At 52.9% G+C, this 47,417-nt stretch carries 41 protein-coding genes and 1 tRNA gene; 16 read left to right on the plus strand and 26 right to left on the minus strand.

All coding sequences use genetic code 11. The features are described 5' to 3' along the window. Window positions 1–187: 187 nt before the first annotated feature. Window positions 188–1,234 (minus strand): HD-GYP domain-containing protein, encoded by a 1,047-nt coding sequence (locus tag B4C79_RS09710; RefSeq protein WP_291742121.1) that lies wholly within the window; start codon window positions 1,232–1,234, stop codon window positions 188–190. Between the two features lie 182 nt (window positions 1,235–1,416). Between B4C79_RS09710 and B4C79_RS09715 the strand changes: the two genes are divergently transcribed. The 4 genes from B4C79_RS09715 (at window position 1,417) to B4C79_RS09730 (ending at window position 6,774) form a co-directional block, all read left to right on the plus strand. Beyond that, window positions 1,417–3,612, plus strand: coding sequence for a membrane dipeptidase (locus B4C79_RS09715; RefSeq protein WP_171100420.1), 2,196 nt, complete (start codon window positions 1,417–1,419; stop codon window positions 3,610–3,612). Continuing rightward, entirely contained in the window at window positions 3,609–3,995 is a 387-nt protein-coding gene (locus B4C79_RS09720; RefSeq protein ID WP_105027177.1) for a hypothetical protein, read from the plus strand. Before B4C79_RS09715 ends, B4C79_RS09720 begins: the two co-directional genes overlap by 4 nt. Further along, window positions 3,992–4,723, plus strand: a complete 732-nt coding sequence (locus B4C79_RS09725; protein WP_291751444.1) for a sulfite exporter TauE/SafE family protein — start codon at window positions 3,992–3,994, stop codon at window positions 4,721–4,723. The genes B4C79_RS09720 and B4C79_RS09725 overlap by 4 nt, the downstream gene beginning before the upstream one ends. A gap of 95 nt (window positions 4,724–4,818) precedes the next feature. Next, a complete protein-coding gene (locus B4C79_RS09730; protein WP_291740005.1) occupies window positions 4,819–6,774 on the plus strand; it encodes a methyl-accepting chemotaxis protein in 1,956 nt (651 codons plus the stop codon). A 15-nt stretch (window positions 6,775–6,789) separates the two neighbouring features. Here B4C79_RS09730 and B4C79_RS09735 read toward each other — a convergent pair whose 3' ends face one another. Continuing rightward, window positions 6,790–7,152: a phage holin family protein gene (locus tag B4C79_RS09735; RefSeq protein ID WP_040513453.1), complete on the minus strand. Its 363-nt coding sequence runs from the start codon at window positions 7,150–7,152 to the stop codon at window positions 6,790–6,792. A gap of 132 nt (window positions 7,153–7,284) precedes the next feature. Here B4C79_RS09735 and B4C79_RS09740 point away from each other — a divergent pair, with 132 nt between their 5' ends. Then, entirely contained in the window at window positions 7,285–8,103 is an 819-nt protein-coding gene (locus B4C79_RS09740; protein ID WP_171100429.1) for a class I SAM-dependent methyltransferase, read from the plus strand. A gap of 19 nt (window positions 8,104–8,122) precedes the next feature. On the opposite strand, the gene B4C79_RS09745 is transcribed toward B4C79_RS09740, so the two are convergent. The 6 genes from B4C79_RS09745 to flgM all read right to left on the minus strand — a co-directional run bounded on the left by B4C79_RS09745 (window position 8,123) and on the right by flgM (window position 14,920). Next, complete coding sequence (locus B4C79_RS09745) at window positions 8,123–10,396, minus strand: ATP-binding protein (RefSeq protein ID WP_291751446.1); 2,274 nt, start codon at window positions 10,394–10,396, stop codon at window positions 8,123–8,125. 12 nt (window positions 10,397–10,408) lie between these two features. Then, window positions 10,409–11,368, minus strand: a complete 960-nt coding sequence (locus tag B4C79_RS09750) for an ABC transporter substrate-binding protein (RefSeq protein WP_291742808.1) — start codon at window positions 11,366–11,368, stop codon at window positions 10,409–10,411. A gap of 183 nt (window positions 11,369–11,551) precedes the next feature. Then, a complete protein-coding gene (locus tag B4C79_RS09755) occupies window positions 11,552–12,067 on the minus strand; it encodes a porin family protein (RefSeq protein WP_008251971.1) in 516 nt (171 codons plus the stop codon). A gap of 121 nt (window positions 12,068–12,188) precedes the next feature. Further along, window positions 12,189–13,280 carry a fatty acid desaturase family protein gene (locus B4C79_RS09760; RefSeq protein WP_008251969.1) on the minus strand — a complete coding sequence of 364 codons (1,092 nt, stop codon included), beginning with the start codon at window positions 13,278–13,280 and terminating at the stop codon, window positions 12,189–12,191. Window positions 13,281–13,310: 30 nt separating this feature from the next. Beyond that, complete coding sequence (locus B4C79_RS09765) at window positions 13,311–14,423, minus strand: ferredoxin reductase (RefSeq protein WP_291742811.1); 1,113 nt, start codon at window positions 14,421–14,423, stop codon at window positions 13,311–13,313. 200 nt (window positions 14,424–14,623) lie between these two features. Beyond that, the gene (flgM, locus tag B4C79_RS09770; protein WP_138518823.1) at window positions 14,624–14,920 is read right to left on the minus strand and encodes a flagellar biosynthesis anti-sigma factor FlgM; all 297 of its coding nucleotides are present in this window, start codon (window positions 14,918–14,920) and stop codon (window positions 14,624–14,626) included. 267 nt (window positions 14,921–15,187) lie between these two features. On the opposite strand from flgM, the gene B4C79_RS09775 reads away from it, so the two are divergent. Then, a complete protein-coding gene (locus B4C79_RS09775; RefSeq protein ID WP_291742817.1) occupies window positions 15,188–15,592 on the plus strand; it encodes a BLUF domain-containing protein in 405 nt (134 codons plus the stop codon). 55 nt (window positions 15,593–15,647) lie between these two features. Next, a complete protein-coding gene (locus tag B4C79_RS09780; RefSeq protein ID WP_171100445.1) occupies window positions 15,648–16,130 on the plus strand; it encodes a YqaA family protein in 483 nt (160 codons plus the stop codon). On the opposite strand, the gene B4C79_RS09785 is transcribed toward B4C79_RS09780, so the two are convergent. The 12 genes from B4C79_RS09785 to nirB all read right to left on the minus strand — a co-directional run bounded on the left by B4C79_RS09785 (window position 16,131) and on the right by nirB (window position 31,270). Beyond that, a complete protein-coding gene (locus tag B4C79_RS09785; protein ID WP_171100447.1) occupies window positions 16,131–16,607 on the minus strand; it encodes a 2'-5' RNA ligase family protein in 477 nt (158 codons plus the stop codon). 1 nt (window position 16,608) lies between these two features. Next, window positions 16,609–17,667 carry a hypothetical protein gene (locus tag B4C79_RS09790; RefSeq protein ID WP_105027190.1) on the minus strand — a complete coding sequence of 353 codons (1,059 nt, stop codon included), beginning with the start codon at window positions 17,665–17,667 and terminating at the stop codon, window positions 16,609–16,611. A gap of 13 nt (window positions 17,668–17,680) precedes the next feature. After that, window positions 17,681–17,756 (minus strand) — tRNA-Ile (locus B4C79_RS09795). Window positions 17,757–17,775: 19 nt separating this feature from the next. Beyond that, complete coding sequence (rpoD, locus tag B4C79_RS09800; protein ID WP_171100451.1) at window positions 17,776–20,232, minus strand: RNA polymerase sigma factor RpoD; 2,457 nt, start codon at window positions 20,230–20,232, stop codon at window positions 17,776–17,778. Between the two features lie 274 nt (window positions 20,233–20,506). After that, window positions 20,507–22,387, minus strand: a complete 1,881-nt coding sequence (gene dnaG / locus B4C79_RS09805; protein WP_291740157.1) for a DNA primase — start codon at window positions 22,385–22,387, stop codon at window positions 20,507–20,509. 107 nt (window positions 22,388–22,494) lie between these two features. Beyond that, window positions 22,495–22,941, minus strand: coding sequence for a GatB/YqeY domain-containing protein (locus B4C79_RS09810; RefSeq protein WP_105027192.1), 447 nt, complete (start codon window positions 22,939–22,941; stop codon window positions 22,495–22,497). Window positions 22,942–22,951: 10 nt separating this feature from the next. Continuing rightward, on the minus strand, window positions 22,952–23,164 hold the full coding sequence (gene rpsU, locus B4C79_RS09815) for a 30S ribosomal protein S21 (RefSeq protein WP_105027193.1): 213 nt from the start codon (window positions 23,162–23,164) through the stop codon (window positions 22,952–22,954). 177 nt (window positions 23,165–23,341) lie between these two features. Beyond that, complete coding sequence (locus tag B4C79_RS09820; protein WP_291740154.1) at window positions 23,342–24,571, minus strand: NAD(P)/FAD-dependent oxidoreductase; 1,230 nt, start codon at window positions 24,569–24,571, stop codon at window positions 23,342–23,344. After that, the gene (gene ybiB / locus B4C79_RS09825) at window positions 24,558–25,556 is read right to left on the minus strand and encodes a DNA-binding protein YbiB (RefSeq protein ID WP_171100457.1); all 999 of its coding nucleotides are present in this window, start codon (window positions 25,554–25,556) and stop codon (window positions 24,558–24,560) included. The genes B4C79_RS09820 and ybiB overlap by 14 nt, the downstream gene beginning before the upstream one ends. A 17-nt stretch (window positions 25,557–25,573) precedes the next feature. Further along, window positions 25,574–28,423, minus strand: a complete 2,850-nt coding sequence (locus tag B4C79_RS09830; protein ID WP_171100458.1) for a nitrate reductase — start codon at window positions 28,421–28,423, stop codon at window positions 25,574–25,576. A 19-nt stretch (window positions 28,424–28,442) separates the two neighbouring features. Beyond that, the gene (gene nirD / locus B4C79_RS09835) at window positions 28,443–28,814 is read right to left on the minus strand and encodes a nitrite reductase small subunit NirD (protein WP_105027196.1); all 372 of its coding nucleotides are present in this window, start codon (window positions 28,812–28,814) and stop codon (window positions 28,443–28,445) included. Then, complete coding sequence (gene nirB, locus B4C79_RS09840; RefSeq protein ID WP_105027197.1) at window positions 28,814–31,270, minus strand: nitrite reductase large subunit NirB; 2,457 nt, start codon at window positions 31,268–31,270, stop codon at window positions 28,814–28,816. The genes nirD and nirB overlap by 1 nt, the downstream gene beginning before the upstream one ends. A 76-nt stretch (window positions 31,271–31,346) precedes the next feature. Between nirB and B4C79_RS09845 the strand changes: the two genes are divergently transcribed. After that, the gene (locus B4C79_RS09845) at window positions 31,347–31,526 is read left to right on the plus strand and encodes a hypothetical protein (RefSeq protein ID WP_171100462.1); all 180 of its coding nucleotides are present in this window, start codon (window positions 31,347–31,349) and stop codon (window positions 31,524–31,526) included. Between the two features lie 39 nt (window positions 31,527–31,565). Here the strand turns inward: B4C79_RS09845 and B4C79_RS09850 are convergent, their stop codons facing one another. Continuing rightward, entirely contained in the window at window positions 31,566–33,458 is a 1,893-nt protein-coding gene (locus B4C79_RS09850) for an alpha/beta hydrolase (protein WP_291742973.1), read from the minus strand. Between the two features lie 116 nt (window positions 33,459–33,574). Here B4C79_RS09850 and tsaD point away from each other — a divergent pair, with 116 nt between their 5' ends. From tsaD to B4C79_RS09880, 6 genes are all read left to right on the plus strand, one after another. Continuing rightward, the gene (gene tsaD, locus B4C79_RS09855) at window positions 33,575–34,654 is read left to right on the plus strand and encodes a tRNA (adenosine(37)-N6)-threonylcarbamoyltransferase complex transferase subunit TsaD (protein WP_291742970.1); all 1,080 of its coding nucleotides are present in this window, start codon (window positions 33,575–33,577) and stop codon (window positions 34,652–34,654) included. A 75-nt stretch (window positions 34,655–34,729) separates the two neighbouring features. Next, window positions 34,730–35,092, plus strand: a complete 363-nt coding sequence (locus B4C79_RS09860) for an RING-HC finger protein (protein ID WP_291751455.1) — start codon at window positions 34,730–34,732, stop codon at window positions 35,090–35,092. 75 nt (window positions 35,093–35,167) lie between these two features. Continuing rightward, window positions 35,168–36,658, plus strand: a complete 1,491-nt coding sequence (locus tag B4C79_RS09865) for an FAD-linked oxidase C-terminal domain-containing protein (protein ID WP_291751457.1) — start codon at window positions 35,168–35,170, stop codon at window positions 36,656–36,658. A gap of 12 nt (window positions 36,659–36,670) precedes the next feature. Beyond that, on the plus strand, window positions 36,671–37,753 hold the full coding sequence (gene glcE, locus B4C79_RS09870) for a glycolate oxidase subunit GlcE (protein WP_291740403.1): 1,083 nt from the start codon (window positions 36,671–36,673) through the stop codon (window positions 37,751–37,753). A gap of 9 nt (window positions 37,754–37,762) precedes the next feature. Then, the gene (gene glcF, locus B4C79_RS09875; protein WP_291740405.1) at window positions 37,763–39,013 is read left to right on the plus strand and encodes a glycolate oxidase subunit GlcF; all 1,251 of its coding nucleotides are present in this window, start codon (window positions 37,763–37,765) and stop codon (window positions 39,011–39,013) included. A 68-nt stretch (window positions 39,014–39,081) separates the two neighbouring features. After that, complete coding sequence (locus tag B4C79_RS09880; protein ID WP_105027202.1) at window positions 39,082–39,534, plus strand: hypothetical protein; 453 nt, start codon at window positions 39,082–39,084, stop codon at window positions 39,532–39,534. On the opposite strand, the gene B4C79_RS09885 is transcribed toward B4C79_RS09880, so the two are convergent. The 4 genes from B4C79_RS09885 to pdxH all read right to left on the minus strand — a co-directional run bounded on the left by B4C79_RS09885 (window position 39,535) and on the right by pdxH (window position 42,460). Continuing rightward, window positions 39,535–40,128, minus strand: a complete 594-nt coding sequence (locus B4C79_RS09885) for a M48 family metalloprotease (RefSeq protein WP_291740407.1) — start codon at window positions 40,126–40,128, stop codon at window positions 39,535–39,537. A gap of 67 nt (window positions 40,129–40,195) precedes the next feature. Then, a complete protein-coding gene (locus B4C79_RS09890; protein ID WP_291751459.1) occupies window positions 40,196–41,182 on the minus strand; it encodes a CmpA/NrtA family ABC transporter substrate-binding protein in 987 nt (328 codons plus the stop codon). Then, window positions 41,182–41,805, minus strand: a complete 624-nt coding sequence (locus tag B4C79_RS09895; protein WP_105027205.1) for an ANTAR domain-containing response regulator — start codon at window positions 41,803–41,805, stop codon at window positions 41,182–41,184. The genes B4C79_RS09890 and B4C79_RS09895 overlap by 1 nt, the downstream gene beginning before the upstream one ends. Before the next feature lie 19 nt (window positions 41,806–41,824). Next, window positions 41,825–42,460 carry a pyridoxamine 5'-phosphate oxidase gene (pdxH, locus tag B4C79_RS09900; RefSeq protein WP_105029697.1) on the minus strand — a complete coding sequence of 212 codons (636 nt, stop codon included), beginning with the start codon at window positions 42,458–42,460 and terminating at the stop codon, window positions 41,825–41,827. Between the two features lie 67 nt (window positions 42,461–42,527). Between pdxH and xerD the strand changes: the two genes are divergently transcribed. Further along, window positions 42,528–43,427 (plus strand): site-specific tyrosine recombinase XerD, encoded by a 900-nt coding sequence (gene xerD, locus B4C79_RS09905; protein ID WP_171100481.1) that lies wholly within the window; start codon window positions 42,528–42,530, stop codon window positions 43,425–43,427. A 35-nt stretch (window positions 43,428–43,462) separates the two neighbouring features. Continuing rightward, window positions 43,463–44,071, plus strand: coding sequence for a glycerol-3-phosphate 1-O-acyltransferase PlsY (gene plsY, locus B4C79_RS09910; protein ID WP_105027207.1), 609 nt, complete (start codon window positions 43,463–43,465; stop codon window positions 44,069–44,071). A 30-nt stretch (window positions 44,072–44,101) separates the two neighbouring features. On the opposite strand, the gene B4C79_RS09915 is transcribed toward plsY, so the two are convergent. Next, window positions 44,102–47,257: a hypothetical protein gene (locus tag B4C79_RS09915; protein ID WP_291740726.1), complete on the minus strand. Its 3,156-nt coding sequence runs from the start codon at window positions 47,255–47,257 to the stop codon at window positions 44,102–44,104. Between the last annotated feature and the right edge of the window lie 160 nt (window positions 47,258–47,417).

The raw sequence follows: 47,417 nt of genomic DNA on the forward strand, positions 1-47,417 counted from the left end.
CACGATGACCAGTCAGAAAACTTGCCGGCTTGGCGCGCCGAGACTAACGATCGCGCCCTGGCGCGAAAGCCAAGACCCGACCGTTACTTTTGGAGGGCTTGGCTTAGTGCAGGCTCAAGCCAACAAGCCGAAATGCCAAGTTTTCGGGCAGCGGTGACCATTCAAGTTCAGCTCCCAAGTCACTCGCCTAAAGCGCCACATGCCCAGTCTGCTGCGCAGGCTGCAGCGATGCGTCCTTACTCGAAGATGCATTGCGTGAATTGGCGGTTTTGACCGTGTAGATCTTCAGCTGAACACCATGCTGCTGCTCAGCCTCCCGCACCCGACCAATGAAATGGCGCGACACCACCTGTCCCTTGGACAACCACATGAACCCGTCTGGACCCTCAAAATCACGGGCCAACACCAAACCCTCGTACAGGTCCTCGCCATGCAAAATTTTCTCGTTGGCTTTTTCTGCGGCCTTCAGTTTTACCAGGGCCGTGGGTAACACCGCAATCACTTTGGGGTCATAACGCTTGCCCGCAGCACCCACCAAAAATGTCTGGGCTTGCAACTCATCAAAAGCCTTGGACGCCAGCCAGCCTTGTTGCAACTCATCGTAATCTTCGGCAACCGCCAGAATTCGCGCTCCCAGCGGAATGCCCTCACCCTCCAGCCCATCGGGAAATCCCTGCCCATCGTAACGCTCATGGTGGTGTCGAATAATCTCGGACACATGCACCATTTCCGATACCCCATGGAAAGCCGCCTGCGCCTTCATTGGGTGCTTCATCAAGGCCACTCGAGCGTCGCCCTTCAATTCCACCACGGGTTTAAACAGCGTGTCGTCACTCAAACCCAGCTTGCCAATGTCATGCAAAAGCGCGGCCACATAGATATCCTGCAAAGCCGACTCGCTGGCATGAAGTTCCTTGGCGATCAAACGCGCCAATTCTGCAACCCGCAAACCGTGAGCAGCCAGTTGCGGCGAACGCAATTCCATCAAATTGGAAAACGACTTCACTGCCGCCAGGTACTGCATACGCATCTCGCGCTGAATTTGCTCCAGCATCAGTTGCATCTGGTGGGTTTCAGCACGCTGAGACTCAAGCTGATGACTCAAGCTTGAGTTTGCACCCTGCAAACTTTCAACTTCCTTGCTTAACTTGTCAGCATTGCCTTGGAACTCCGCCAACTGGCGCTCTAGTTCCTTGATCAACTGCTTGTCATCGGTGGCTTGTTCAACAGACATGGTGCGGGTTCCCTTGCGAATGCGGTGCATTCTCCTCGAATGGAATAACGGCAGGCCTTTCAGGAATCTGAAACCCTTTCCCCCTCTAAATGGGGGGTGCAGTTTACTGAATCTGAAATGACCAATTGTCAGTATTAATTTGTAGAACCAATCGAGTCACAAAGACCCTGGGAAGACGAGACATGAGACACGCCCTACTTGGCACCTTGGTGCTGTGTGCAGCCCTGGCCGCTTGCAATTCCGATTCGAACACCACCGCCGGAAATACCGATGGGCGCACCACACCCAACGAAGTCGAGGCGGTGCCCACGGCATTCAATATTGCAAATCAATGTGTCGCAATACAGTCTCTCGCCAACAACAAATTTGTGGCGTTGCGCAGCGATGGTAGCTACGGCGTCACCGAGGCCACTGCGGTGAACGCAGCGCCCTTTTTCCTCAAGCCCACGGCTTTGGGAAAGTACATGATTTACAACCGCGACGATGCCATGATGCAGGCCGTGGGCAATTCGGCAGGCACCCCGGTGGGCAGCAGCACCGCCTTTTCCGACTCAATTGAATGGGCAGTTCAGGAAGATGAAAAAGGTCGCGGTGGTTTTTCCCTGACCAACACGGGCAATACCATGAAGCTGGCCCTTCTGGGTTTCAGCAATGGCCTGGGTACTGTGGAAAGCGCAGGCAACAGTGAAGAAACCCTTTTTCAGTTTGTAAAAGCCACGGGCTGTGCCGAGTTTCCTGAAATTTCCACCAACACCGAAGGCCGCACCTTTGCTGGCGCCGGTTTGAACCGCGCTGTGAAAGGTTTTGCTGATGTGCACAACCACATCACTGCCACCACCTTTTTGGGTGGCGCACACCATGGTACGCCCCACCACCGGTTTGGTGTAACACAGGCGCTGGGTAGTTGCGAGGCAAACCATGGCCCAATGGGCCGGCTTGATTTGGTCGACAACCTGTTCAAGTTTTCACCACAAGCCAGCCACGATACCGAGGGCTGGCCCACCTTCCGCAGCTGGCCTGCGGCCGACGCGCTTACCCATGAAGGCTTGTATTACAAATGGCTGGAACGAGCCTGGCAAGCCGGCTTGCGTATTTTCGTGACCAACCTGGTGGAAAACGAAACCTTGTGTAATTTGGTGAAAGTGAGCAAAGGCAGGCCCCTTGCAAACTGCAATGAAATGGAAAGCGCAGTTACCCAAATCGAGTATGTGAAGCAGCTTGAAAGCTACATTGACGCCCAGGAAGGTGGCCCCGGCAAAGGCTGGTTCCGCATCGTGACCAGCCCTGCTGAAGCCCGCAAAGTAATTAACGAGGGCAAGCTGGCGGTGGTGTTGGGTATTGAAATTTCACACCTGTTCAACTGCGGCATCAAACTGGGACAAAACCTGTGTGATGAAGCAGAAATTGACAAGCAACTGGATCGCCTTCACGCACTGGGTGTGCGGCAAATGTTCCCCATTCACGAATTTGACAACGCATTTGGCGGCAACGGCATTTTCGATGGTGCAGTGCTGAACGTGGGCAACTTTCTGGACACCGGTGCTTTCTGGCAAACCTACGATTGCCCCGGCGGCGACAACAATTACGCCGATTACATTTTGCGTCAGCCCGGCGCGGTCATGACTTCAGCGCCCGGTTTGGGCAACGACCCTTTGACGCAGGCACTGATTGCCAACAACCCCGGCGTGGCCCCAATCTACCCCACGGGTGAAAACCAGCGCCAGTGTAATCGCCGCGGCCTGACCGAACTGGGCAAATACGCCTTTAAACGATTGATGGAAAAAGGCATCATCATTGAAGTGGACCACATGGAATTGAGCATCAAGGGCGATCTGATCGAGATGGCCGATCGCCAGCAACCCAAGTACCCACTCGTTTCTACCCACGGTGCACACGGCGGCATTACCAGGGAACAGGGTCGCAAAATTCTGGCGGCGGGCGGCATTATTTACCCCTACCAAGGCAATGCGCAAAGCTGGACTGAGGACCTGAAAGTAATCGCCCCGCTGAAAAGCCAACAGTTTGATTTCGCCATGGGTTTTGGTGCCGACACCAACGGTCTTGGTGCCCAGGCAGGCCCACGGGGCGCTGACCGCCCACAAATTACTTACCCGTTCACACTGTTCCAGGGACCCGATTGGGCCGGTGTATTCAATACCAATGTAAGCCCTGTGAAATTTGACAAGCAAACCAGTGGCGAGCGCGTGTTTGATGCCAATACTGAAGGACAGGCCCACTACGGGCTAAAAGCGGACTGGGTCGAAGAATTGCGCCTCGAGGGTGGCAACGAGGCCTTGAAGGCACTCTACAATTCAGCCGAGGTGTATATTCAAATGTGGGAAAGAACCACAGCGAAACGACCTCAAATCAATCCATGAACAAACGCGCACTTGTTTACCTCGGCCTGGCCAGCGCCACGCTGGCCGGGGCTTACCTTTACGTTCAATCATTGCCCACTGAAAACGCACATGCCCCTGCTGCGCAAGGCGATGCCGCACAGGCACTGGAGTCTTTGTCCATCGTCGACGGCAGCCTGACAACGGGTTCCTACAGTGCAACCGTTCGCCAAGGGCAGCGTATTCAGTTTTTGGTCCACAGCAATCAAACCGATTCCCTGATTGTTGAAGGGCTGGATGCACGCGTGCCACTTCCAGGCAATCAAACCACATTGGTCAGTATTGCGGCCAATGCGCCGGGCACACACGCCATCGAGCTTGATGTTTCTGGCACCACCATCGGCAGCATCGAAGTCACGCCATGACTTTGGTGTTGCTGCTCAGCCTTGCAGCATTCATCACCTCCAGCATCACGGCTGCCACGGGAATTGGTGGTGGCGTGGTGTTGCTGGCCCTGATGGCGCAACTGGTACCGCCCGCCATACTGATTCCCCTGCACGGCGCAGCCCAACTCATGTCCAACACCAACCGTGTGTTGGTGCAACGCAAATTCATCAATTGGGCCTACATCAAGCCCTTCCTGCTGGGTTCTATTGTTGGCGGGGCATTGATCACACCGCTGGCCCTGTATATGCCAGTGCCCGTGGGGCAGGTGTTGTTGGGCCTGTTCATTGTGCTGGCCACCTGGAAAAGTGCATGGTTGCGCCTTGCACACTGGCCGCCGGCAGCTTCGGGTGGAATTACCACTGGGCTTAGCCTGGTGCTGGGTGCCACCGGCCCACTGGTGATGTCGGTGCTGCCTAAATCTGCCTGGGAAAGGCAAGTGGTGGTGGGCACACATGGCATGGCCATGGTGATTCAACATGGTATCAAGGTAATTGCATTTTCCAGCCTGAACGTGAGCCTGGTGGAGTACTGGCCCCTGTTGTTGGGCATTGGCCTGGCCACACTGGCTGGCAACCTGATGGGTGCCAGGTTGCTTACACGCGTGCCCGAGGAAAAATTCACGCTCATCCTGAATTGGCTGCTGACCGCATTGGCCCTTCGTTTGGTCTACCAAGGCATCAGCGCGCTTCTAACAGCCAGCAACTAACCATTTCGGGTTCCCATTCAACAGGGATACCAAGCGATCAATTGTGTTCCACACTCAAGGCTGAACACAATTCACACGCCACTGAAGGTTGCCCCATGGTATTCAAACGCACGCTAAACTCGCTGACCTTGCCCCAGAAATGCGCCATCATCGCGCTGCCACTTTTGCTGGCTTTTGGCTTTCTGTTTCAGCAAATGTACACGCAAATCAACACGCTAATCAGCTCGTCCGAAAACGAGTTGCGCGGTGCCGTTTTTCTGGAAAAAATTAACCCTGTGATGCAAAAGGTCCTGGCTGATCGAGCACAAAAACAGGCCGGGGCTGTTGGCGATCTCAGCGCAGCCCTGAAAGCAGCCAAAACGGATTTGCCGGAGAGCTGGCCCATCACAGCCCGCAACCTGGAGCAAGTAACAGCCCTGTTGCCGCAAGCGCTGAACAAGGACACCACCGATGCCCAGTCCGAAGAACTGGGTAATCAAATGGTCACCCTGGTGCGCCAGCTGGCCGATGAAAGTGAACTGACACTGGACCCCTTCCTGCCCAGCTACTACATGATGAGCCCCATGGCCTTTCAGCTGCCACGCGTCATCGAGTATTTGTCTGAACTGGAAGGTCGCCTTCGCAACCCCAACAGCGATGCCGCAGCCACCTTGAGTTTCGTACAGTCACGGCTTGGCACTTTGGGCCGGGCAATGGATGAAATTCGTGAAGCCACCGAGAAATCAGCCGCTGCGGGCGGTGCAATTACCGCTGACACGCGCGCACAAATTGACACCATTGACCAACGAATTGACAGCATCTCGGCCTGGGTGAAAGAACAATCGGCCAAAGACCTGAATTACGACAGCGTCACGGGCCATGCCAACATGGTTGGCTTGCTTGGCGAAGCCGTCAACACCGGATTTCAGCTGAGCCAGAGTTTGAACAAAACCTTGCAAGCCGACCTGACAGAGCGCATCTCGGGCATGCAAGGCACGCTGATCAAGGCAGGCGCTGGTTCCTTGGCAGTACTTTTGCTGGCCTTGGCCTTGGGTTATGTGGTGTTCAAAGACACCAACACTGAAATCGCCCAGATTTTGGCGCATGCAAAAATTATCGGTATGGGAGATTTGTCCAAACCGATTGACAGCCATGGCAGCAATGAAATCAGCAAAATTCGCGCAGCACTCGAGAACATTCGTCAAAAACAGACCAGCCTGGTGGGCGAAGTAAAGGATGCTTCCACCCGAATGGCCGACACCATCAACACCTTGGTGATTGCTGCCTCGCAGGTGAAAAGCAGCGTGCAAGAGCAAACCGACTCCGCCTCGGCGGTGGCCGCTTCGGTCGAAGAACTGACGGTATCGATCAGCCAGGTACATACCCATGCCAGCCAGGCGCTTGGTTTGTCCAATCAGGCCGGGCAATCGTCCATAAGTGGTCGCGAGAGTGTAAAACAAGCCCGCCAGGCCATGGAGGAAATTGGCACCGCATCGGGCAATCTGGCGCAAAGTATCAACAACCTGGGCAATCAGTCTGACAACATTTCCAGCATTATTCAGGTGATTCACGCCATTGCCGACCAAACCAACCTGCTTGCGCTGAATGCGGCCATTGAAGCGGCGCGCGCTGGGGAACAGGGGCGGGGTTTTGCGGTGGTGGCTGACGAAGTACGAAAGCTGGCCGAGAAAACTGCATCGTCGACCAAAAGCATTTCAGCCTTGATTTCAGACATTCAACACGAGACGCGCTCAGCCGTTGAGCAAGTCACTGGCTGGACCGACATGATCAACCTCGGTCAGAGCTCTTCCACGGGTGCCGACCAGCAAATGGAAGCCATCAACCACCACACCAGCGATGCCGAACGCGCAGTGACCGAAATTACAGAGGCCCTGAAAGAGCAAAGCTCGGCCTCAACGCTCATTGCCCAGCAGGTAGAACGAATTGCGCGCATGACCGAAGAAAGTCAAGGCGTCGCCCATGAAGTTAACCAGGTGATTACAGAACTACAAAACCTGTCGAATCAAATGGACACCGTCATGGGCAAATTCAAGTTAACCCAGCAAGCGTAAAGCATCAATCAAGGTTTAAATTCGCTCGATCCTGACCTTTTCCTGAAACAGGATCGAGCTCAAGAAAGTCGCAAACAGGGAATACAACAGGGCGGCCAACACAGCCCACCAAAAACCATTGACCTGAAAACCTTCCAGAATGGAGCCCACCCAGTAAAACATCAAACCGTTCAGAATGAAGTAAAAAAGGCCCAGGGTTAATACAGTCAATGGCAATGTCAGAATAAGCAATACAGGCTTCACAATGGTGTTTACCAAACCCAGAATCAATGCAGCCCACAATGCTGCCCAAAACCCCTCGACAACGACGCCTGGCAGCAGGTAGGCCACCCCCATCAGTGCCACTGCGTGTAAAACCCAGCTCAGCAAGAGTTTCAAATCCATTCCCTCCAAGTTCAGAAAACAAGTGATGTACAATCAAAACGCTTGCTTGCCAAGCTATCACATTTCGACAAAACCGGTTGGTGCACAATATCAAGCAACAACATTAAGCAACAACGAGAATTTCTGATGGATGTCACTCAACGCCTCGTCTCCCGCAGCTGCCCCTTCTGCCAAAACAGCGCAGAAGACGCACAGGTACTTAGCTACGGCAGCAGTGAGTGGCCAATGATTGAATGCAACAAATGCCATTTTGTGTATCTGAAACGCGCACCGGTTTATGAACGCTTGAGCGAAGAATTCGCTTGGGAAAAAACATCAGAAACCGAACGCCAGGTGCGCGAAGAACGCGAACCTGTGAAGCAAGGCTTAAGCCGCGCCTTCAAGCATTTTCGGCAAAAAGTACTCAAGCGCAACAAGTTGCCCGAGCTGATCGAAAAATACATTCCCGGTGGTCGCGTACTCGACATTGGCTGTGCCGCCGGCGGTTTGCTGGCCACTCTGCCCACCAAATACCAACCCCATGGCATTGAAGTGTCCAAAGCCCTGGCACAGGCGGCCAGTGAATTGGTCGAGCCTCGGGGCGGCAGCATCATGCACGACAACGCTCTGAACGGCATTCAAAAGCTGCCCGAGAACCACTTCGCCGGTGTGCTGATGAGCGCGTTTCTTGAACACGAAGTAGAGCCCAACGGTCTACTGCAAGGCGTGGCCAAGGTACTTCAACCTGGCGGCGTAGTCATTATCAAGGTTCCAAACTATGGCTCATGGAACCGAAAAATTCGCGCCGAAAAATGGTGTGGCTTTCGCCTGCCCGACCACGTGAATTACTTCACGCCCGAAAACCTGGAAGCACTCATTGTTCGGCAAGGCATGAAGGTGGTGCAATTTGGTTTGGCAGACAGGCAGCCCACCAGTGACAATATGTGGATTGTTGCAGCCAAGTAATCGGGGGCACACGCACCGGTCAAGCACTCACCGGCTTGACCAGCTTGTTGAGTATGTACATCAGGTCTTCGGGTTGCAACGGCTTGTGCAGCACCGCATTCATGCCCGCTTCAAGGGCACGTCTTTCGTCTTCCGGCCCCACTTCACCAGTCAAACCAATCACCGGTAAATTTGCATTGAAAGGTTGTTTGCGCAGTTCTCGGGTGGCCTCAAGTCCGTCCATCAACGGCATTTGTACATCCATCACCACCGCATCAAAACCATGGCCGTATTGCAACAAGAACGACAATGCCTCCAGCCCATTGTTGGCTTTGGTAATGTTGGCTTGCTTGCGCACCAAAATTCCTTCAAGCACCTTCAAGTTCAGGTCGCTGTCATCCACAATCAACAAATTCATTTTATCGCGTGCCGCAATTGCCGAGTTCATTCGCTTGGCCAGGTTCGGTGCCGCATTTTTGAATGCACTCTGAAGTTGAAGCGGGGTTAAGGGCTTCACATAAATTGCGCTAAAAATTTCGCTGATGCCTTTGTCCAACAAACGCCGTGTGTCATCACTGCCCAGCAGCACGGCACAGGGAACTCCCATCAAGCCCATGGCCTTGACAAACTCAATCCACGCCAGTCGATCAATTTGTCGCTTGGGGAAGTCCAGCACAACGCCAGCGACCCCGGGGGTGCTGACCATCAGCTTGCGTGCCTCATCAAGGCTGTCAGTGGTAATCAATTGACGACCCACCAAGTTACCGGCGTTGAGCAAGGCCTGGGTTTGAAGTTCACTGTCAGACACCAGCAGCACCGATTCACCTGTCTCGGTGAAAGTACTTGCGCCACCTTTGGGTACAGCGAATTCAAGCTCGGCCCAAAAGGTACTGCCACAGCCCAACTCGCTGTTGAAACCCAGGCTGCCGTTCATCAACTCAACCAGCTTTTTAACCAGGCTCAAACCCAGACCAGAACCACCAAACTCCCGTGCAACCGAGGTGTTGGCCTGATGAAATTGTCGAAACAGGTTGGCTTGCCCTTGCGGTGAAATACCGACCCCGGTGTCTCGCACTTCCACGCGCATGCGGCAAACACCATCTTGATTCGACAACACCTGCAACAGCAAATGCACATGCCCCACCTGCGTAAACTTGATGGCGTTGCCCACCAGGTTCACTACAATTTGACGGAAACGCAGCTCGTCGCCAATCAATTCACGTGGCATGTGAGCAGGTGGTTCAATAATCAACTCGATTGGCTTGTTCGCCGCAGCGCCAGTCATGATTCCCGACACCTTGTCGATAAACTCCAGTGTCGAGAAGGGCTTGGACTCCAGCTCCATGCTGCCCGCTTCAATCTTGGAGATATCGAGCACATCGCTGACCAAATCAATCAGGTTGCGCGATGTTTTTTCCAGGCTCTCCAGCAACAACTTTTGATTGCTCGACACCGAGGTGTCCTTCAATAAATAAGTCAGGCCCACAATTCCGTTCAATGGCGTCCGAATTTCATGGCTCATGTTCGACAAAAATTCTGTTTTTGCCTGACTCGCCATTTCTACCCGTGTGTTGGCCTCCCGCAATCGCTTGTTTTTGTGCGCAAGGTTGTGAGCCATCTGGTTCACGGCTTTGGACACATCGCCCAGTTCGTCGTTGGAATTTACTTCACACACAGCATCTTCATTGCCGTTGCGAATTTCATCGGCTGTTCGTTTTAACTTGGCCAGCGGGTTCAACACACCCGTGCGCATCAACACCACCAACAAGGCGATCACCACCACAAAACTACCCAAACCCACCGATTCAAGAAGGGTCAAACCTTTCAGGTTTCGCGCCTGTGCATCATTCACTTGTGTGGCCCATTGGTAACCCAACTCGGAAATTACCTGGGTTTCGGCAATCAAGCGCTCCACAATCAGGCTTTCACGGCGTTCTAAAAACGCCGGGCTGTTATTCCCGGGCACTGTGCTGTTGTTCAGTTCATTGAAAATTGGTTTTAGCTCGGCCAAGCTACCTTGAATATCCGACAGTTCTTGCGGTGCCACCGAGGGGCTTACCGTGGAGCTGATCAATCTTTCAAGCTCTTCCTGAGTGCGCAACCAGGCATCCGCCACAGAAGGCGATTTGAACAGCACATACTCTTGAGTCAGCACCAACAGGCTGGAGGACAAACGGGTAATACTTTGTGCTTTCTGTGACTGCTCCAAGCCTTTGAACTGCTCACTGAGAATGAACAGATTGCCCAACACCAACACCACAGCACACACAATGGTGCTAAGAATGGCAAGGTTGATTTTGGTGGCAACACGCACTCTAACTTCCCTTTATTGAAGCGACACAGCGCCAGGGTCTACTGTTTTCAAAAAGGCAGGATACAAAAACCCGGAGTAATTGGGCTGAGGCAAGCTGGCCTCCACATGCCCTTCACGAAGAGCCCAACGCGCTTGCCCTTCCATTGTGCGCGGCAAAGAGCGATTCAAACTTAAGCGATACCGGTAGTCATCAAATATTTTATCCACCACAAGCACCGGAATCTTCAATCGCTTGGCAGCCAGGGCCTTCGCCTTCTCAGGGTGAGTTTGAATAAATTGGGTGCTGTCTTTCAGGGCCCTCACCAATCGTTCAAGTTCTTGTGGCTTGGATTTAATCGCGCTTTGCATGGCAATCAAATTGAATGTCTCGGTGTACAACTTCGGGATGGGCACCAGTTGCACGTCTGTTCCCAACTCCAGCTCAATTCGGGATGCAAAAGGCTCCCAGATGCACAGTGCATCCACCTCTTTGTTGGCCAAGGCGGCCAGGGCTGTTTCAGGGGTAATGGTTTTCAGCTTTACTGTGTCGGGGTCGATGCCGTTGTAAACCAGCACCAGGTCGAGTACATACTGGCTTGCACCGCCCTTTACATACCCCAGGGGTTTATCACGCAACTTGCCCGGTTCTGTAATTTTTGAATCGGTACGCGCCACCACTTTCAAGTCGTTCGAGACGCTCACAAAGCTGGTCAAAATCGCGAAATCCTTTCGCGTAAAACTGTTGAACACCACAGGTAACTCAGTGGCAGTGGACAGGTCAGTCTGACCGTCCAGCATGTTCTTCACGCAGCGGTTGCCGCCTACGCAATTCACAAACTCAACATTCACACCGCGTTTCTGGAAAAAGCCTTCCGACTCGGCGATGTACAAAGGCAGGGAGAGTATGGTTTCAGACACACCGATGCGCAAAGGCGCGGCTTGGGCTGCCCAAGATAACAACAAGAAACTGAAAAAAAGTGCGATACGAAGCATTCAAACTCTCGATGACCAAAGGATCCCTAAAAAGTGTAGGGGTTTTGTTACATCAGAAAGCTATCAAGAAGAAACACAAAAAGCCATCTCTTCCGGACATTGAATGATCAAACACTCAAGGAGTGTCGCAAGGCGTGAACAGAGGGGTGCACCTTTCCTGGCACACCCCTAATTGACTTGAGTTTAGAAAGCAAAGGTGGCAGTCAAATTCAAGCCATCTGCTTCAATGTTGTCTTTGTCGTAAAGCATCTCGTAACCGGCACGAATGTTCACACTGCCTGCGGTGTACATCACACCACCGCCATAGCTGAGCGCGCCATCATCGTCGCTGGTGTTAAAGCCGGGACCACTGACATTCGCATCCAGAAAGCCATAACCCAATGTGCCGTATAAGGAGAACTGGTTGTTCAAGGGCAATTTGCCCAACAAATTTGCACCAATGTAGGAATCGACCTCAGCACGGAATGCACCGGAGTTCTCTTCATCCACACCGGTCAACAAGCGCCCCTCTACGGCCAGGTTGGGGCTTAGTTCATAGCCACCGACCACACCCAGCGTGTCGACATCCAGCTCGACTCCGCCAATCCGGCTGTCGGTAATTCCCAAGCTGTTGTAGGTGGCACCCAGATAAGGGCCTTCGGCGAAGGCTGGGCTGGCTGCGGCTGCAGACAAAACGGCAATAGAAATTAGTTTTTTCATGGCTGACTTCCTTTGTTTGTTATGGATACTGCGCACCCCTTGGGGGGGAGCACGGTACCTAACGCAGCAAATCAGCCATCGGGTTACAAAAACCGATAATACGCAGTAAACCGAGAGGCAATCAGGCCGCCACAGCTTCCTGATTCTTGCGCTTCAAGCTTGGCAGGCTGTACTTGAAAGCGCGACCCACCACAGTCGAGAACTGCTTTACCAGCGAGGCCTTGTTGTAATGCTGACCGTAACGCTTGCAGATTTCCTGCACTTCAACCGACATTTCCGCGTAGCGGTGCGCTGGCACCTCGGGGAACAGGTGGTGTTCAATCTGGTGGCTCAGGTTGCCAGACATGATATGGAACAACTTGCCACCAGTCAGATTGGATGAGCCTTTCAATTGACGCAAGTACCAATGCGCTTGCGATTCGCCATCGATAATCGACTTGTCGAACACTTCAGAATCGGCTGTGAAGTGACCACAGAAAATAATCACAAAGGTCCAGTAATTGCGAATAATGTTCGCCAGGAAGTTTCCTGCCAACACAGGCAAGAAGAAAGGGCCTGCCAACAGCGGGAAGAACACATAATCTTTCGCAATTTGACGACCAGCTTTCTTGAACGTGGGAATGGCGCGGTCTTTGGTTTCCTTCAGGGTTTTCTCACCGCTGATTACTTTTTCAAGTTCAAGGGTTTGCAAAGCCAGCAGGTTTTCAAAGAAGGTGGCCAGCAAAACCATTAAAGGTACGTTCGCCAAAAAGCGCGGCTCCCATTTCTGTTCAGGAAACAGACGCAACACGCCATAACCAATGTCATGGTCCTCGCCCAGCACGTTGGTGTAGGTGTGGTGGCGGTAGTTGTGGCTGTAGCGCCAGTTGTCAGCTGTACACCAGGTGTCCCACTCGTAGGTTTGGCCCATCAGGCGCTTGTTTTGCATGAAGTCGTACTGACCATGCATCACGTTGTGGCCCAGTTCCATGTTCTCCAGAATTTTTGACACGCCCAAAGTCAAGGTACCAAGAATGAATGCCGGCGGGAAAATACCGGCCATCAACAGGCCACGGCCCGCGATTTCGGTGTAGCGCACTGCCTTTTCAATTTTGGTGATGTACTTGGCATCGCGTTCGCCCACATCCGCCAAATGTTTCTGGCGAATCGCTTCAATCTCGGCACCAAACTGTTCCAGTTCAGCGGGGCTCAATTTGCGGTCAGCTTTTCTCATGATTTGCTCCAGTATTTTTAGGTTTTGCTTTTAGAGGTCCAGTGAAACCGGGCCTTGGGCGGCGTTGATACACAAACGCAGCGCCGTGTTGTTGGTACCGCACACCGATTTGTTTTGCATGTTTTGCGTGGTGCCTGTCAGTTTTTCACATGAACAGGTGTTGCAAATGCCCATGCCACAACCGTGTGGGGGGTTAATACCCTGCTCTTGCAGTGCTTTCAACAGGGGCTTGTTGTTGCTTACTTCAACAATGCGGTTGCTTTTGGTCAGGGTCACCGTGAATGTTTTTACTTCGGCGTTTTCATCAATGCTCAGAGCCATCGGCGTGAACGACTCGGCGTGGAAGCTCTTGGGGGTATCGCCCAGAATGCCGCGCAGTGCGGTCATGAAGCCATCAGGGCCGCAGGCGTACACATCGGTGTTGTCCAGCGCGCCAGCCACAGCAGCGAACTGCTCTGCACAGGGGCGGCCAGCCAAATCACCTTCGGCCAGGTTGGCACCGTTTTCCAGCAAGCGCACATACTTGAAATGTTCGCCGGCTTTGGCTTTCAAACTTGAATCGAACAGAACGTCTTCCGGGTTGCGCGCCCAGCTCATCAAGGTTACATCTGCTGGCCAACCCTGTACTTCCAGTTCTTCAATCAGGCTGATCATGGGTGTAATACCGCTGCCCGCTGCCAGCAGCAACATGCTGGGGCGTTGTTGGCTCAATGTGGGCTGAGTGTGTGCAAGGGTCATGTCACCAAACACATCGCCCAGTTCCACCACAGTGCCCACTTCAAGTTGGTTCACTACATAACGTGAAACAAGACCCGTTGGAGTTTGCTTGATAGTCAGGCGCACCAACCCACTTTCAGTGGGAGCGCTGCTGAAGCTGTATGAACGCGTGTGCACCACACCATCAATCGTAATGCTCAGGTTCACGTGCTGGCCAGCCTCGAAACCTTTGAACAAAGCATTGGGGCGCAACCACAGGCTGACTGCATCCGCAGTCTCGCGATCAATACGCACCACCTCGGCCAGACAACGATCGCTTGAATGGGTGCTGCCCGCTTGCTCAAGCCAGAAGGTAACGAATTCCTGACCCAGAATTTTGGAGAGTCCGCGGACTACTTTGTTGGACAGTTGGCTGTTGGTTCTCATTGCGTTTTCCACGTTAGTGAACAGATGTGCACCAATGTAACTAAAAACGCCTGTTTTTCGCAAGAGATTTTGCTGAAAAAACTAGAATAAAGTGTCAGAAGAGTACAACTGTACACTTATTTTGTTGACTAAATAATTGATTGTATTGATATTTTTTTATTTGATTGAAATGGATTTTTTAAGTGAACACTTTTGAAAATTTACCCTCCCAACAGTGCTTTTTGATCATTAATCATGCGATCAGCCACTATGCTGGCATCAATTTTCAAGCCTCCCTCACTCAGCTGACGGCGAATCATTTCCACCTTGTCCGCATCAAATGGGGTGGTACTGTCCACCAACATGGTGCCCCTTGGCCTTGAGATCGACACCACCACGCTGGCACCATCCCGGTCCGCGGCGGTTTTCACCTCCGGTGGGCGCGAGGCGGCCAATGCGTCCGCCTTCTTGGGATCGGGCATGGTGAAGGCTATCGGGGGTTTGTCGCCAGAGATCATGATGATGCTGAAGGTTGGTTTGTTGAGGCGGAAAAACAAAAAGATACTTAGAACGATTCCCGATATAAATCAGACACACAGGAAAATGATTACAGGACTTCGGCCGACAACATGTCAGAAAATGAAGAAGCCAGCGCCGAGTAAATCCCGACAAAGCGGGAATTGCCACCCAAATTACCCATATCCTCTATCGACGCGCGATCAAATCAACCCACTAACATAGTGAAATCAAATCGCCAAACCCCCAACCCACCCGGAGTGCTGCTCATGATTCGTCTTTTGTATTGCAGCCAGGCCAAGTCCGATTTCAGTGAAGAAGTGCTGAAAGAAATCTTGTTGATCTCCAGGAAAAACAACAGCGCAGCGGGAATCACAGGCGTGCTGGTTCACGGAGGTGGCATGTTCATGCAAGTGCTTGAAGGGCCAGAGCAAAATGTGCTGCGCACCTACATGAAAATTCTCGACGACAAGCGGCACACCGACAGTCGAATCATTCAAATCTCTCCGATGAAAGAGCGCATGTTCGACAACTGGACCATGGGTGTTATCGAAGCAGAACCCCTGACCTTTGAACACGTTGCCAAGTTGCGAGCGCATCGCCTGGAAACATTGAATACAGACGCATTTACGCAGGTGATACGTGAATTCAACGCCCTGCTGATTAAGACCTGAAACATTGCTCGGTCAATATAGAACACTTGACCAATCCCCCAAAGCGACACCAGGCATGCTCAAATCCATTTGCGAGAAACTGGCCAACAGCCGTTTCGGCATTGCAGCCATGTGTCTGCTGACCTACCTGGGTGGATTCATTTTTCCCGTGCCCAGCGACATCATGTTGCCGCCCATGATCATAGGTCGCCCAGACCGCTGGAAACCCCTGATGATCGCATGCGTGCTGTGTTCGGTGGCTGGTGCCTGTTCAGCGTACTTACTTGGGTTTGCATTCGCAGGTGAATTGGCCACATGGGCACAATCGGTTAACCTGGAAGAAATAAACCAGGCCACAACACTGATGGCTGAATACGGCCCGCCTATTTTGTTTATCGCGGCATTTGCGCCCATTCCCTTTAAAACACTGGCGCTGGCCGCAGGCGCAGGCGCAATGCCCTTGGCGGCTTTTTTACCGGCAGTGGTGTTGGGCCGGGCTATTCGGTTTTATGTCATTTCGAAGGTGACGCTTCAGGGCCTGAAGTGGATTAACAGTTAATCAGTTTTCGAAATTCAAAGCGCCCTGACCGATAACATCTACTCTTAGTTCAAAAAGCTCAATTGGACACTCAACGGAAAATTGGGTGAGCGCATCAAAAACTCGGTCAGCCGACTCTTTATCCCCTTTGAATACTGTGATGTGGGGATTGAAGCCGAACTGGTTAATTGGAAAATCTGGTTTCCACCAGACCTTTCTTAGCGCTTCGCCTTGAACCGATAGATACACCACATGACAATCCGCCAATTCAAAGCGTCCTACACCCGACAATCGCAGCTTCGGTTCGTGGGAAAGTCTCTGCATGATCTGCTTGGATCTGCGAGAGGACACCGCTGTCTTGTATGGGCCGCGTATCGTTACGTGGGGGCTTGAGGGTATTTTTCCAACGCGATTAAAGCGCGAACGAAGATCGACAAAAAGATCCTGGATCTTTTTGTCTTTCACTTCTAGCGTAAGAATCTGTTGAGCGTTGGCCATTTTAAATTACAAGGTACTGTCGATATTCAGGTGAGACACTGGGATGATGCAAGGCCGAAAACAAAAAACTGGAGACTTGCCCAGCCTTGTCATTCAAAGCCATCCTGGTGGGGTCATCAAGCAAATTGAAATCCTGATATTCTTTAGTGTGCAAGAAAAACTCGTAGTCGTCCAAAAAAATTGTAAACCCACGACTTAATTGTGCATCATCTAACATGTCCAAACCAACAGCCAGCCTCTCAAGTGGAGTTTTCTCTGTTAAATCCAAAAGCCACTCCTGATTAACATGGCTTTGTAAAACCATTGGCAACACCGTGCTGAATACTGTCAGCATCCGACTAAACTTCAAGTTGAAGTTTCGCTTCTTCCATGAACGTGTAGGCCCCGATCTTGCATTCTCGTAATTCAAACACAACGTTCGCCAGAACCTGAGCAAATCATTCAATAAAAACAGAGGTTTAAATTGACTGCCGTTGTCTCTGTCGCGAAAGTAGAACTTAAGAATTTCCTCTTTGTGTCTTCGATACAACTGCGGATCTGTAAGCGGCTTACTTTCCAGCAACATCAGCATTCGCACCGTAAACCAATTGACCCCATCATCTCTGGCAGAGCCAACACAAGACTCATGCTGTGGAATATTGAATATTTTTAGAAATTCACCGTCATTGCTAGGCTGCCCATAGCCCAACTCCTCATACACACCAAGTATCGAGGCCAAACATTTAACGTTATCAAGATGAGAGATAGGCACTTCGGCACTGGATGTCAAAAATAAATCCAAATCAGAATTCTCACCTGAATCGTGTCGCCCCAACGAGCCTGCGACAAAAACGCTGGTTTCAGAAGGATTCGTGAACTTTGCCGGATTGGAAAATTCACGCTTAAGGGCGTCAATTTTCTGTGTCGACAAACCTTGCCGCCGCCCTATACCTTGGTGTTGGCTAAGTATCACTGAGTACACAGAATTCCTCATCAATCTCATCATCCGCTCAAATAATTGGATGATAAAGACAATATGACGGCGCAACAAAAAATGCCTTGGGTGACTAACCCAAGGCATTTTCCAATCAATGTGGTAGGGCCGGAGGGGTTCGAACCCTCGACCAAAGGATTATGAGTCCTCTGCTCTAACCGCTGAGCTACAGCCCCACTTTACCTTTCAAAAGCTTTATTCGCCTTCCAGGAAGCTTTTCAGCTTGTCTGAACGGCTGGGGTGACGCAGCTTGCGAAGTGCCTTGGCTTCAATTTGACGAATCCGCTCGCGGGTTACATCAAACTGCTTGCCCACTTCTTCCAGCGTGTGGTCGGTGCTCATCTCAATACCAAAACGCATGCGCAGCACTTTCGCCTCGCGTGGGGTCAGCGAATCGAGTACATCTTTGGTCACAAAGCGCAGGCTGCTGTACTGTGCAGCGTCTTGCGGGGCCAAAGTGTGGTTGTCTTCGATGAAATCGCCCAAGTGAGAATCGTCGTCGTCGCCAATCGGTGTTTCCATCGAAATGGGTTCTTTCGCGATTTTCAGAATCTTGCGAATCTTTTCCTCGGGCATTTCCATGCGCTCGGCCAAGGTGGCGGGATCGGGCTCAATACCGGTTTCCTGCAGAATTTGACGGCTGATACGGTTCATCTTGTTGATGGTTTCGATCATGTGCACCGGAATACGAATGGTGCGTGCCTGGTCAGCAATGGAGCGGGTAATGGCCTGGCGAATCCACCAAGTGGCATAGGTCGAAAACTTGTAGCCACGGCGGTATTCAAACTTGTCCACCGCCTTCATCAAGCCCACGTTGCCTTCCTGGATCAAATCCAGGAATTGCAAGCCACGGTTGGTGTACTTCTTGGCAATCGAAATCACCAAACGCAAGTTGGCCTCGATCATTTCACGCTTGGCCAAACGGGCACGGTTTTCACCGGACACCATTTGTTTGTTGATCGCGCGCAAGTCATTCAAAGGCAAAGAAACCGCGTCTTGAATGGCAACCAGCTTTTGCTGCAATTCGTTGATCGCAGGAATATTACGCGCCCAGGTTTCAGCCCAAGCCGCGTTCGATGCGCTGAATGTATCTACCCAGGCCGCTTCCACTTCATGACCACGGAATTTATCGAGAAACTGCTCGCGGGGCACGCCCACGCGGTTTACGGCGATGTCGTAAATTTCACGTTCAATTTTGCGAACACTGTCCACTTGCTCACGCAAAATGCTGCACAGGCGCTCAACCTGCTTGGCAGTGAAGCGAATTTTCATGAACTGTTCGGCAATCGCTTCCTTGGCTTTTTTGTAGGCCGCAGAATTGTAGCCACCATCTGCACGTGCTTTTTTCAGCTTGGCAAACTGCTTTTCAATTTCAGCAAAAACCACCAGCGAATTCTTCTTGAGTTCTTCCAGCTGACGGGCCGACATGCCGGAGGTGGTGCCACCGTCATTGCCCTCTTCTTCGTCATCGCTGTCTTCGTCGTCGCTAACCTCTTCAGGCGCTGCGGCTTCAACCATGTCGTCTGTAATTGAGTCGTCAACGATGCCGTCAACCACTTCATCTACCGTCGACAAACCTTCAGCAATGCGCTGGCCCAGGCCAACCACGTCTTCGACAATGGCTGGGCACGCAGAAATGGCTTGCACCATGTCTTTCAGGCCAGCTTCAATTCGCTTGGCAATTTCAATCTCGCCTTCGCGAGTCAACAACTCAACCGTACCCATTTCACGCATGTACATGCGAACGGGGTCGGTGGTGCGGCCAAATTCAGAGTCAACGTTGCTCAACGCGGCTTCAGCTTCTTCTTCTGCGTCTTCGGCAGAAGTGCCCACGGGTGCGTTGTCGTTCATCAACAAGGCTTCCGCATCAGGGGCCTGTTCGTAAACAGTGATACCCATGTCGTGGAAGGTGCTGACCATGGCTTCGATCACTTCGCCGTCGGTTACATCGTCAGGCAAGTGGTCGTTGATTTCAGCAAAGGTCAGGTAGCCGCGCTCTTTACCCATTTTGATCAGGGTTTTAAGCTGGTTGCGGCGCAATTCGAGTTCTTCAACAGTGGCGTTGGCCGAGCTGAGGTAAGCCGAGTTGATCAGCGCTTTGTCTTTGGCCTTGGAGCCGCGACCACGCTTGGGCATGATCACCAGGTCGGCTTTTTTGGCATCTGAATCGTCGTCTTCGGGCACATCGTCGGAGTCGATCGATGCGTCTGCACCGGAATCGATGTCCTCGTCGTCCTCTTCTTCAGCCTTGGGCTTGCCAGCCTTGGGCGGGCGTCCACGCCCCTTGGGGGCTTCAGCGGTTTGCGCTGGCGCCGCCTGTTCAACCACCTTGGGTTTGCGACCGCGTTTTTTGGGCTGCACTTCCTCAACAGCAACGGGCTCCGCCACCTTGGCGGGCTTGGCCGCCGCTTTGGCTACAGGCTTGGCTGCCTTGGCCACTGGCTCGGCAGCAGCTTCAACCACTTTGGGCTTGCGGCCACGCTTGGGCGTTTCATCGGCCACAACAGGTGCGGGTGCGGGCGCAGCGGCTTTCTTGCTCACAGGCTTTTCAGCAACAGGTGCTGTTTTCTTGGATTCTGTCTTCTTAACCACGGTGTTTACTTTCGCTTCTTTTACAGTTGCCTTTTGAGGAGAAACCTTCTTCCCTGCCATTGACGACGCTCCCTTGCGTTTGGATGCCTTAGTGGAGGATTCCTTCTCCGGCTTTTGGCCACCAGGAATCTGTGTGTGTGTATCGGTTTGCTGAGAACTCACGGTTTGTGACTTCGCAGACTTGGTTTTGTGGCCGGATTTGGCTTTCTGTTCCTGTGTTTTTGAAAAAATGTTGAGTATTTTGAACATTCATTCCCTGAACAACTCAATAACAGCCACCTAATGCGCAAATGCGCACTACAAAAAGATGCAAAAGCTGCACCGTAACCCTTAATTATAACTGATTAACTCGCTTTTGTTTTAATTCTTGGAAGCGTTGCATGCACTCGTGATACCAACGGAGTTGCTCCCCCTGTGTGGGCATCTCGGCGGTTAGCCGCTCCAGCTCAGCCTTAAACCACAGCTCGCTACATTGATACACGCCAGAACGCAACTCGGTTTCAAAATCGAGGGAATCATCCAAACTGCGCGCTTCTTTCAGAACCGAGTTAACCCAATTTTGATGCACTTCGTCATTGAAGGCATGTTGAAGCCTAGCCTCTAGCAAGTTGGGGTCGTTTCTGACTTTTTCAAGCAAATGAACAAAACTGTGCACCTCGGCTGCGGGGTCTTGCTCTCGCTCGTACAGCTCAAGCAATGAATTACACAACTCCACAAGCTGAGGTGCGCGAATAACCCGCGCAGCCAGGCTTAATAACGGCGATTTTGCAGTGGGCCTGGGGCCCCAATTGTTTTGTAATGGCTCGTCGTCGAACTTTCCAAACCGTTTACTGAACTTCTTGCCGGAAAATTTGCCCTGCTGCCCATTTTGCTGCCCACCCTGAAACTGCCCCTTGTTTTTCGGCGAAAAGTAATCACCCCCGCCCTCGCGGCTTTTCAAACCCAAGTGGCGGCTAAGCTCCATGGGTGTGGCGCCCAGCAAATTCGCCAATGCACGCAACAACGACGACCTGTAAACGGTGGGCTGCATTTGCACAATTAAAGGCTTCAAAAATGAAATGGCAGCCGCACTGCCCTCAATTTGCTGCAGGGGGTAGTTGCGCTCCAGGTAGCGCGCCAAAAATTCTGACAAAGAAGCAGATTGCGCCACCATGGCCTCGAAGCCATCTGGCCCTTCGGTTCGAATAAAAGAGTCGGGATCATGCTCGGCGGGCAGGAAAATGAAATCGGCCCGCTTGTTTTCGCTAACGTGTGGCAAACAGGCCTGCAGGGCGCGCCATGCCGCCTTTTGACCAGCCCCATCGCCATCAAAGGCAAAAACCAGCCGGTCAGTTTGTTTGAATAATTTCAATACATGATCAGGCGTTACTGCTGTACCCAGCGTGGCCACTGCGTTCTCGAAACCCCACTGTGCCAAGGCCACCACATCCATGTAACCTTCGGTCACCAAGGCATAACCCATTTTGTGAATCGCCTGGCGCGCCTCGAACAGGCCATACACCTCGTGCCCTTTTGAGAAAACTGGCGTTTCGGGGCTGTTCAGGTATTTCGGCTTTTCGTCGCCCAGTACACGACCACCAAAACCAATTACCTGCCCCTTGGCATTGCGAATGGGAAACATGATGCGACCGCGGAATGCATCGTACCGACGGTTGCTGTCGCTGATTTTGGTCAGCCCGGCCAAATCCAGCTGGGTATTGCTTGCGTAATTCTCGACCACGGCTTCCAGGTTTTGGTAAGTATCGGGCGCGTAACCCATGCCGTAGCGGGCGGCCACTTGCCCGGTCAATCCGCGGTTTTTCAGGTAATTAATGGCCACCGGGCTTTTTTTAAGCTGTGCCTTGTAATAGTTGGCGGCGCGTGTCAGCAACTCAACCAGCTCTTCCCGCTCGGAACGCACCTCGGCCGGTACATCCATGCCTTTTTCATAAGGCACATCAATGCCCAAATTGCCCGCCAGGTTTTCAACAGCCTCAGGAAATGTAAGCCCAAGGTGTTCCATCACAAACCCCACTGCATTGCCATGTGCACCACAACCAAAACAGTGATAGAACTGCTTGGACGGACTGACCGTGAATGATGGAGACTTCTCGTTGTGGAATGGGCACAAGCCCTGCAAGTTAGCCCCGGCCGCTTTTAACTGCACATAACGCCCCACCACATCGGCAATGTCGAGGCGGTAGAGTAAGTCATCAATAAAGCTTTGAGGAATCATGCAGTTTGGGTGAATTCACATGCAGAAAAATCAGAGCCAGTGGCCCGACTTCTAGAATAACAAACCCAAAGGGGAGGAAACGAGCAGTTGGTTTGCGATGGGCCAGCTTATTTGGCCAAAGCGGCCTTGACCAGCCCAGATACTTTGCTCATGTCAGCCTTTCCAGCCAGCTTGGCTTTCACTGCGCCCATGACTTTGCCCATGTCTTGCGGGCCAGTTGCGCCCACTGCCTGAACAATGGCCTGAATTTCGGCCACAACTTCTGCTTCGGACAATTGCGCGGGAAGATAAGATGCCAAAACAGCAGCTTCGGCTTTTTCAACCTCGGCCGACTCTGGCCGACCACCCTGCTCAAACTGGATGGCGGCTTCGTTTCGTTGCTTGATTTGCTTTTCGATGATGGCGAGGACCGCCCCATCGTCGAGTTCGACGCGTTCGTCGACCTCTTTTTGTTTGATTGCCGCTGAGAGCATTCGAAGCGTTGTGAGCTTTGCCTGCTCACGGGCCTTCATGGCCTGCTTGATGTCTTCAAGAATTTGCGCTTTCAGTGACATGCCAAACGAATCAATACATTTTCTTGGGCAACATTTGGCTGCGCAGGCGCTTGTAGTGGCGCTTTACGGCGGCAGCTTTCAGGCGCTTACGCTCAGCGGTTGGCTTTTCATAGAACTCGCGTGAGCGCAGTTCAGTCAACAGACCTGTTTTTTCGATAGTGCGCTTGAAGCGACGCAGGGCAACTTCAAATGGCTCGTTTTCTTTAACGCGAACGTTTGGCATATGGCTCCAATCGGGTGTTCGTAAGTTGTTTTTCAGCTCTTTTCTAACCCCTAACCCATTGATTTCACATATTTTTTTATGCAAAACCCAATGAGTTAGAGCAAAGAGTTACCGCCAAGAATCTGGCAAAGACCGAGATAGTACCATGCGAAAGCCGGCTTTCTCAAGGGTTTTCAACTATTTTGGGTCCAATATTGCATGGGCCGCAGTGTAGCCACTGGCCCAAGCCCACTGGAAGTTGTAACCACCCAACCAGCCAGTTACATCCACCACCTCGCCGATAAAGTACAGGCCTGGAATTTTGCGCGACTCGAGTGTTTTGGGCTGTAAATCGGCGGTGCTAACACCACCGCGCATCACCTCGGCTTTTTTGTAGCCTTCGGTGCCACTGGGCACCAGCTGCCAGGCTGCAATTAACTGCGCCAAGGGCCCCAGTTGCTTTTTTCCCAACTCCGCCACTTTGCGCCCTGCAATGGCCTGCAATTCCGGTTTATTCAGCCAAGCCTGCACCAAACGCTTGGGCCAGTGCGGCACTTGCGCAGCAAACCAGTTCTCGGCGTTGGCTTTTGCACCCAGCGTGGCTTGCAGCAAATCGGTTTGTAGCGCCGCCGCGTCTGTGTCCTTGCCAGCCAGGTTAAGCGTAATTGGCTTGCCCGGGTTCCAGTACGTAGAGGCCTGCAGCACGGCGGGGCCACTTAAGCCCCGGTGGGTAAACAACAAGTCTTCATCAAACCAGGGGGCATTGGAATCGCTTCCGCGGCTATACACTGGTAGCGCCACACCAGCCAACCCTACAAAGGGCTCCCACATGCCGGAATCAAAAGTAAGCGGAACCAGTGCAGGTCGTTGATCGACCAGTGTGTGGCCAAACTGCTTGGCCAGCTTCAGGCCAAAATCGGTGGCGCCAATTTTGGGCACTGGCAAGCCCCCACTGGCCACAACCACATTGCGGGCCTGTAAGGCACCCGCTGTAGTGCTTAATTTGAACTGGCTACCGTCATGTTCCACTGCATTCACGCTGTGGGGGCGAAACCACTTCACTTTGCCTGCATTGCATTCGGCTGCAAGCATGTCAATGATGTCGTCGCTTTTGCGGTCGCAAAACAACTGGCCTTTGTGTTTTTCATGAAAGGGTATGTTGTATTGCTTCACCAGCGCAATAAAGTTGGCGGGTGTATAACGCGCCAAGGCGGAGCGGGCAAACCTTGGGTTTTCAGATATGAAATTGTCCTCAGACACCTTCACATTGGTGAAATTGCAACGCCCACCACCACTGATCCGAATTTTTTCAGCCAGTTTTTCACTGTGGTCCAGCAATGCGACCCGCAAACCACCCTGCCCGGCTTGCGCGGCACACATGAGGCCGGCAGCACCGGCACCAATCACAATGACATCAAATTGCTGCATGGCTTATTGCTTGGTTTGGTGCTTGGTGAACAGCCTCAATTGCATCCAACTGACGCGCAAATCCATGCGGCATTTCCTGCGGATTGTTCAACCACATTTCAATTAAACGTGCGGTTGATTCTGCGTCAATATCGGGGTGTGGATCAGGCTGTTCGGTAAACAGGTTTTCGGGCTCGGAAATACACCAGGTGCCGCCAGCCTTCACACCATCCATTCGGGGGCTGCGGTAAGGGGCTGCCACTGGTTCGCCTTCATGGCCGCGCAACACCAGCGCAGTGTGGCCTGTTGCGCACAGCACCTCGCGTTGCAAATTCCAGAATTCTGGATGGGTGTAACTGGTCACCAGAAGCGCATTGCTGAATGCGCTTGGCACCATCAATTTGACCAAGGTGTGGGTGCAACTGCGCACACCCAGTACCTTGCGGGTTTGCAACAAGGCTTCAATACGCGGATAAATTTGCGCCATGGGCATGTACACGGGTGCGGTGTGGGGCATGTGAACGGCATTCCAGTTTAAATGGGCAAACACTTGCGCACTGGTAACGCGCCCGGTGAAATCGCTTTGCAAACCATGTACGAGTACAGGGTAGCCGCGTTGCGCCAAAAGGCCTGCCAGCAAGGGGGTGAAGTTGGGTTTGCGCCGCGCCCCGTTGTAACTGGGGATCACAATGACAGGTTTGCCCTCGGCCCGGGATTGCGCGTTGAGCGCCTGCAGGGTGTGAAAATGAGGCGAATGGCTTTCGTCAGGCCAGTGCTGGGCAATGGCTTGCAAAAAACCAATCAACTCGTCGTGGCTTTCGCCTTTGACCCGCAATGCGATGAGTACTGCACCCAGTTCAAAATCCGACACCTCACCGCGCAAAATGGCTGAAAACAGGGTTTTCGCTTGCTCGCGGGGCAAGCCACGTGCGCCATCCTTCCCGCGACCAATTTCTTTAATGAAGGGGGCACAAGAAAATTTGTCGGCTTGAGCGGAGTTGGACATAGGGTCTTGAAAAATACTTAAGACACCATTGTAGCAAGGCTGGCCTGTGCGCGAATCAGTTTGCGAATTTCAGGCACGCACGAACCACATTGGGTGCCGCATTTCAGGCTGCCTTGCAAACCACTAAGCAATTGGTTTTCGTCGGCGCACAGGTTTGAACCGGGACTTTTTGCACAGGCAATTGCAATGCCCGCCTGTATGGCCTGTTCAGACACACCCACGCAGTTGCACACCATGCGCACTGCCTCGGTTTGCACGCCTGGAGGCTGGCTTGCGGGTGCGAGCAGAAAGCTGCGCAAGGGCATGACATCAAGCTGCTGGTCGAAATAATTGCGCAACCAGCCTTCTGATTCAATATTGCCAGCGAGGAACACTTTATTCAGCGTGGCAGTTTGGCCTTGTGGCGAGGTTTGAACTTTCACGCCAATGCGGCGGCGTGCGTCGGTTTTCGGGTCGGAATACACCATGACATCGCCGCCCTCGCATTCAAACAAAGCTTGCAGGCGATCAATCACTTCCTTGGCAGGTGCCTGTGCACTGGCTGCGCGAAACAGCACACCGGTCTGCTCGCGGCCCACGGGCACGCACACCGCCGCATCAAATTCGGCATACAGCGCACGGGCCTTCTGCCACAGGCCAAGCCAATGTTCACTATAGACAAACACAACCACCTGCCAGGGCAAGTGCACACGTTGAATGTTCACAGCGGAATGCTTCAGTTCCGGTTGTTTGGAATAGGGGTCGAACGCTTCAATGGTGAGCGCATTCACACCACCCACACCCGATTTTCCACCGAAAAATTCTGGTCCCCAATGCATGGGCAACACGGCTTGGTTTCGCGCAACCGACTCATCCTCTTTCGCGCGCAAGGTGATGGTGGCGCGGCGAGACTTCACCGACACCCAGCTTTGTGGCTTCAGGTTCAGGCGCTTGAAATCGGTCGGGTGCAAGGCGATTGCAGGCTCGGCTTCATGCGAGAAAAATTCAGCCAGAGTGCCGGTGCGGCTTGCGCCATGCCACTGGTCGCGCAAACGCCCTGTGTTCAAGCGCCATGGAAAGCGCGCATCAGCCTCTTCGGCCACAGGTTCATAATTGGCAAATACAAACTTGGCCCTGCCTGTGGCGGTGGGATAAACCCCATCTTCGTACAGGCGGGCTTTGCCTTCAGCTACTCCCTCGGGCATGGGCCACTGTTGCGGCCCCCTTGTCTCCAACACCGAATAGCTTAAACCAGTGATGTCGAGATCACGGCCACGTGTGGTTTCGCGGTGCTCATTGAAAATTTCTTCAGTGCTGGTGTAGGGCATGAATGCGTCGGCCGTGTTGTGAAGGCGCGGGCTTTCCACACCCAGCTTTTGTAACTCCACTTCCAGCCGCCTTGCAAACTCCACCACAATTTGCCAATCGTTTTTTGAATCCGCATAGGCAGGCATGGCAGGCCGCACGCGGCTGATGCGCCTTTCGCTGTTTGTGACCGTGCCTTCTTTTTCACCCCAAGTGGTTGCTGGCAATAACACATCGGCATACTGCACAGTGGCTGGCGTTAAATAGGCATCTTGCACCACCACCAGCTCGGCGTTTTGCAAAGCACGTGCCACTTTCTGCGAATTGGGCAATGAATGCGCGGGGTTGGTACACGCCACCCAAACAGCTTTTATTTTGCCTTGCTCCAGTTGATCAAACATTTCAACTGCGCTGGCACCCGGTGTGGCACTGATTTGCTTCACACCCCAAAATGCAGCCACCTCAGCCACATGCGCTGGGTTATTCAATTCACGGTGTGCAGGCAGCAAGGTAGACAAACCACCCACTTCGCGGCCACCCATGGCATTGGGCTGGCCTGTGAGCGAAAACGGGCCTGAACCTTCTTTGCCGATTTGCCCTGTGGCCAGGTGCAAAGCAATCAGCGATGTGTTTTTGTCGGTTCCGGTGGTGGCCTGGTTCAACCCTTGGCAATACAGGGAGAGTGTCCTGTTGCTTTGGGCGAACCAGGTGGCGGCAGTCACAATGTCGCCTTCCGGAACTCCGCACACACTGGCTGCCAGCTTGGGCGTGTAATCAACCAAGCCTTTGGCCACTGCGTCGAAGCCTTCTGTGTGTTTGTTGATGTAGGCCATGTCAAGCCAACCGTTTTGCATCATCACGTGCAACATGGCGTTGAACAACATCACATCGGTGCCAGGCTGAATTTTCAAATGCAAATCAGCCATGAGCGCGGTGTCGGTTGCGCGTGGGTCGACCACAATCAATTTGTGGCCGGGCTTGGCAGCGCGCGCAGCTTCAAGCCTGCGGTAAGCCACTGGGTGCGCATACGCCATGTTGGAACCGGCGATAAACACGCAATCGGCCAGGGCCAAATCGTCGTAGTTGCAAGGTGGCGCATCAGCACCCAGCGTGCGTTTGTAACCGCTCACAGCGCTGCTCATGCACAGGCGTGAATTTGTGTCGATGTTGTTGGTGCCAATCAAACCTTTGGCAAGTTTGTTGAACACGTAATAGTCTTCGGTCAGCAATTGGCCGCTGATATAAAAGCCAACGCTGTCGGGTCCATAGGTGGAAATCAATCGCGCAAACTCGCGCGCGGTGAAATCAAGCGCGGTGTTCCAGTCGGTGGGGGCGACTTGCTGGTCGCGCTGAATGCGCAGCAAAGGTTGGCTTGCACGCACTTGCCCGTACACATTCACCGTGGCCGTTTCAGCCAGCTTGCTGCCTTTGCTGCACAGCTTGCCAAGGTTGGCCGGGTGTGTTTCGTCGCCCTTCACATCAATAATTTTTCCGCCTTGCGTGCGCACCACCACACCACAACCCACCCCGCAATACGGGCAGGTTGTTTTAGTGTTTTGAATGGCTTGCAGCAGTTCGGTCATTGGCTTCTTTTCCGAAAAATCAAATGCCGTGGTTCTTTACTTCACTGGCTTTCAAGTGCACGCGGCCATCGACCACCTGCACGGTGAACTTGGCGGTGCAACCTTCGTCGGGTTCACGTGCGCAGCCATCGGCCAAACCAATTTGCCAGTTGTGCAAAGGGCAGGTGACCGTGGTGCCGTGTACGATGCCTTGGCTCAAGGGGCCTTTTTTATGCGGGCATTCATCCAGCAAGGCAAACACCTGTTCTTCACTGTTGCGAAAAACCGCGATGTCTTGCCCTGTGGGGCGGCGCACAATGCGTGATCCCAACACGGGGATGTCTTCCACCGCGCAAATGTCAATCCATTCCATTTGAATTTCCTTCTGTTCCTCAAGTAGTGATGCCGACATTAGACCACCTCCGCCAGCTTGATTGGAATGAACTGGCGCAAATCAACCTGCGCTTCTTTGGGCTTGTGCCATGGGTCTTCTTCAATGGCCAGTGCTGCTTGCAGTTCGGCCCACAAGGCGTTGCGATTGGCGACATCATCGACCACGCGGGCCTTGGCGTGCTCAAGACCCACGCGCTCGAGGTAATGCACCGTGCGCTCCAGATACCAGCCTTCTTTGCGGTACAACTGCAGGAATGCACCACTCACTGCCATCACTTCATCGGAAGTTTTAACGCGGCACAAGAACTGGGCCACTTCGGTTTTAATGCCACCATTGCCGCCCACATAAATTTCCCAACCAGAATCCACTCCAATCACACCGACATCTTTGATGCCGCTTTCAGCGCAGTTTCGCGGGCAACCCGACACAGCCAGTTTCACCTTGTGGGGTGCATACATTTTGAACAAACCACGTTCAAGATCTTTGCCCATTTGCGTGCTGTCTTGCGTGCCAAAGCGGCACCATTCGCTTCCCACACAGGTTTTTACTGTGCGCAAACCTTTGGCATAAGCGTGACCGCTGGGCATGTCGAGGTCTTTCCACACGTCTTGCAAATCTTCTTTTTTCACACCCAGCAAATCGATGCGCTGGCCACCTGTTACCTTCACAGTGGGAATGTTGTACTTGTCGACCACATCAGCGATGCGGCGCAGTTCAGCGGCGGTTGTTTCACCACCCCACATGCGTGGCACCACCGAATAGGTTTTGTCTTTTTGAATATTGGCATGTGCGCGTTCATTGATGAAGCGGCTTTGTGGATCGTCCACTGCCTCGCCGGGCCAGGAGCTGATGAGGTAATAATTCACAGCCGGCCGACAACTCGCACAGCCATTGGGCGTGCGCCAGTTCATGGTCGCGAACACTTCTTCCTTGGTGGTCAAGTGATGCTTGAAAATTGCATCGCGAACCACTTGGTGGCCGTGGTCTGTACAGCCACACATGGGTTTTGTTTTCGGCGTGGCGGAATAATCAGCGCCCGCCGTGCTCATCAAAATCTGTTCACACAAACCTGTGCATGAACCGCAGCTTGCGCTGGCCTTGGTGTGCTTGCGCACTTCTTCAATGGTGAACAAACCTTTGGTTTTAATTGCCTGAACAATGGTGCCTTTGCACACACCGTTGCAACCGCACACTTCATCCGTGTCGGCCATTTTGCTGGCTTGGTTTTGCCCTTCATGGCCAGTGTCGCCAATGTTGTTCTGGCCGAACATCAGCTTCTCGCGAATTTCCTTGATGGCCTTGCCTTCACGCATCAACTTGAAATACCAGGAACCATCTACCGTGTCGCCGTACAGGCAGGCGCCAACCAGTTTGTCTTCTTTAATAACCAGCTTTTTGTACACGCCACCAATGGGATCGGAAAGCAGCAATTCCTCGCAACCTTCACCACCCATGAAGTTGCCAGCAGAGAACAAATCAACGCCAGTCACTTTCAATTTGGTGGAGGTAACAGACCCCTCATAGCGGCCAATGCCGAACTGCGCGAGGTGGTTGGCACACACTTTGGCTTGCTCAAACAAAGGGGCCACCAAACCGTAAGCAATACCACGGTGGCTGGCACATTCGCCCACAGAATAAATTTTGGGGTCGGTGATGGTTTGCATGGTGTCGCTAACCACCACACCACGATTGCACAGCAGGCCGCTGCTGGCGGCAAGCTTGTCGTTCGGGCGAATACCCACCGCCATCACGACCAAATCAGCATCGTGAATTTCACCATCGGCAAATTCAATTTGTGCAACACGGCCATCGGGCCCGGCATGCAAAGCCTTGGTGTTTTTCGCGAGTAAAAATTTGAGCCCTTTGGCTTCCAGGCTTTTCTGCAACAGGCCCGCTGCAGTGGGGTCAAGCTGGCGTTCCATTAACCAGGTGGGCAAATGCACCACGCTCACGTCCATGCCCTGAATGGCCAGACCGTTTGCGGCCTCAAGGCCCAGCAGGCCGCCACCGATTACGATTGCTTTCTTGTAATGCTTTGCAGCTTCCAGCATGGCTTCGGTGTCTGCAATGTCGCGATAGCCGATCACGCCGGGCAAGGTTGAGCCGGGCACTGGCAAAATGAAGGAATTGGAGCCTGTGGCCAACAGCAAGCGGTCGTATGGCGCAGCAGTGCCGTCGGCACATTTCACCACGCGTTTCACACGATCGATCTCAGTGACCTCTCGGCCCACGTGCAGGGTGATGTTGTTGCTGGTGTACCAGTCCCAATCATTGAGCACGATTTCTTCGAACTTCTGCTCTCCAGCCAATACCGGCGAAAGCATGATCCGGTTGTAATTGGGATGCGGTTCTGCGCCAAACACGGTAATTTCATACAGCTCGGGGGCAAGCTTTATTAGCTCCTCAACCACCCGGATACCGGCCATGCCGTTACCAATCACCACCAGCTTCTGTTTTTTGACGGACATCAGCATATATTCAATCCCAATTTACCAAAAAAAAACGGCCCCCGGCTGCACGAAGCAGCACGGACGCCGTTGTCCAACTCCCGTGGTCACTTTCGTAACCGTGGGAGACCTGTCAATCCACCTGCAGATCGCCGCCGTTGACGACCTACGCCCCTATCAATGCAAGGGGCGTGCCAGCCGATTCAATGTGGTTTTGCACCACAAAGAGGCTGATTCCGGTGAAATGGGGGAGTATTGGACGGGCTGGCTGGCACCCAACTAGTGCAGCGCACCATTCTGTGTAGAACAGTGCGCTGGTTTGTTACAGCGTACAAAAACCGGTTGGGTCTTGAACTTGATTGGGTAAGGCCACGCTGGCACTGACTGTAACAGGCACGGGCAAGCGGTTGAAACTACTGACAAAAACAGGGTTGTAGCCCTGAATGGTCAAGGTGAGCGAATCGCCTTCCAACAATTGAACCGAGATACCCGGCAACTCGATTGCTTTCTCGCCATAGCCTTTCAACGGCGTAATTTGATCGTGCAACACGGTTTGGGTACCGTCGGCACGCTTAAGCCCAAGGCCCACATACACAATGGGCGCCTCCGGCGAAGCCGGGCCAACTGGCTCTACTTTCACAGTGGCTTTGGGCGTGCCCACGAAACAACCGGGCAAGTTCGCATTGTTCAATTCAACATACACGGGTTGGGCCAACTGCGCTGCCTGTGTTGAGGTTAAACCAGAAAACAGACCTGCCACGCCCGCCGCCACCTGCGTGGGTGCAGTAAACGCCGAGGCTGCGCGTACACCTTCCAGTTTTGGGCGGTTGGATGAATTGGACTTCACCTCAACTGCGGTGGGGTCATTTCTGCTGTCTTCAAGAACTGAAGCAATTTCGGGCAAGGGCACTGGGTCGAACCCCAGGTAATCCGCAGACCTGGATTGCCTGCCGCCCACCAAATGCTGGGCGAGGAACTGGAACATCATGTTTTTCAGCGGAATAACGCAACGGCCTGTTTCAGCATCCCAGTTGGCGGCGGGGCAGGTATTGCGTGTGGTTTTCAGCCAGATGAGGCTTTCATTGAAGGCATATTTGGCGCCTGTGCCTTCCAGCGCCATATTGGGGTCTTGCTGCACGCCCAAAGCATTGAGCAAGTGCCCGTATTTGACGAACAACAATTTCGCATCGGCATTCACCTTGCGATAGCACTCAAAGTTTTGAATTGCTTCATTCAGGTTAAACAACACATCAGTAGCACCTTGAACAAAAAAGGCAGGCACATCTGATTTCAGGTTCATGCCTCTGGGCAAGTTTGCAGACAAGTCGCAGTAGGAAACGGAGCCTTGCGAGCCCAATCGCTTTGCGATTTCCTCCGACACCACACCGGTGGTGTTGGCCTGCGCCAAACCCTCAAACAGGAAAGGATCGTAGCGCCCACGGTTGCTTTGCAAACCACCGGCCACCAAACCGTTGAGGTACGTGGTTTTGGGCACACCGCCGGGGTTCAGGCTGTAGCGCAAGTCGTACCAGGTGCCGTTGGGCACCATGGCATCAATTCGGGGATCAAGCCCGCTGCCAATCAATTGAAAAGCACCACCATAACTGCGACCAATGGTGCCTACCACCGGGTTCAATGTCCCGGCCTTGCTGCGGTAACCCAGATTGGGCAAATTGGCTTCGGCCCAATCCAGGATGGTTTTTAAGTCTTTGCCCTCAAATTCAGGATCAAGAATGGTGACATTGCCACCGGTGTCGCCGTGACCGCGCTGATCATAAGAAATCACGTACCAGCCTGCACGCCCGGCGATCGGTTCTTTTTCGTTGTAGGCCACTTGCAGAGTGTCTACACCAATTTCGGAGGTTTGTTGGGCCTCGTCGAAATCAAGCGTTGCAGCGCGGTTGCCGCCAAAGCCGTGGGAGTGCAACAACAGGGGAGTAGCCTCGCCCGCATCCAACTCCGGAAAATAGACAGTTAACGCCAAATCTGTGCCGTCAAATGCCGGGATGACGACCTGCTCAACACGTGCGGCATGGCCTGTGGCCGTTTGCTGGCTTTTGACCCGCAACGGCATTTCAGTTTCAGAAGGGCTAAGGCCACCACCGCCGATTGAGCCTGTATTGCCAACCCTTGCCTGGTCAGTTTCCGACAGGCAACCCGCAAGCCCAACTACCAACAGCAGTGGCCCCAGCAGTCTGCTTACACTGATCAACATTAAGTGTCTCCGATTTGTAATGTTTTGACTATTACTAGCACTTGAAGCCTTTCAGATTCAATTGCTTATCGAAGCCACGCTAAAATAAAGAGTTGATTCCATTCTGGCCGCCTGAAGTGACTTCTGCTGCAAATTCTCCGAAAATCGTGCTTGGTTTTGAAAGCTCCTGTGACGAAACTGGCGTAGCACTGTGCACCACCGATGGCCGCATTCTTGGGCAAGCACTGTATTCTCAAATTGCAATGCACAAGGACTACGGCGGCGTGGTGCCCGAACTGGCTTCACGCGATCACATTCGCCGCCTGATTCCGCTGATGGATGAAACCTTTGAACAAGCCGGCATTGCCTTACAGGATGTTGATGCCATCGCCGTAACCACAGGCCCCGGTTTGCCAGGCGCGCTGATGGCAGGTTGCGCCTTTGCCTACAGCCTGGCGATGGGTTTGAACTTGCCTGTAATTCCTGTGCACCACCTGGAGGGGCACTTGCTGTCACCTTTGCTTTCTTCGAACCCACCTGCCTTTCCTTTCACCGCGCTGTTGGTCAGTGGCGGGCACACGCAACTGATGGGTGTGGAAGGCCTGGGACGTTACGCCCTGCTGGGTGAAACGTTGGACGATGCGGCTGGCGAAGCGTTTGACAAAACCGCAAAAATGATCGGCCTGCCTTACCCAGGTGGCCCGGCATTATCAAGACTGGCAGAAAGTGGAAATGCGGAACGCTTCAAACTGCCCCGGCCCATGCTGCACAGTGGCGATTTCATGTTCAGTTTTTCTGGCCTTAAAACCGCAGTACTGACCACCGCCATGAAACTGGCAGGGGTTAGCCAACCTTCTGAAACCATGGTGATCAGCGACACCGACAAAACTGACCTCGCAGCCAGTTTTCAAGCGGCCATTGTGGAAACCCTGGTGAAGAAAGCCTTGGCAGCTTGCCTACAGCAAGACCACAAGCGCTTGGTTGTGGCCGGTGGCGTGGGTGCCAATCAATTGCTAAGAGAACAATTGGTGAAAGCGGCGCGCAAACGTGGTGTGGAAGTTTACTTCCCCGAGCTAAGCTTGTGCACCGACAATGGTGCGATGATTGCTTTTGCAGGTGCCATGCAACTGGCCATGAACCCAGCGCTGCTGGATGCGCGGGATTACGGCATGCGCACTCGCCCCAGGTGCGAACTGGCCACCCCGATGGAAATTTAAAATGGAAATTTAAATTGAACCCATCGACAGCAAATGCCACTGACTGTGTTTACCGTTTCGCCTCTTGCAGCACCCATGATAAATGCATCTGAATGCCCCATTTGCTACGAAATACCTTCCCCAAAGAACAATCCAGAAATTGAACTTTGCAACAACCAGCACACTGCGTGCACAAATTGCGCACGCAAATTGGCCAATCAGGCGATTGCACAGGGCATGGACCCGCGTTGTATGATGTGCCGGGCACCAATTACCGCAAGCAATATTCTCGTTAATCCAATAGACGCCGCGCTTCACCGCTTGCGCGAGGAACCATCCAACCCCAACTATTGGGCACAACTTGGTTTGACCTTGGGCACCGATGAACATGTAATTTTCCAGGGTAAAGCGTATTCCAAACAAAGGTGTTTTAACAAAGCCGCAAAGCTGAGTGCCTAGAAACTCGGGCAAGCACCAATTACCATAGGGGTTCTGAAAAAGGTATTCTTTAAAGCTGTCAAAGAGGTACCCCCTATGAATGCGCCCACCGAAGACTTTGTACTGAATGCCGCCCAGCGCGCAGAAGTAATCGCAGGACTGAACCAGATTCTGCCCGCACACGCAGTTTTGCATGAAGTTGAAGACACCAAACCCTATGAATGCGATGGCCTGAGCCTGTTTCGGCAGCTGCCCATGGTGGTGGCCTTGCCGGAAACAGAAGATCAAGTCGTTCAAATCCTGAAACTGGCCAATCGCCTGAATGTTCCGGTGGTTGCTCGTGGCGCGGGCACTGGTTTGTCTGGCGGTGCACAGCCCCACAAGCACGGCATTCTTCTGGGCATGGCCAAGTTCAACAAAATCCTGAAAGTGGATGTGCAATCGCGCAGCGCTGTGGTGCAGCCTGGTGTTCGCAACCTGGCCATTTCCGAGGCCGTGGCCCAACACCAGCTTTACTACGCACCCGACCCCTCCAGCCAAATTGCCTGCACCATTGGCGGCAATGTGGCCGAGAATAGTGGTGGCGTGCATTGCCTGAAGTACGGCCTTACCGTGCACAACGTGTTAAAGGTGCGCGCCATTACCATTGAAGGCGAAATCGTTGAGTTCGGATCTGAAGCACCCGATGCTCCCGGCCTTGAATTGATGAATTTGGTGATTGGCTCTGAAGGCATGCTGGCTGTGGTTACTGAAGTCACCGTAAAACTGGTGCCCAAACCCGCACTGGCACAGGTCATTATGGCCAGCTTTGACGATGTAGCCAACGCAGGCAATGCCGTGGCTGCCGTGATTGCTGCCGGCATTATTCCCGCTGGCCTCGAGATGATGGACAAACGCGCCAGCCAAATGGTTGAGCCTTTCGTGAAAGCCGGTTACGACACTGAAGCCGAAGCCATTTTGCTGCTTGAAAGCGATGGCACCCCGGAAGAAGTGGCCGAAGAAATTGCGGAAATGACCCGCGTGCTGAACGGCTGCGGTGCCACGGCCATCAAGGTGTCGCAAAGCGAAGCTGAGCGCCTGAAGTTTTGGGCGGGGCGCAAGAATGCATTTCCTGCTGCTGGCCGCGTGTCACCCGACTATTATTGCATGGACGGTACCATTCCCCGCAGAAGCCTGGCCCGTGTACTCAACGCCATCACCGAGATGGAAAAGAAATACGACATGCGCTGTGCCAACGTGTTTCATGCAGGCGACGGCAATTTGCACCCCCTGATTCTGTTTGATGCCAACAAGCCAGAGGAAATTAAACGCGCCGAAGACTTCGGTGCCGAAATCCTGGAACTGTGCGTGGAAGTAGGGGGCACCGTGACCGGCGAACACGGCGTGGGTATCGAGAAAATCAACCAGATGTGCGTGCAATTTTCACGTGCTGAACTGGATGCATTTTTCGCAGTTAAAAAAGCCTTCGACGAACCTGGTTTGCTCAACCCTGGCAAGGCCATTCCAACCCTGCACCGTTGCGCTGAATATGGCCGTATGCATGTGCATGGTGGCCAAGTGCCTTTTGCAGACCTGCCCCGCTTTTAAAAGAACGAGACCATGAGCGACTTTATCGACGACCTGTGTAAGCAGGTGGAACTGGCTGCACGCAACAACACGCAAATTCGCCCGGTGGGTGGCGGCACCAAAAACTTTTACGGTGGCCCCTTGCAAGGCATTGAGGTGGACATGCGCCAATGGGCTGGCATTGTGGAGTACGAGCCAACGGAATTGGTAATCACGGTAAAACCAGGCACGCCGCTGGCTGAAGTGGAAGCGGCACTGGCTGCGCAAAAACAGGAATTGGCATTTGAGCCACCAAGATTCGGCGCCGCTGGTACCATTGGCGGCGCAATCGCCAGCGGCCTGGCTGGTCCAGCGCGTTTAAGCAAAGGTGGCGTAAAAGACTATGTGCTCGGCTGTACCCTTTTGGATGGCAAAAGCCAACTGCTGCACTTTGGCGGCGTGGTGATGAAAAACGTGGCCGGTTACGATGTATCCCGGGTTATTCCCGGCAGCATGGGCACGCTGGGCATTGTCACTGAACTGTCGATCAAGGTCATGCCGGTTGCACCCGCTGAAGCCACCCTGCAGTTCGAGATGGACGTCAACAAAGCCATTTCGCAAAGCAATGAATGGTTGTCCAAACCCTTGCCCATTTCGGCCACATTCTTTGAGAATGGCAAGCTGACTGTGCGCCTGCGTGGTGCCAGCGCCGCGGTGCAGGCCGCCATTAAAAACATGGGTGGACAGGAAATTGAGGTGCAGCAGGCACAAGCCTTCTGGACCAGCGTACGCGACCAGCAACATGAATTTTTCAGCCGCGAAGGTGATTTGTGGCGCTTGGCCGTGCCACCCACCACAGTAGATTTGGCCATGCATGGTCAAAGTGTGCATGAATGGGGCAGTGGTTTGCGCTGGTTCCGTGCAGATGACTCTTCTGCTGTAAATGCCGAACAAATTCGCGCAATGGCCAAACGCGTAGGCGGCCATGCCACTTTGTACCGAACTGCCAACGAAGCTGCGCGCGTTCACGCATTCCAGCAACCCGATGCGGTGATGCTGAAACTACAGCGTCGCCTGAAAGAACAATTCGACCCGGCTGGTGTGTTCAGCATCAACCGCCTGTCACCTATTTTGTAAGCAGAGCCCATGGACACCCAACTCGCAGACTGGATCAAAGACACCCCCGATGGCATCGCCGCCGACGCCATTTTGCGCAAGTGCGTGCACTGCGGTTTTTGCACAGCCACCTGCCCAACTTACCAAATACTGGGCGACGAACTGGACAGCCCACGCGGTCGTATTTACTTGATCAAGCAAGTGCTTGAAGGCAAGCAGGTAACCCGCAAAACCCAGCAACACCTGGACCGTTGCCTCACCTGCCGCAACTGCGAAACCACCTGCCCTTCCGGCGTGAAATATGGCCAGTTGATCGACATTGGCCGCAAAATCGTAGACGAGCGCGTAGAGCGCCCCATGGCTGAAAAACTGACCCGCGAAAGCCTGAAAATGCTCATGACCAACCGCCCCATGTTCACTGCGGGCATGGCCATGGGCAAGGCTGTGCGCGGCATACTGCCCGAAAGCATCAAGAAAAAAGTGCCTGCCAAGCGCGCCACCCTGCCATTTGCCAACACCGCACACACACGCAAAGTGATTTTGCTGAAAGGCTGCGTGCAGCCTGCAATGATGCCGTCGATTGACTCTGCAACATCGGTAATCCTCAATGCGCTGGGCATTCAAAGCATGGTGGTACAGGAATCAGGCTGCTGTGGTGCCGTGAAGTTTCACCTGAACGACCATGCGGGTGGACTTGCACAAATGAAAACCAATATTGATGCCTGGTATTCACTGCTACAAAGCGGCGAGGCTGAAGCCTTGGTGATGAATGCATCAGGCTGCGGCGTAACCGTGCGTGAATATGCACATCACTTTGAGAACGACAAGGAATACGCCGCCAAAGCCAAAATGGTTAGCGACAAAACTCTGGACATTGGCGAGTTCATCACCCGACAAAACGCCGACGGGCTGGCACGCCTTGGAACCAGAGTAAAGGCAGCCATTGAACAGCAACGCATTCCAGGCACCATTGCATTTCACCCACCGTGCACATTGCAACATGGCCAACAAATCAAGGGCGTGATTGAAAATGTGTTGACTACTCTTGGCTTCAAACTAACTCCAGTTGCGGACTCCCATTTGTGCTGCGGATCAGCGGGCACCTATTCAGTATTGCAACCCGAACTGTCCAAAGAACTGAAGAAACGCAAGCTGGCCAATCTGATGGCGGGCAAACCACAAGCAATAGCATCTGCCAACATTGGCTGTTTGGGTCATTTGGAAAGTGATGCCACTGTGGATGTTCGCCACTGGGTAGAGTGGGTGGCGCAAGCAGTTTAAATGGAACTGACATTCTTGCAATTTCACTAAGGTGTCCTTTTACCTTTTGAAAACGCAATTTAGTCACCATGAACCCAACCCAATTTACCAGTGCACCGCCCATTCAACACATGAGTTACAACGCTTCAGCGGGCACCGACCCCCTCCAGGGTAGTGGGCTGGTTGCTGCTGCCCGCCGACAAGCCTCACAAATTTTTGAATCTGAAGGGATTAATGTTGTTCAAGAGATTGTGAGCAAATGCAACGCCATTGAAAACCAGATGTTTCGTGGTGTTCCCGTTGCTACGCGAATGGCCTTGGGGGAATTTCTGGTGAGTCGCAGAATAACAAACCCCGGGGATTTGACGACACGTCAGGAAAATCTTTGCGCATGGGTGATGCTTGAACACACAGCTTTAAATCCGAGTCAAAAACTGTCTTTCAATCAACTGCAAAGCTTTGCGAAAAAGCCAGCTCAGTTAGACATTGCGACGAAGATTGCCAGTCAATTGTCATTGACACAGGAACGCTTCACCCGTTGATCACTTCCGGCAAATCACCTGCCTACGGCTGTAGTAGCCAGGGTGCGAGGGCACCACTGGCATCATCATGTCTGCACCGTCAATGCTGCGAAGCACATCCTCGGTGCAGGCAGTAACACCCAAACTGGCCAGCCATTTGGTCGCAGCCTCGTCAGCATCCAGTTCAAATTGACGGTTCATTGCATGCAGTTTTTCCATGGTGGCCGGGTTGCGTTCAATCGCATCAAAAGCCATGTCGGGTGTAGGCTGGCCAGCCAGTTCCATGGCTTTAGAGCCCAATTTTTTCTGATGCTCCAGGTGCACATGGGCGTACTCATGGGCGATCACAAACAACACGCCATCGGGTGTTAAGCGGTTCAAGAAGTCAGGATCCATGGTCAGCAGCGCGCCCTCGATGCGGTCTGACACGTAGGCCCTGCTCCAGGTTTTTGTCAGCTCAACCTCAAGCTTCATATTAGGCACTGTTTTACCCAACTGAACAATTGCATGGTCGATGTCAGTGCGGGTTGCCGCCTGTGCGCTTGAGTAAAACAAGGCAAAGCCCAGACAGGTGATCCATACAAACCGCAAGACTTCGACCCACACACGCCACATACTCCACTCCAACTTCGAGCAACATTACTGCTTAAGTGTAATCACGACATCGGCGCCATGCAATTGGCTAGAAACCGAATGGCTTCAGGCCGCTTGCAAACTGTATGGCGTCAAGGGGGCGCGAACTGGTCAAGGCATGGGTTTCAACCACCAGCGATTCAAACATGGGGCGCTGATCTTCGGTCAACTCAGCGCCGTCAAACTGAATGAACGGATCGGTCCCACCCTTGATCGTCGCCAACAAAGCCATTTCAAGTACGGAGCCTGGCAAATTCACATGATCCGAAGTAGACAACCAAGCGGCTGCCTTGCTGCGATTCTCCATGCCACCTTCCAACCACAAACACGCGCGACGCAAAGCATTGGTCAAACCGGTCATCGCCTCGGGATTTTCTTGAGCCCATGCACGGGTACAACCCAAGACTTTTTCTGGGGCCTTGGGCCACAAACCATTCGATGTCGCCACAATAGTGCCCAAACCCTCATTCACTGCCAAGGAATTGTAGGGTTCTCCAACACAAAAGGCGTCAATCAAACCCGCTTGCAATGAACCCACCATGCGGATCGGCGGTACCACTTCAAAGCGCACATCCTGATCCGGGTCAACATCGTTCAAGCGCAACCAACGGCGCAGCTGCAGGGTGTGCATCGAAAACGGGAACACCGTGCCGAATACCATCACACGCTCACCCCGGGATTTTGCCGCACGCAAGGCTGAGCCAAGGGTTTCACCCTCGACCAGCCCGGATATCAACGCCGCCAAGGCCTTGCTGACCGTAATCGCGTTGCCACTTCGATTCAACACCAATGGTGCCAATACATCTTTTTTGGGAGAACCACCCAAACCCAACTGAAGAGCGATAGCCATGGGCGAAAGCATGTGTGCCGCATCAATTTCACCGTAGGCGAGCTTGTCGCGTAGCGTAGCCCAAGACGCCTGCTTGATAAGTTCTACAGTCAAATTCTCCGCCTCGAAGAAACCCGTTTTCTGGGCCACCACAAACGGCGCAGAATCAGTCAAGGCGATCACGCCAATGCGAATTTCCTGTTGCATTACAAGCCACCTCCGCCCAACATTTCAAACACCTCAATCACGTTGCGGGCAGTGTCAACCAAACGCTGATTACGCTCCATGGCAAGCTTGCGCATGGCGTGGTAGGCCTCGTCTTCATTAAAATTGCGGTGCTTCATCAACAGGCCTTTGGCTTTGTCAATCAGCTTGCGGTCTGCAAGTTGATCCCGGGTTTTCTGCAACTCGTTTTTTAGCGCCTGAAACTCACGAAAACGCGCCACCGCCACCTGCACAATGGGTCGAACCCGATCCGGGTTCATGCCGTCGGCCACGTAGGCACTCACGCCAGCCTTGATGGCGCTGGCAATCGTCTCTTCGTTGTCTTCATCCGAAAACATGATGACCGGCTTGGGATTGCTACGCGACAACACGGCCATGTTTTCCAGGCAATCGCGATCGGGCGAGTCGATGTCCACAATCACGATGTCGGGTTGGGACACCGCCACATGCTCAACCAAACGATCAGCAGAACTGAGACGGGACACCAACACATAACCTGCATCAAGCAAGGCGCGTTCCAGTATGGCAGCGCGGCCTGGTTCTTCGTCGACCAAGAGTACTTTCAGTGGAGGTGTGGCGGCTTTGCCGGTTTTGCTATTGACCATGAACAGGTTTACTCATTCCTCAAGGAGCAAGGCGGGACATTGCCCATGAATCACCTTGCAAGGTGTAGGCCAGGCGATCGTGAAGTCGCGATGGACGGCCCTGCCAAAACTCAAAAAAATCGGGCACCAAACGGTAACCGCCCCAAAATGGTGGCCGCGTTTGCGGGTCACCCTGCTGTTCTTCCTGAGCCTGACGCACCCTGGCTTCAAGCACAGCACGGGAATCGATTACCTGGCTTTGCGGCGAAGCCCAAGCACCCAATCTGCTACCTGCCGGTCGAGACAGGTAATAGGCATCAGACTCTTCGGGACTGCACTTCTCTACCCGCCCCTCGATCCGCACCTGTCGCTCCAGTTCTGTCCAGTGGAACAGAATGGCTGCATGCGGGTTCTGCGCCAACTCCTGGCCCTTGCGGCTTTCATAATTGGTGAAAAACGTAATGCCGCGCGCATCCAGCCCCTTGATCAACACAATACGGGCCGAGGGTCGCCCCTTTGCATTGACCGTCGCAAGTGTCATGGCATTGGGTTCGGGCAAATCCGCAGTCAAAGCCTGGTCAAACCAAAGCTTGAAGAAGTCGAGTGGATTGGCCAGGGCGTCGGCTTCGTCCAGTGTGGCTTGGGTGTAGTCTTTTCGAAGATCAGCGATCGACATAAAACAAAACTCCTGGGTGCTGCTAAAGGTATCATGACCTTTATTTTCACATGCAGACAGCACCACAATGAAGAGCAATGCCGATCTCATCGACGAATTCTGCACCACTTTGTGGCTTGAAGAAGGATTGGCCAAAGCCACACTGCAGGCTTACCGCAGCGACTTGCAACAACTGGGAAACTGGCTGGACGAACAGTTTGCGGAAAACCTGCTGCAAACCAGCAGTGAACACATCCGCAACCATGTACACGACCTGCTGGAATTAAAGCCCAGCAGCCTGAACAGAAAACTAAGCAGCTACAAACGTTTTTATTTGTGGCTGAATACCACCAAGCAACGCGAAGACAATCCCTGCACCCAACTGCAAAGTGCCAAACGCGGCTTGCGCATTCCCAAAACCCTGAGCGAGAAACAAGTACTGGACCTGCTAGCCGCACCCGACCTGAGCAACGCTGCAGGGCAGCGCGACAAGGCTATGCTTGAATTCATGTACGCCAGCGGCCTGCGGGTCAGTGAACTGGTGAACATGCCCTTGCGCGCCATTGACCTGAATGTTGGAGCAGTGAAGGTGCTGGGCAAAGGCAAGAAAGAACGCTTGGTGCCCATGGGCGAACCTGCAAGGCTGGCGATTCAGCTGTATTTGCAGCAGGCCCGTGGTGAGTTGTTGAAGGGGAAAACCAGCGACTTTTTATTCGTAACCCACTTTGGAACACCGATGACACGGCAAGGCTTCTGGAAAAACGTAAAGCGCCTGGCCTTGATTGCTGGAATCAACACCACAGTCAGCCCCCACGTGTTGCGGCACGCATTTGCCACGCATTTGATCAACCACGGCGCCGATCTGCGTGTGGTGCAGTTGTTGCTGGGCCACGCTGACATTGGCACCACCCAGATTTACACCCATGTGGCCAAAGAACACCTGCACACCTTGCTCAATCAAAGCCACCCACGATCAAAAAGTCGCTAAAATCGACGCCAAAGCCCAACAACAAGGAGACACTTTTGCTTAATTTTGCCGCTGGCCTGCTGATCGCCTATTTGATTGGTTCTATTTCATTCGCAGTGGTTGTTTCCAAATTCGTGGGTTTGGCCGACCCACGCACTTACGGCTCAAAAAATCCTGGCGCCACGAATGTGCTGCGAAGCGGCAACAAAAAAGCAGCCGTGCTGACTTTGTTGGGTGATGCCTTGAAAGGCACGCTCGCCGTGGCCTTGGCCTTCCATTTTCAAGACCAATTGGGTTACAGCCGCACCGACATTGCCTGGATTGGATTGGCTGCATTCATCGGCCATTTGTATCCGGTTTTTTTCAAGTTTGAAGGCGGCAAAGGCGTTGCCACCGCCCTGGGCGTACTGCTTGGTTTGAACTGGGTACTGGGCCTGGCCACCGCCATTACCTGGATTGTAATTGCCTACTTCTTCCGCTATTCCTCGTTGGCAGCCCTGATCGCCGCGCTGTTTGCTGTGTTTTACAACGTACTGCTGTTCGGAATTAATGGACAGGCTGCTGCAATCACGATTATGTCCGCATTGCTCATCTATCGACACAAGCAGAACATTGCCAATTTGATTGCAGGCAAAGAAAGCAAAATTGGGCAGAAGAAAAGTTAAGCACCAATATTGCTTTCTTGCTCTGTTTACTTAAGCGGCTGCTGGTTTCTGATAAAACTGCCAGTGGCCGGTATTGCCGGTTCCGTCGTATCGAAGTGTTGGCCAAGTGTCAGGATGGCCTTGTTGATCAACTGAAAAATTCTCGGGCAAATAAATATCAGGAGCATCGCCGTTTCCGTTTCTTATTACCACCGGTAGGCTCAAGGCGTTCAAAAATGCCGCACCGAAATCACCTTCTGCCTGTACCTCACGCTTCGCTTCAAGGGCCTGCAAAGTGGCTCGCGCATCACTTGACCAAGCCTTTGCCTGCTTTTTGGCAATTCCGATCATCAAGTTAACTTGCTTATTCTCAAGCGCAGGATTGTTTATCATGCCGCTTAAGGGAGCCTTCGTGGTTTGATCATAAATTTCCTGAATCTCGCTTGTGGTCAGATCGCTGCCAATTTGTGATACGCGTGTTGTAAAGTCCTCTTTGGACAACGCCTGTGCTGCCCCCCCCCATGCAGATCGCAACCAGCAACGATTCTTGTCTGGCGCCACGTTCTGCAAAACTCGCGTATTAAGGTCAGCCAATTCAGTAGTCAAAACATGCCCTCGAGTAATGTCGAGCAGCAATGGTGTTAACTCTTTCATTTTAGAGACGATATCTGACGGGATATCTTTGACCTCCGAGGCAATATGCGCAGAAATGGCTGCCATTGCACTGCGGTTCTCATGGTATTTCTTGACCTCAACTTCGCTGGGTGGACTCGCACCCTCGGGGTAATTTGTGAGAAACACCCGTTCATAATCTTTTTGCAGAATGTGCAGTTGCTTGGTTCTTGGTTGACCTGCATGGTTCAACACCTTGCCCCACATGGCCACAACCCACTGATTATTAGATAATTTATTGGTGGCTTCCACACGGAAAGAGGTTGCTGCTGCCCCGCTACGCGCCGGAACAACTGTCGGTGCGGACTCGGGCGTGGAAGATTGCGAACCCGACAAGGGATTGCCTACAAACTGACTCAGCTTGGTGTGGACGAAACCAGGAATTTCATTGGTTTGAGATGCGGACAAACCGATGACCGTGGGAGCTTGTTTGCCCTTTGAAACAGGCGCCCAGGCTTTCTGTAAAAAGTCACCGGTGCGCTTCAATTCAATAATCATTCGGGGACTCAACGGGTCTTTCAATTCAACATTCAAGGAACGGCCGTCCAGGTAAGAGATCAATGCTTTTGCGTTCGCGCTCGAACCCGGCTCTTTCTCGGCCAAAGCCATCAGATCCCGCTTCATCTGGGCTACCTGCACCACATTCACGGGGCTTCGAATGGCCTGACACATGCGCTCTTTCTGGTTGATTTGACCGACGTAGGCTCGGAATGCAGACCAACCCTCACGCACCAGTCTTCCACCCGCCAAGTTAATGAAATTACCTGTTGAAGCCTTCGCTTGCCGGAAGAAACCTTTACGCGCCTTGCTGGCAAGATCAGCCGAAATTTGACGCGCTGAAGCCAGAGAATTTGCGGCCCCGCCCGCCCCGGCTCGTTCGGTGAGCCACTGCCCCGCCTGTTGATGGAAGTCATTCAAAGTACGTTTGAAGGCGATCATTGAGCGGGGGTCAAGCGGCTTCTCCTTGGTCGATGCCGCCACTTCTGCCTCAAACTTCTTTAGAATGCCAACGAAGCGAGTCACTTCGTCGCCATGAATCGTCAACAGGTCATTGGGAAGAGCGGCAATAATCAAAGACGATGCCTCTACGGCGTGCTGTGGTGTAATCACTGCATGCTCAAGACTAACTGGTTTGCCATTGCGAAATAGCTCCCGCTGCAACACTTCGGACACATGACCGAGCAAAGTAAGGCGCACACCGATGTGTTCTTCCGGATTGCGAGCAAATTTGCCAGTAGGCGTAATAAACCATTTTTTCAGCCCACTCAACCCTGACTCCACTTTATAAGCCAGCGAAGGCGCATCCAGTGAAAGCGTCTCGGTATTGAACCCGGCAGCGACCAAGTTAATGGCCGCCAAATGATGCACATGCTTTCGCCCCTCAGGACGACTCATGAAGTTGAGCACATCATTGACACTTTTTTCTTCGTTGGCCCTCAGCGCGCCGCCCAAAGCAGCCAAGAACGAACGCTTGTCACCCCGAGATGTAGTGGGTGTGGGATTGCCTTCGTTTTGAAAAAGATTCAGATCAGAGCCAAACTCAGCCAAACGGTGACTCAGGGTCAGAGCTCGAGGCGCAACATGATTACCTGAGCCAGAGTTACCCAGAAGAAGGGCCTGGTTCAAACTGCAACCGTTTTCAATGGAGGGGGATTCCTTGCCATTGGCCAACATCGCCAGATTGAACGGTAAATCCTTAACATCCGACCGATTAACTGCAACGCGTGCACCCAATTCTTCGATTGCGCGCAAATCGACACCGGCCAACTCCACATCATGCTCAATATCCTCAAATTGTTTCCTCAATTTCTTGAGGTCGCCAAGCGCATCATTCACGTGGTCGATCTGGGTTCGAAGTTGAGACACTTCACCTGCGCGCCCCTCCTTTTTTGCAACATCCAAATCACTTTTAAGTTTGTCTAAGCTCTGATTGTGTTGATTATTCAGTTCGCTTAATTTCTTAGAGAAGGCCTCCAGTTTAGCCACCTGACTATTCACTTTAGGCTGCAATTCGGGCAACGTTACATTGATCACGTGCGAAGAACGTTCTTGGATATGTTTGTAACCCGCTTGTGCAGATTGCGCTGCTTCACGCAGTTGTGATCCGTCACGGACCTTGGTCAACCAAAGTTTGGCATACTTCCCCTCGAGTGTTTTGGTCGGAGAAAGTGCATCAAGTGTGGAACGCATAACCCGCTGTTCATCAAGCAACTTGCCTTGTTTTCGATTGCTGACTTCGACATGACGAAGTTCGCCAACCAGACCCTGTTTTCTCGCTTCAACAACCTTTTTCAACAATTCTGTTGATGTTCTAAGTTTTTCAAATACGGTAGTCACCGCTTTGATATCAGACAAAGCATCAATCGCCGCGAGCTCTGCATTGAGTTCTGCCTGAACTGTTTTTTGTTGTTTTTCAGTTTCAAGCTGCTTTTTAAGCTTGACTACTTTGCCCGAGAGTCCGTCCTGGCTGGCGACCTGCTGCACCACCTCGGAAATGGACTGACTTTTCGAGCCAAAATAGCTAAGAGGATTCAACCAACTCCAAACACTGCCGGATTTAACTTCAGGTTGTGGCGATGACGGCAAAGAAGATGTCGAAGTGTGGCGGGTTGGGGTAGCCGTCCCTCCTGACGTTGCAGGCGCTGGGGATGGCGAAACTATTGAGGAACCCGCTGGTGTTGCTGCTGGTGTTGCT

It is taken from the genome of Limnobacter sp. UBA7229, assembly GCF_002473065.1.
GTDB lineage: Bacteria > Pseudomonadota > Gammaproteobacteria > Burkholderiales > Burkholderiaceae_B > Limnobacter > Limnobacter profundi.

Bases quoted from the DNA above. Each gene is read 5' to 3' on its own strand.
- B4C79_RS09710 (WP_291742121.1), bottom strand. From the start codon at position 1,234: ATGTCTGTTGAACAAGCCACCGATGACAAGCAGTTGATCAAGGAACTA.
- B4C79_RS09715 (WP_171100420.1), top strand. From the start codon at position 1,417: ATGAGACACGCCCTACTTGGCACCTTGGTGCTGTGTGCAGCCCTGGCC.
- B4C79_RS09720 (WP_105027177.1), top strand. From the start codon at position 3,609: ATGAACAAACGCGCACTTGTTTACCTCGGCCTGGCCAGCGCCACGCTG.
- B4C79_RS09725 (WP_291751444.1), top strand. From the start codon at position 3,992: ATGACTTTGGTGTTGCTGCTCAGCCTTGCAGCATTCATCACCTCCAGC.
- B4C79_RS09730 (WP_291740005.1), top strand. From the start codon at position 4,819: ATGGTATTCAAACGCACGCTAAACTCGCTGACCTTGCCCCAGAAATGC.
- B4C79_RS09740 (WP_171100429.1), top strand. From the start codon at position 7,285: ATGGATGTCACTCAACGCCTCGTCTCCCGCAGCTGCCCCTTCTGCCAA.
- B4C79_RS09750 (WP_291742808.1), bottom strand. From the start codon at position 11,368: ATGCTTCGTATCGCACTTTTTTTCAGTTTCTTGTTGTTATCTTGGGCA.
- B4C79_RS09755 (WP_008251971.1), bottom strand. From the start codon at position 12,067: ATGAAAAAACTAATTTCTATTGCCGTTTTGTCTGCAGCCGCAGCCAGC.
- B4C79_RS09760 (WP_008251969.1), bottom strand. From the start codon at position 13,280: ATGAGAAAAGCTGACCGCAAATTGAGCCCCGCTGAACTGGAACAGTTT.
- B4C79_RS09765 (WP_291742811.1), bottom strand. From the start codon at position 14,423: ATGAGAACCAACAGCCAACTGTCCAACAAAGTAGTCCGCGGACTCTCC.
- flgM (WP_138518823.1), bottom strand. From the start codon at position 14,920: ATGATCTCTGGCGACAAACCCCCGATAGCCTTCACCATGCCCGATCCC.
- B4C79_RS09775 (WP_291742817.1), top strand. From the start codon at position 15,188: ATGATTCGTCTTTTGTATTGCAGCCAGGCCAAGTCCGATTTCAGTGAA.
- B4C79_RS09780 (WP_171100445.1), top strand. From the start codon at position 15,648: ATGCTCAAATCCATTTGCGAGAAACTGGCCAACAGCCGTTTCGGCATT.
- B4C79_RS09785 (WP_171100447.1), bottom strand. From the start codon at position 16,607: ATGGCCAACGCTCAACAGATTCTTACGCTAGAAGTGAAAGACAAAAAG.
- B4C79_RS09790 (WP_105027190.1), bottom strand. From the start codon at position 17,667: ATGCCTTGGGTTAGTCACCCAAGGCATTTTTTGTTGCGCCGTCATATT.
- rpoD (WP_171100451.1), bottom strand. From the start codon at position 20,232: ATGGCAGGGAAGAAGGTTTCTCCTCAAAAGGCAACTGTAAAAGAAGCG.
- dnaG (WP_291740157.1), bottom strand. From the start codon at position 22,387: ATGATTCCTCAAAGCTTTATTGATGACTTACTCTACCGCCTCGACATT.
- B4C79_RS09810 (WP_105027192.1), bottom strand. From the start codon at position 22,941: ATGTCACTGAAAGCGCAAATTCTTGAAGACATCAAGCAGGCCATGAAG.
- rpsU (WP_105027193.1), bottom strand. From the start codon at position 23,164: ATGCCAAACGTTCGCGTTAAAGAAAACGAGCCATTTGAAGTTGCCCTG.
- B4C79_RS09820 (WP_291740154.1), bottom strand. From the start codon at position 24,571: ATGCAGCAATTTGATGTCATTGTGATTGGTGCCGGTGCTGCCGGCCTC.
- ybiB (WP_171100457.1), bottom strand. From the start codon at position 25,556: ATGTCCAACTCCGCTCAAGCCGACAAATTTTCTTGTGCCCCCTTCATT.
- B4C79_RS09830 (WP_171100458.1), bottom strand. From the start codon at position 28,423: ATGACCGAACTGCTGCAAGCCATTCAAAACACTAAAACAACCTGCCCG.
- nirD (WP_105027196.1), bottom strand. From the start codon at position 28,814: ATGTCGGCATCACTACTTGAGGAACAGAAGGAAATTCAAATGGAATGG.
- nirB (WP_105027197.1), bottom strand. From the start codon at position 31,270: ATGCTGATGTCCGTCAAAAAACAGAAGCTGGTGGTGATTGGTAACGGC.
- B4C79_RS09850 (WP_291742973.1), bottom strand. From the start codon at position 33,458: ATGTTGATCAGTGTAAGCAGACTGCTGGGGCCACTGCTGTTGGTAGTT.
- B4C79_RS09860 (WP_291751455.1), top strand. From the start codon at position 34,730: ATGATAAATGCATCTGAATGCCCCATTTGCTACGAAATACCTTCCCCA.
- B4C79_RS09865 (WP_291751457.1), top strand. From the start codon at position 35,168: ATGAATGCGCCCACCGAAGACTTTGTACTGAATGCCGCCCAGCGCGCA.
- glcE (WP_291740403.1), top strand. From the start codon at position 36,671: ATGAGCGACTTTATCGACGACCTGTGTAAGCAGGTGGAACTGGCTGCA.
- glcF (WP_291740405.1), top strand. From the start codon at position 37,763: ATGGACACCCAACTCGCAGACTGGATCAAAGACACCCCCGATGGCATC.
- B4C79_RS09880 (WP_105027202.1), top strand. From the start codon at position 39,082: ATGAACCCAACCCAATTTACCAGTGCACCGCCCATTCAACACATGAGT.
- B4C79_RS09885 (WP_291740407.1), bottom strand. From the start codon at position 40,128: ATGTGGCGTGTGTGGGTCGAAGTCTTGCGGTTTGTATGGATCACCTGT.
- B4C79_RS09890 (WP_291751459.1), bottom strand. From the start codon at position 41,182: ATGCAACAGGAAATTCGCATTGGCGTGATCGCCTTGACTGATTCTGCG.
- B4C79_RS09895 (WP_105027205.1), bottom strand. From the start codon at position 41,805: ATGGTCAATAGCAAAACCGGCAAAGCCGCCACACCTCCACTGAAAGTA.
- pdxH (WP_105029697.1), bottom strand. From the start codon at position 42,460: ATGTCGATCGCTGATCTTCGAAAAGACTACACCCAAGCCACACTGGAC.
- xerD (WP_171100481.1), top strand. From the start codon at position 42,528: ATGAAGAGCAATGCCGATCTCATCGACGAATTCTGCACCACTTTGTGG.